At 70.7% G+C, this 47703-nt stretch carries 41 protein-coding genes, 3 pseudogenes and 1 riboswitch; of the genes and pseudogenes, 30 read left to right on the top strand and 14 right to left on the bottom strand.

All coding sequences use genetic code 11. The features are described 5' to 3' along the window. Positions 1-173 precede the first annotated feature (173 nt). The 10 genes from ACIQ7D_RS35315 (at position 174) to ACIQ7D_RS35270 (ending at position 10353) form a co-directional block, all read left to right on the top strand. Positions 174-782, top strand: a complete 609-nt coding sequence (locus tag ACIQ7D_RS35315; protein WP_329823349.1) for a CDP-alcohol phosphatidyltransferase family protein — start codon at positions 174-176, stop codon at positions 780-782. Between the two features lie 112 nt (positions 783-894). Continuing rightward, positions 895-3390, top strand: a complete 2496-nt coding sequence (locus tag ACIQ7D_RS35310; RefSeq protein WP_403944967.1) for a sugar phosphate nucleotidyltransferase — start codon at positions 895-897, stop codon at positions 3388-3390. Positions 3391-3511: 121 nt separating this feature from the next. Beyond that, a complete protein-coding gene (locus ACIQ7D_RS35305) occupies positions 3512-4444 on the top strand; it encodes a DUF881 domain-containing protein (RefSeq protein ID WP_403944966.1) in 933 nt (310 codons plus the stop codon). After that, on the top strand, positions 4441-4773 hold the full coding sequence (locus tag ACIQ7D_RS35300; protein WP_023543062.1) for a small basic family protein: 333 nt from the start codon (positions 4441-4443) through the stop codon (positions 4771-4773). The genes ACIQ7D_RS35305 and ACIQ7D_RS35300 overlap by 4 nt, the downstream gene beginning before the upstream one ends. A 5-nt stretch (positions 4774-4778) precedes the next feature. Beyond that, positions 4779-5714: a DUF881 domain-containing protein gene (locus ACIQ7D_RS35295; protein WP_403944964.1), complete on the top strand. Its 936-nt coding sequence runs from the start codon at positions 4779-4781 to the stop codon at positions 5712-5714. 82 nt (positions 5715-5796) lie between these two features. Next, positions 5797-6681 carry an FHA domain-containing protein gene (locus ACIQ7D_RS35290; protein WP_403944975.1) on the top strand — a complete coding sequence of 295 codons (885 nt, stop codon included), beginning with the start codon at positions 5797-5799 and terminating at the stop codon, positions 6679-6681. Positions 6682-6701: 20 nt separating this feature from the next. Beyond that, positions 6702-7439, top strand: a complete 738-nt coding sequence (locus ACIQ7D_RS35285; RefSeq protein WP_403944962.1) for a MerR family transcriptional regulator — start codon at positions 6702-6704, stop codon at positions 7437-7439. A gap of 53 nt (positions 7440-7492) precedes the next feature. Then, positions 7493-7966 carry a bifunctional nuclease family protein gene (locus ACIQ7D_RS35280; protein WP_006123076.1) on the top strand — a complete coding sequence of 158 codons (474 nt, stop codon included), beginning with the start codon at positions 7493-7495 and terminating at the stop codon, positions 7964-7966. A 179-nt stretch (positions 7967-8145) separates the two neighbouring features. Next, positions 8146-8715 carry a MerR family transcriptional regulator gene (locus ACIQ7D_RS35275; protein WP_403944960.1) on the top strand — a complete coding sequence of 190 codons (570 nt, stop codon included), beginning with the start codon at positions 8146-8148 and terminating at the stop codon, positions 8713-8715. An 81-nt stretch (positions 8716-8796) separates the two neighbouring features. Beyond that, complete coding sequence (locus tag ACIQ7D_RS35270; protein ID WP_403944958.1) at positions 8797-10353, top strand: DNA polymerase IV; 1557 nt, start codon at positions 8797-8799, stop codon at positions 10351-10353. Here ACIQ7D_RS35270 and ACIQ7D_RS35265 read toward each other — a convergent pair. After that, positions 10248-10646, bottom strand: a complete 399-nt coding sequence (locus ACIQ7D_RS35265; protein WP_403944956.1) for a PRC-barrel domain-containing protein — start codon at positions 10644-10646, stop codon at positions 10248-10250. The genes ACIQ7D_RS35270 and ACIQ7D_RS35265 overlap by 106 nt on opposite strands. 113 nt (positions 10647-10759) lie before the next feature. Continuing rightward, a riboswitch (glycine riboswitch) is annotated at positions 10760-10857 on the top strand. A gap of 184 nt (positions 10858-11041) precedes the next feature. Here ACIQ7D_RS35265 and gcvP point away from each other — a divergent pair. Next, on the top strand, positions 11042-13927 hold the full coding sequence (gene gcvP / locus ACIQ7D_RS35260; protein ID WP_403944954.1) for an aminomethyl-transferring glycine dehydrogenase: 2886 nt from the start codon (positions 11042-11044) through the stop codon (positions 13925-13927). Positions 13928-14098: 171 nt separating this feature from the next. Here gcvP and ACIQ7D_RS35255 read toward each other — a convergent pair whose 3' ends face one another. Both ACIQ7D_RS35255 and ACIQ7D_RS35250 read right to left on the bottom strand, forming a co-directional pair. Continuing rightward, the gene (locus tag ACIQ7D_RS35255) at positions 14099-14305 is read right to left on the bottom strand and encodes a DUF5999 family protein (protein WP_365818822.1); all 207 of its coding nucleotides are present in this window, start codon (positions 14303-14305) and stop codon (positions 14099-14101) included. A gap of 290 nt (positions 14306-14595) precedes the next feature. Then, positions 14596-15243, bottom strand: a complete 648-nt coding sequence (locus tag ACIQ7D_RS35250) for a hypothetical protein (RefSeq protein WP_403944951.1) — start codon at positions 15241-15243, stop codon at positions 14596-14598. Positions 15244-15770: 527 nt separating this feature from the next. Between ACIQ7D_RS35250 and ACIQ7D_RS35245 the strand changes: the two genes are divergently transcribed. Then, the gene (locus ACIQ7D_RS35245; RefSeq protein WP_403944948.1) at positions 15771-17339 is read left to right on the top strand and encodes a glutamate--cysteine ligase; all 1569 of its coding nucleotides are present in this window, start codon (positions 15771-15773) and stop codon (positions 17337-17339) included. Positions 17340-17508: 169 nt separating this feature from the next. On the opposite strand, the gene ACIQ7D_RS35240 is transcribed toward ACIQ7D_RS35245, so the two are convergent. Further along, on the bottom strand, positions 17509-19362 hold the full coding sequence (locus ACIQ7D_RS35240; protein WP_403944946.1) for a substrate-binding domain-containing protein: 1854 nt from the start codon (positions 19360-19362) through the stop codon (positions 17509-17511). 187 nt (positions 19363-19549) lie between these two features. Here ACIQ7D_RS35240 and ACIQ7D_RS35235 point away from each other — a divergent pair, with 187 nt between their 5' ends. Beyond that, positions 19550-20350 carry a CPBP family intramembrane glutamic endopeptidase gene (locus ACIQ7D_RS35235; RefSeq protein WP_403944972.1) on the top strand — a complete coding sequence of 267 codons (801 nt, stop codon included), beginning with the start codon at positions 19550-19552 and terminating at the stop codon, positions 20348-20350. A gap of 103 nt (positions 20351-20453) precedes the next feature. Here ACIQ7D_RS35235 and ACIQ7D_RS35230 read toward each other — a convergent pair whose 3' ends face one another. Further along, positions 20454-21275 (bottom strand): PhzF family phenazine biosynthesis protein, encoded by an 822-nt coding sequence (locus tag ACIQ7D_RS35230; RefSeq protein ID WP_403944944.1) that lies wholly within the window; start codon positions 21273-21275, stop codon positions 20454-20456. 93 nt (positions 21276-21368) lie between these two features. Next, the gene (locus ACIQ7D_RS35225) at positions 21369-21854 is read right to left on the bottom strand and encodes a MarR family winged helix-turn-helix transcriptional regulator (protein WP_403944941.1); all 486 of its coding nucleotides are present in this window, start codon (positions 21852-21854) and stop codon (positions 21369-21371) included. A gap of 63 nt (positions 21855-21917) precedes the next feature. Between ACIQ7D_RS35225 and ACIQ7D_RS35220 the strand changes: the two genes are divergently transcribed. Beyond that, entirely contained in the window at positions 21918-22298 is a 381-nt protein-coding gene (locus ACIQ7D_RS35220; protein WP_403944939.1) for a 4-oxalocrotonate tautomerase family protein, read from the top strand. Between the two features lie 29 nt (positions 22299-22327). Next, positions 22328-22642: pseudogene (locus ACIQ7D_RS35215) on the top strand (hypothetical protein); the annotation flags it as partial. Positions 22643-23133: 491 nt separating this feature from the next. Here the strand turns inward: ACIQ7D_RS35215 and ACIQ7D_RS35210 are convergent. Together ACIQ7D_RS35210 and ACIQ7D_RS35205 are read right to left on the bottom strand one after the other, a co-directional pair. Beyond that, positions 23134-23697, bottom strand: a complete 564-nt coding sequence (locus ACIQ7D_RS35210; RefSeq protein ID WP_403944937.1) for a DinB family protein — start codon at positions 23695-23697, stop codon at positions 23134-23136. Between the two features lie 354 nt (positions 23698-24051). After that, positions 24052-24228 (bottom strand): annotated as a pseudogene (locus ACIQ7D_RS35205) (IS5/IS1182 family transposase); the annotation flags it as partial. Positions 24229-24514: 286 nt separating this feature from the next. Here ACIQ7D_RS35205 and ACIQ7D_RS35200 point away from each other — a divergent pair. The 6 genes and pseudogenes from ACIQ7D_RS35200 to ACIQ7D_RS35175 form a co-directional block, all read left to right on the top strand. Further along, positions 24515-25465 (top strand): hypothetical protein, encoded by a 951-nt coding sequence (locus tag ACIQ7D_RS35200; protein WP_403944935.1) that lies wholly within the window; start codon positions 24515-24517, stop codon positions 25463-25465. A 20-nt stretch (positions 25466-25485) separates the two neighbouring features. After that, positions 25486-26958, top strand: a complete 1473-nt coding sequence (locus ACIQ7D_RS35195; RefSeq protein WP_403944933.1) for a flavin-containing monooxygenase — start codon at positions 25486-25488, stop codon at positions 26956-26958. Positions 26959-27699: 741 nt separating this feature from the next. After that, positions 27700-28308 carry a PadR family transcriptional regulator gene (locus ACIQ7D_RS35190; protein WP_384926140.1) on the top strand — a complete coding sequence of 203 codons (609 nt, stop codon included), beginning with the start codon at positions 27700-27702 and terminating at the stop codon, positions 28306-28308. Positions 28309-28519: 211 nt separating this feature from the next. Further along, entirely contained in the window at positions 28520-29089 is a 570-nt protein-coding gene (locus ACIQ7D_RS35185; RefSeq protein ID WP_403944931.1) for a Clp protease N-terminal domain-containing protein, read from the top strand. A 200-nt stretch (positions 29090-29289) separates the two neighbouring features. Beyond that, positions 29290-30324 carry an EamA family transporter gene (locus ACIQ7D_RS35180; RefSeq protein WP_403944929.1) on the top strand — a complete coding sequence of 345 codons (1035 nt, stop codon included), beginning with the start codon at positions 29290-29292 and terminating at the stop codon, positions 30322-30324. 171 nt (positions 30325-30495) lie between these two features. Beyond that, positions 30496-30948 (top strand): annotated as a pseudogene (locus ACIQ7D_RS35175) (EamA family transporter); the annotation flags it as partial. On the opposite strand, the gene ACIQ7D_RS35170 reads toward ACIQ7D_RS35175, so the two are convergent. After that, a complete protein-coding gene (locus tag ACIQ7D_RS35170) occupies positions 30930-31661 on the bottom strand; it encodes a pyridoxamine 5'-phosphate oxidase family protein (protein ID WP_403944927.1) in 732 nt (243 codons plus the stop codon). The pseudogene ACIQ7D_RS35175 and the gene ACIQ7D_RS35170 sit on opposite strands and share 19 nt — an antisense overlap. A gap of 36 nt (positions 31662-31697) precedes the next feature. On the opposite strand from ACIQ7D_RS35170, the gene ACIQ7D_RS35165 reads away from it, so the two are divergent. After that, a complete protein-coding gene (locus tag ACIQ7D_RS35165; protein WP_403944924.1) occupies positions 31698-33029 on the top strand; it encodes an aminotransferase class I/II-fold pyridoxal phosphate-dependent enzyme in 1332 nt (443 codons plus the stop codon). Here the strand turns inward: ACIQ7D_RS35165 and ACIQ7D_RS35160 are convergent. Continuing rightward, positions 33020-34093 (bottom strand): DMT family transporter, encoded by a 1074-nt coding sequence (locus ACIQ7D_RS35160; RefSeq protein WP_403944921.1) that lies wholly within the window; start codon positions 34091-34093, stop codon positions 33020-33022. The two genes, ACIQ7D_RS35165 and ACIQ7D_RS35160, sit on opposite strands and share 10 nt — an antisense overlap. Positions 34094-34131: 38 nt before the next feature. On the opposite strand from ACIQ7D_RS35160, the gene ACIQ7D_RS35155 reads away from it, so the two are divergent. Further along, on the top strand, positions 34132-35088 hold the full coding sequence (locus ACIQ7D_RS35155; protein ID WP_403944920.1) for a LysR family transcriptional regulator: 957 nt from the start codon (positions 34132-34134) through the stop codon (positions 35086-35088). Positions 35089-35222: 134 nt separating this feature from the next. Here ACIQ7D_RS35155 and ACIQ7D_RS35150 read toward each other — a convergent pair whose 3' ends face one another. The 3 genes from ACIQ7D_RS35150 to ACIQ7D_RS35140 all read right to left on the bottom strand — a co-directional run bounded on the left by ACIQ7D_RS35150 (position 35223) and on the right by ACIQ7D_RS35140 (position 38464). Then, positions 35223-35723 carry a Rieske (2Fe-2S) protein gene (locus ACIQ7D_RS35150; RefSeq protein WP_403944918.1) on the bottom strand — a complete coding sequence of 167 codons (501 nt, stop codon included), beginning with the start codon at positions 35721-35723 and terminating at the stop codon, positions 35223-35225. A gap of 108 nt (positions 35724-35831) precedes the next feature. After that, positions 35832-36857, bottom strand: coding sequence for an LLM class flavin-dependent oxidoreductase (locus tag ACIQ7D_RS35145; protein WP_403944916.1), 1026 nt, complete (start codon positions 36855-36857; stop codon positions 35832-35834). An 86-nt stretch (positions 36858-36943) separates the two neighbouring features. Next, entirely contained in the window at positions 36944-38464 is a 1521-nt protein-coding gene (locus tag ACIQ7D_RS35140) for a PHB depolymerase family esterase (protein WP_403944914.1), read from the bottom strand. Between the two features lie 230 nt (positions 38465-38694). Between ACIQ7D_RS35140 and ACIQ7D_RS35135 the strand changes: the two genes are divergently transcribed. The 7 genes from ACIQ7D_RS35135 to ACIQ7D_RS35105 all read left to right on the top strand — a co-directional run bounded on the left by ACIQ7D_RS35135 (position 38695) and on the right by ACIQ7D_RS35105 (position 46884). Then, positions 38695-39261 carry a snapalysin family zinc-dependent metalloprotease gene (locus tag ACIQ7D_RS35135; protein ID WP_403944912.1) on the top strand — a complete coding sequence of 189 codons (567 nt, stop codon included), beginning with the start codon at positions 38695-38697 and terminating at the stop codon, positions 39259-39261. A 459-nt stretch (positions 39262-39720) separates the two neighbouring features. Continuing rightward, on the top strand, positions 39721-41760 hold the full coding sequence (locus ACIQ7D_RS35130) for a flavin monoamine oxidase family protein (protein ID WP_403944910.1): 2040 nt from the start codon (positions 39721-39723) through the stop codon (positions 41758-41760). Then, positions 41757-43619 carry a thiamine pyrophosphate-binding protein gene (locus ACIQ7D_RS35125; RefSeq protein ID WP_403944908.1) on the top strand — a complete coding sequence of 621 codons (1863 nt, stop codon included), beginning with the start codon at positions 41757-41759 and terminating at the stop codon, positions 43617-43619. The genes ACIQ7D_RS35130 and ACIQ7D_RS35125 overlap by 4 nt, the downstream gene beginning before the upstream one ends. Before the next feature lie 135 nt (positions 43620-43754). Continuing rightward, entirely contained in the window at positions 43755-44264 is a 510-nt protein-coding gene (locus tag ACIQ7D_RS35120) for an inclusion body family protein (RefSeq protein ID WP_403944907.1), read from the top strand. Between the two features lie 458 nt (positions 44265-44722). Beyond that, positions 44723-45946: an N-acetylmuramoyl-L-alanine amidase gene (locus ACIQ7D_RS35115; RefSeq protein WP_403944905.1), complete on the top strand. Its 1224-nt coding sequence runs from the start codon at positions 44723-44725 to the stop codon at positions 45944-45946. A gap of 133 nt (positions 45947-46079) precedes the next feature. After that, a complete protein-coding gene (locus ACIQ7D_RS35110) occupies positions 46080-46487 on the top strand; it encodes a MerR family DNA-binding transcriptional regulator (protein ID WP_403944970.1) in 408 nt (135 codons plus the stop codon). Between the two features lie 61 nt (positions 46488-46548). Further along, entirely contained in the window at positions 46549-46884 is a 336-nt protein-coding gene (locus tag ACIQ7D_RS35105; protein WP_403944903.1) for a YnfA family protein, read from the top strand. A gap of 25 nt (positions 46885-46909) precedes the next feature. Here the strand turns inward: ACIQ7D_RS35105 and ACIQ7D_RS35100 are convergent, their stop codons facing one another. Then, positions 46910-47482: a dihydrofolate reductase family protein gene (locus tag ACIQ7D_RS35100; RefSeq protein ID WP_403944901.1), complete on the bottom strand. Its 573-nt coding sequence runs from the start codon at positions 47480-47482 to the stop codon at positions 46910-46912. Positions 47483-47703: the final 221 nt, after the last annotated feature.

Genomic DNA, 47703 nt, shown 5'->3' with positions numbered 1-47703 from the left:
TGCAGGGGGGACCCTGTGGGAGAGTAGGACGCCGCCGAACAATTATTGTGGGAATGCCCCGCACCTTTTGGTGCGGGGCATTTCTGCGTTCCAGGCCCCCTTGCAGGCGCCGGCCCGCGCTGAGGGTAAGGTCAGGAGGCATCGTTGGCTCGTTCCACACAGGAGGCCCCCGGGTGGAGGTCCAGGAGACCCGCGTCCAGACGGACCGGGTGCTCACCATCCCCAACATCCTCAGCATGGCTCGCCTCGTCGGCGTACCGCTCTTCCTGTGGCTGATCCTCCGTCCCGAGTTCGGCGGACCCAACAGCGACGGTTGGGCCCTGCTGGTGCTGATGCTGAGCGGTGTCAGCGACTACCTCGACGGGAAGCTCGCCCGCCGCTGGAATCAGATCAGCAGCCTCGGGCGGCTCCTCGACCCCGCCGCGGACCGGCTGTACATCCTTTCCACCCTGGTTGGCCTCACATGGCGCGAGATTCTGCCGCTGTGGCTCACCGCCGCCCTATTGGCCCGTGAGCTGATGCTTCTGGTGATGGTGGGGATCCTCCGCAGGCACGGTTACCCGCCTCCCCAGGTGAACTTCCTCGGGAAGGCGGCTACCTTCAACTTGATGTACGCCTTCCCGCTCCTGCTGCTCAGTGACGGGAGCGGTTGGCTCGCGTCACTCGCCGAAGTTTTCGGATGGGCGTTCGCAGGATGGGGTACAACGCTGTATTGGTGGGCAGGAGTCCTGTATGTGGTCCAGGTCCGTCGGCTCGTCAAGGCGGACAACGTGGCCGATTGAGCTCGTCGAGTGGTGCCGTGCAATGTCGCCGGCTCACGCCTGACGCCACGCGGCCTCGTTCCTGACGGGTGAAGTCGGCGAGACCGTCTCTTTCAAGGAGGACGCTTCCGACATGAAGGCCGTCGTGATGGCCGGTGGCGAAGGTACTCGGCTTCGTCCCATGACCTCAAGCATGCCCAAGCCGCTCCTGCCGGTCGTGAACCGGCCGATCATGGAGCATGTGCTGCGGTTGCTCAAGCGCCATGGGCTCAGCGAGACCGTCGTCACCGTGCAATTCCTCGCCTCCCTCGTCAAGAACTATTTCGGCGACGGTGAAGAGCTGGGCATGGAGCTCAGCTATGCGAACGAGGAGAAGCCGCTCGGCACCGCCGGGAGCGTGAAGAACGCCGAGGAGGCACTGAAGGACGACGCGTTCCTCGTCATTTCCGGTGACGCCCTCACGGACTTCGATCTGACCGACCTCATCTCCTTCCACAAGGAGAAGGGCGCACTCGTGACGGTGTGTCTGACCCGGGTCCCGAATCCGCTGGAATTCGGTATCACGATCGTGGACGAGGAAGGAAAGGTCGAACGCTTCCTGGAGAAGCCCACCTGGGGCCAGGTCTTCTCCGACACCGTGAACACGGGTATCTACGTCATGGAGCCCGAGGTCTTCGACTACGTCGAGGCCGATGTGTCGGTGGACTGGTCCGGCGACGTCTTCCCTCAGCTCATGAAGGAGGGCAAGCCGATCTACGGCTATATCGCCGAGGGCTACTGGGAGGACGTCGGCACGCACGAAAGCTACGTCAAGGCCCAGGCCGACGTGCTCGAAGGCAAGGTCGACGTCGACATCGACGGCTTCGAGATCTCCCCGGGCGTCTGGGTCGCCGAAGGCGCCGAGGTCCACCCCGACGCCGTACTGCGCGGTCCGCTGTACATCGGGGACTACGCCAAGGTCGAAGCCGATGTCGAGCTGCGCGAGCACACCGTCATCGGCTCCAACGTGGTCGTCAAGACCGGGGCGTTCCTCCACAAAGCCGTCGTCCACGACAACGTGTACATCGGCCAGCACAGCAATCTGCGCGGCTGTGTGATCGGCAAGAACACCGACATCATGCGGGCCGCACGCATCGAGGACGGCGCGGTCATCGGCGACGAGTGCCTGGTCGGCGAGGAATCGATCATCCAGGGCAATGTGCGGGTCTACCCGTTCAAGACCATCGAGGCCGGCGCCTTCGTCAACACCTCGGTCATCTGGGAGTCCCGCGGCCAGGCGAATCTCTTCGGCGCCCGCGGTGTTTCGGGCATCCTGAACGTCGAGATCACGCCAGAAGTCGCGGTCCGGCTGGCCGGCGCGTATGCGACCACGCTGAAGAAGGGCTCCACCGTCACTACGGCACGTGACCATTCGCGTGGCGCCCGTGCCCTCAAGCGAGCGGTGATCTCCTCGCTCCAGTCCAGCGCCATCGACGTACGGGACCTGGAGAACGTGCCGCTGCCCGTGGCCCGGCAGCAGACCGGCCGGGGCAGCGCCGGCGGCATCATGATCCGGACGTCGCCGGGGGTGCCCGACTCCGTCGACATCATGTTCTTCGACGAGCGGGGCGCCGATCTCTCCCAGGCGGGCCAGCGGAAGCTGGACCGGGTGTACGCCCGCCAGGAGTACCGCCGCGCGTTCCCCGGCGAGATCGGGGATCTCCACTTCCCCGCGAGCGTCTTCGACTCGTACACCGGCTCCCTGCTCCGCAACGTCGACACCACCGGGATCTCCGAGGCCGGGCTGAAGGTCGTCGTCGACGCCTCCAACGGCAGCGCCGGGCTCGTCCTGCCCAGCCTGCTCGGCCGGCTCGGTGTCGACGCCCTGACGATCAACCCGGGGCTCGACGAGGCCCGGCCCACGGAAACGGCCGAATCGCGCCGCTCGGGACTGGTCAGGCTCGGCGAGATCGTGGCATCGGCGCGGGCCGCGTTCGGTGTACGGTTCGACCCCGTCGGCGAGCGGCTGTCCCTGGTCGACGAGCGCGGCCGGATCATCGAGGACGACCGGGCCCTGCTGGTCATGCTCGACCTGGTCGCCGCGGAGCGGCGCAGCGGGCGGGTCGCGCTCCCCGTGACCACCACGAGGATCGCCGAACAGGTCGCCGCGTACCACGGCACACAGGTGGAGTGGACGACGACCTCGCCCGACGATCTGACCCGGGTGGGCCGCGAGGACACCACGATCTTCGGCGGGGACGGCCGTGGCGCGTTCATCGTGCCGGAGTTCAGCAGCCTTCTCGACGGTACGGCGGCCTTCGTACGGCTCATCGGTCTGGTGGCCCGTACCCAGCTCACCCTGAGTCAGATCGACGCCCGTATCCCGCGCGCCCACGTCCTGCGCCGTGATCTGGCGACGCCGTGGGCCGTCAAGGGCCTGGTGATGCGCAGCGTCGTGGAGGCGGCCGGTGAGCGGCAGGTGGACACCACCGACGGGGTGCGGGTGGTGGAGACCGACGGACGCTGGGTGATGGTGCTGCCCGACCCGTCCGAGGCCGTCACCCATCTGTGGGCGGAGGGGCCCGACGACGCGTCGGCCCAGGCGCTGCTCGACGAGTGGTCGTCCGTGGTGGACAGCGCAGGTCATTAGGGGCGGTCCGGGACGCTTCGGCGGCGTCCCGGCAGCGGGCCGGACGGCGTCCGTGGACGCCGTCCGGCGCGTCGGTGGGGCCATTCGGCGGTAGCGGTCGCGACGTGCGACGATGTGCGGCATGTCGCAGCAGCCCCCCGTCCGGAGCGCCACTTCTCCGCCCCCGCGTCCGGACGCGTCGATGTCGCTGCTGAACAGTGTGATGGACCACAGCCTCGACGAGGGGTACGCGGAGGCGGCGGCCCGCAGGGACGCGGAGGACGGCGGCCTGCCGCGCACGTTCAAGGCCAAACTGGGGCTGGCCGCGGGGCTGGTGCTGGCCGCTCTCGTCGTCACCGTCGGTGCCGCCCAGGCGCGTATCTCGGCCCCTGTCGTGGCGAAGGAGCGCGAGGAGCTGATCGACCGGATCAACTCGGAGACCTCGACCGCCGACGGGCTGGAGAGCACGGTCGAGAAGCTCCGCAAGGAGGTCGGTGACCGCCAGCGTGCCGCTCTGCGGACCCAGGGCGGCGGCCAGGGCGAACTGGTGGCCCTGCTGGCCGGTGCGACCCCGGTGCGGGGTCCCGGCGTCAAACTGGTCGTCGACGACGCCAAGGGCGCCTCGTCGGGTGGCGGCGGCGGGCCGCGGGAGAGCAGTGGTTTCTCCGACACGGGCCGGGTACGCGACCGGGACATGCAACGGGTCGTCAACGGCCTGTGGGAGTCGGGCGCCGAGGCGATCGCCATCAACGACCAGCGGCTGACCTCGCTGTCGGCGATCCGGGCCGCCGGGGACGCCATACTGGTCGACAACAGGCCACTCGTGCCGCCGTACACGGTGCTCGCGGTGGGGGACGGAAAGAAGCTGAGCACCGCGTTCCAGGACAGTGCCGACGGCCAGTATCTCCACTCCTTGCAGGAGAACTTCGGCATTCGCACCAGCATCTCGGACCAGCGGGACCTGCGCCTTCCTGCCGCGCCCAGCCTGATCGTACGTACAGCAGAGCCGAAGACCGCCGACGCCGGGAAGGGCAACGGGCAGGACGCGGCCGACATGGAGAAGGGCACATCGTGATCGCCGTACTGGGCCTCGTCGTGGGAGTCGTGGTCGGGCTGTTGGTCCGGCCCGAGGTGCCGGCCGTGGTCGAGCCCTATCTCCCGATCGCCGTCGTCGCCGCTCTGGACGCGGTCTTCGGCGGGCTGCGTGCCATGCTCGACGGGATCTTCGTCGACAAGGTGTTCGTGGTCTCGTTCCTGTCGAACGTGGTGGTCGCCGCGCTGATCGTCTTCCTCGGCGACAAGCTGGGCGTGGGCGCGCAGTTGTCCACCGGTGTGGTCGTCGTCTTCGGTATCCGGATCTTCTCCAACGCTGCCGCCATCCGCCGGCACGTGTTCCGGGCGTGACGCCGATGAACAGCGAAGAGAACCCGCGGAAGCCTCAGGACCCTCAGGACCCCGAGAACTCTCGGCGGCCCGGTGACACCGGGAAGCGGCATGACTCCGAGCGGCCCGAGCGGCCCCAGGGCGCCGAGGAGGCCGCCGGTGCCGCGCACGGGGCCTCCGGGGCCGGCGCGGCCCCCGAGGGTGCCGCCGGGGACGCGCCGGGGCCGTCCGGGGCCCAACAGCTCACCGGCCGCCAGCGGTTGGCGGCCGGGCTGTGGCCGCCCCGGGTGACGCGTGCGCAGCTCATCGTCGCCGTCCTGCTGTTCGGGCTCGGTCTCGGACTCGCGATCCAGGTCAGGTCCAACAACGACGACAGCGCGCTGCGGGGCGCCCGCCAGGAGGACCTGGTGCGGATCCTCGACGAGTTGGACAACCGGACGCAGCGGCTGGAGGACGAGAAGCAGCGTCTGGACGCCCAGCGCACCGAGCTGGAGACCAGCTCGGACCAGGCCGAGGAGGCCCGTAAGCAGACCAAGGAGAAGGAGCAGCAGCTCGGTATCCTGGCCGGTACGGTCGCCGCCGAGGGGCCCGGCATCACGCTGACGATCAGGGACATCAGCGGGACGGTCGAGCCGGACATGCTGCTCGACGCGCTCCAGGAGCTGCGGGCGGCCGGCGCGGAGGCCATTCAGATCAACGATGTCCGTGTCGTCGCCGATACGTACTTCTCGGGCGCCGGAGGTGAGGTACGGGTGGACGGCAAAGCGGTGTCCTCGCCGTACGTCTTCAAGGTGATCGGCAAACCGCAGGATCTGGAGCCCGCCCTGAACATTCCGGGCGGGGTGGTCCAGACGCTGGAGAAGGAGCAGGCCACGGCCACGGTGGCGCGGCCTGAGAAGATCATTGTGAATGCCTTGCGACCCGCGAAGCGGCCTGACTACGCTCGGTCGTCATCACGGTGAGGCGGGGGCGCATGCGAGCCGTCGTACGGGGGCATGAGGTTGCGGGGGGTCGGCGCACGAAGAGTGCGGTGAGTGGTGGAAACTGTCCGGTGGATACGGACGTTGTCAAAGTGTCCGGGTCGGCAGGTGTGTTCATTCAGGGTTCGTCCTGCCCCACGGGCGGGTCTGTTTCGGTCAAGGGGAATCGCCCGTGAAGTTGTTTGGGAAGTTGTTCGGCAAAAGCGCACGCGAGGACGGCGGGGGGCGCTCCCGCCATCGCGCAGCGCGCGGCGGGAGCGAGGAGCAGGGCGGCGAACGTCCGCTCTTCCGCGACCAGGTGGGCGGCGAGGCCACCGGCGCGTCGTCTGTTGACCCTGCCGGTCCCGGCCGCATAGGTTTCGGGGAATCATCGGCCCCCGGGGGGCCGTCGCGGCAGGAGGATCCCTCTATGGCGGCCTTGCCGGTTTGTACGAGGTGCGGGCACCGCAATGCCGAGGCCAGTCGGTTCTGCTCCAACTGCGGGGCGCCGTTGCGGGGCGGAGTGCCCCCGGAGCGCGCTTCGGAGACGACCTCCACGATCTCGATCTCGGGTCTTGAGGCGTACGACTCCGAGGTGACGGGCCAGACGTCGCTTCCTTCGCTCACGCCGGAGGCGCAGGCCGCCGTCGACGCCCTGCCGCTCGGCTCGGCGCTCCTGGTGGTGCGGCGCGGTCCGAACTCGGGCAGCCGCTTCCTGCTGGACGGCGAGCTGACCACGGCCGGCCGCCATCCGGAGAGTGACATCTTCCTGGACGACGTGACCGTGTCACGCCGCCACGTGGAGTTCCGCAGGGGCGGCGACGGTCACTTCACGGTCTCGGACGTCGGCAGCCTGAACGGTACGTACGTCAATCGTGAGCGGATCGACTCGGTCCTGCTGGCGAACGGCGACGAGGTCCAGATCGGTAAGTACCGGCTGGTCTTCTACGCGAGCCAGCGGGGCGTGTGACACACCGCTGAGGAAGGTCCATGCCGCGTACACCGACGGGCGGTGCCGGAGACGGCGCCGCCCCCACGGGCGACCCGCTGATGAGCATCGGCGCGGTCCTGGGCAGGCTGCGGGACGAGTTTCCCGAGGTCTCCATCTCCAAGATCCGGTTTCTGGAGGCCGAGGGGCTCGTCGAGCCCTGCCGGACCCCTTCGGGGTACCGGAAATTCAGTGTGGAGGACGTTCAGCGGCTCGCTCGTGTCCTGCGGATGCAGCGGGACCACTATCTGCCGCTGAAAGTCATCAAGGGACACCTGGACGCCCTGGAGCGCGGCGAGGACGTGCCTCTTCCCGGCTCTCGACGGGTGCTCCCGGGCGCGCGGGGGGACGCGGAGCCCGATGTCCCGACCGCGGCGCGGATCGGCCGTGAGGAGCTGCTGGCGGCCGCCGAGGCCGACGCGCACGCGCTGGCCGAGTGGGAGGCGTACGGCCTGGTCGCCCCGATGCCGGACGGCGGCTACGACGCGGAGTCGGTGACGGTCGCGAAACTTGTCTCGGATCTGGGCAGATTCGGCCTGGAACCGCGACACCTGCGCGCCATGAAGGCGGCGGCCGAGCGCGAGGCGGGGCTGGTCGAGCAGGTCGTGGCCCCGCTGCGGCTGCACCGTAACCCGCAGACCAGAGCCCATGCCGAGGAGACCGCCAGGGAGCTGTCGGCGCTCTGTGTACGGCTGCATGAAGCCCTGCTCCGCACGGCTCTGGGACCTGGTCCGCACTGATCACGGGGGAGTCCGACTACCCAAACCTGCCGGGCACGTCCTAGGGTTGCTGTGTGAACGAGCTCGACGTTGTGGGTGTCCGGGTGGAAATGCCCTCCAACCAACCGATCGTGCTCCTGCGTGAAGTGGGAGGCGACCGGTACCTCCCCATTTGGATCGGACCGGGGGAGGCGACCGCCATTGCCTTCGCCCAGCAGGGCATGGCCCCGGCCCGGCCGCTGACCCATGATCTCTTCAAGGACGTGCTGGAAGCGGTGGGCCAGGAGCTCACCGAAGTCCGGATCACGGACCTGCGTGAAGGGGTCTTCTACGCGGAGCTGGTCTTCGCGAGCGGGGTCGAGGTGAGCGCGAGGCCGAGCGATGCCATAGCGCTCGCTCTGCGCACGGGGACGCCGATCTACGGCAGTGACGGGGTTCTGGACGATGCCGGCATCGCCATCCCGGACGAGCAGGAGGACGAGGTGGAGAAGTTCCGCGAGTTCCTCGATCAGATCTCTCCGGAGGACTTCGGGACCAACAGCCAGTGACCGGCCGGTGAGCGCCGCGCCGGTCCCCGTCAGGACATTCGGTGAGCCTTTCCCCGAAATGGGACACGGGAAACCACTCTCAGGGTGATTATCACTCGGCGTGGCGAGTGTGGCGATCGTTGACGCACCCCGGGTGACTGCCTACCTTCGACAGGGCAGGTCAAGGACGGAGGGTCGGCGTGAGAAGCAGCGGCGACGGTACGGCGGCGGGCGGTCCGTATCCGCTTCACAGCAGCGCGCCCGACCTCGGAGCGGAGACGGTCGGATACCGGGGCCCCACCGCCTGCGCGGCGGCGGGCATCACCTACCGCCAGTTGGACTACTGGGCGCGTACGGGGCTGGTCGAGCCGAGCGTGCGGCCCGCGTACGGGTCGGGCACGCAGCGGCTCTACAGCTTCCGGGACGTGGTCGTCCTCAAGATCGTGAAGCGGTTCCTGGACACCGGGGTCGGGCTCCAGAACATCCGGGCGGCGGTCCAGCACCTGCGGGACCGCGGCTTCCGTGACCTGGACCGGATGACGCTGATGAGCGACGGCGCCACGGTCCACGAGTGCTCCTCGCCCGACGAGGTGGTCAGCCTGCTCCAGGGCGGCCAGGGGGTATTCGGGATCGCGGTGGGCGTGGTGTGGCGGGATGTCGAGGCCGCGCTCTCCCAGCTCCACGGGGAGCGGATCGACACCGGCGAGACGCTGGTCGGGAACAACCCCGCCGACGAACTGGCGCGGCGGCGCCGCGACCGGGCCGTCTGACCGGGCCCTTTCCGCCCGGCCGGCCCCGCGGGCGGCTGCGTTCCGGGCCGATTGTCAGTGGCGTGAGGCAGCATCAGTGGTGTGAGAACCGCTCCGACCGTCCTGCACCTGGACATGGATGCCTTCTTCGCCGCGGCAGAGCAGGCGGCGAAGCCGAGTCTGCGCGGAAAACCGGTGGTCGTGGGCGGTCTGGGCCCGCGCGGAGTGGTCTCGACGGCGTCGTACGAGGCGCGGCGGTTCGGGGTGCACTCCGCGATGCCGATGGCCCAGGCGAGACGCCTCGCGCCGAACGCGGCGTATCTCATCCCGCGCTTCACGCTCTACCGCGCGGTCAGCGAGCAGGTGATGGAACTGCTGCGCGGGCTCTCCCCGCTGGTGGAGCCGCTCAGCCTGGACGAGGCGTTCGTGGACCTGGAGGCGGGCGGCTCGGCCCATGACACGGCCTCGGCGCTGGCCGCGGGGGAGCGGCTGCGCCGGGACATCAGGGAGCTGACCGGGCTCAGCGGCTCGGTGGGGCTCGCCGGCTCCAAGATGCTCGCGAAGATCGGCTCCGAGCAGGCCAAACCGGACGGGCTGGTCGTGATAGAGCCCGGTACGGAGCGCGAACTGCTGGGGCCCATGACCGTACGGACCCTGCCCGGGGTGGGGCCCACGACGGGCGAGCATCTGCGCCGGGCCGGTATGACGACGGTCTCCGACCTGGCCGAGGCGGGCGAGGACGAGCTGGTCCGGCTGCTGGGCAGGGCGCACGGCGCCTCGCTGTACCGGATGGCGCGGGGGCGCGACGAGCGGCCGGTGGTGTCCGAGCGCGAGGCCAAGTCCGTGTCGGTCGAGGACACCTTCGACACCGACCTGCACGACCGGGTACGGGTGCGTACGGAGGTGGACCGGCTGGCGGAGCGGTGCGTGCGGCGGCTGCGGGCGTCCGGGCACTCCGGGCGGACCGTGGTCCTCAAGGTGCGCAGGTACGACTTCTCCACGCTGACCCGCTCGGAGACGCTCAGAGGGCCCACGGACGACCTGGGAGTGGTGCGGGAGGCCGCGGGGCGCCTTCTGGAGTCCGTGGACACCACGGGCGGCGTACGGCTGCTCGGGGTGGGGGTGACGGGGCTCGCCGACTTCACGCAGGAGGATCTCTTCGCCCAGGCCGCCGCCCGCGAGCGGGAGGCGGCGGAGGACGCCTCCCGCTCGCGGGCGGCGGGGCCGGAGGACGTTGCGGCACAGGACGGTGCGGGGGAGGGAGCGGAGGCAGCGGCGCCGGCCGTCGGAGCGGGGGCGCCGCCCGCGTCCGGGCAGTTCGGGGCCCCCGGGGCTTCCGAGCCCTCCGAGGAGCGCCGGTTCCCGGCCGGGCACGATGTGCGCCATGCCGAGTTCGGCCCCGGCTGGGTGCAGGGCAGCGGGCTGCGGAGAGTCACCGTACGGTTCGAGGAGCCCGGGTCCGCACCGGGGTGGGTGCGGACGTTCTGGGCCGACGATCCCGATCTGGAACTCTCCGAGCCGCTGCCCCTGGTGCGCGGGACGGGCGAGCCGCGTCAGTCGTCCTGGCCCGCCAGCCGCCCGAAGTTCCGCTCGGAGTCCCGGTCCGAGCGGGCCGCGGGCCCCTCCGGCGGGTCCGGGGACGGGAGGGCGAGGCCGTAGTGGTGGTAGAGCTGAAGCTCCTGCTCGGGGGAGAGGTGGCGGCCGACACCGAAATCGGGGGCGTCCTTGATCAGGGCACGCTCGAACGGCACCCGCAGCCCCTCCGCCACCAGGGTGCTGGGGGCGAGGGGGACGAACGCGTCACGGCTGAAGAGCCCGGTGCGGACGGCGGCCCATTCGGGGGTACCGGTGGCATCGTCGAGATAGACCTCGTCGACCGTGCCGAGCTTGCGCCCCTCACGGTCGTACGCCTTGCGTCCTATCAGGCTGCGCGGATCGATATCGGTCTCCACGGTCCCTCCAGCGGGTCGCAACTGCTCGTCACCCCTACAAAAGTGCAGAAACAGGGTGACGGCCACTCGAAAGTTGTCCGGAAGATCCCGCTGGTAGGCTGGCAAGCGGCTGCTGACCCCGTGCGGGAGAGTTCTCCGGTGAGCCCACCGGAGGCGCCGAAGGAGCAAATCCTCCCCGGAATCTCTCAGGCCCCCGTACCGCGCGGACGAGGTCACTCTGGAAAGCAGGGCGGACGCCGGACCGTACGGCATCCGCTCTCACCGACGGTGAAAGCCGGACCGCCGTACGGCGGACCGGTGAAGCTCTCAGGTCGAGATGACAGAGGGGGAGGCCGTTTTGGGCACCCGCGCCTTGGTGCCCCCGCAGGTCGTGGCAGACCAGGAGGCCTCCGTACATGAACGCCCACCGCACCCCGCTCGCCCACCTTGAGCGAGGCATCCCCTTCGAGCAGCGCCATATCGGCCCCGACGCGGGGGCGCAGGCGAAGATGCTCGCGCAGGTCGGCTACGGCTCGCTCGACGAGCTGACCGCCGCCGCGGTGCCCGACGCGATCAAGAGCGCGGAGGCGCTGAACCTCCCGGACGCCCGCACCGAGGCCGAGGTCCTGGCGGAGCTGCGCTCGCTCGCCGACCGCAACCAGGTGCTGGCGCCGATGATCGGGCTGGGCTACTACGGCACGTTCACCCCGCCGGTGATCCTGCGCAACGTGATGGAGAACCCGGCCTGGTACACCGCGTACACGCCTTACCAGCCCGAGATCTCCCAGGGGCGGCTGGAGGCCCTGCTCAACTTCCAGACCGTCGTGGCCGAGCTGACGGGGCTGCCGACTTCCGGAGCCTCCCTCCTGGACGAGTCCACGGCCGCCGCGGAGGCCATGGCGCTCTCCCGGCGCGTCGGCAAGGTCAAGGGCGGTGTCTTCCTGGTCGACGCCGACACCCTGCCGCAGACGATCGCCGTGATCCGCACCCGCGCCGAGCCGACCGGTGTCGAGGTCGTCGTCGCCGACCTCGGCGAGGGCATCCCCGCCGAGGCAGCCGAGCGCGGCGTCTTCGGGGTGCTGCTCCCGTACCCGGGCGCCTCCGGCGCCGTACGGGACCTCGGGCCCGTGATCGAGCGGGCGCACGAGCTGGGCGCGGTCGTCACCGTCGCCGCCGATCTGCTCGCGCTGACGCTCCTCACCCCGCCCGGCGAGCTGGGCGCCGACATCGCCGTCGGCACGACCCAGCGCTTCGGCGTCCCCATGGGCTTCGGCGGACCGCACGCCGGCTACATGGCCGTACGGGAGAAGTTCGCGCGCAGCCTGCCCGGGCGCCTCGTCGGGGTCTCCGTCGACGCCGACGGCCACAAGGCGTACCGGCTCGCGCTCCAGACCCGCGAGCAGCACATCCGCCGCGAGAAGGCCACCAGCAACATCTGCACCGCGCAGGTGCTCCTCGCCGTCATGGCCGGGATGTACGCGGTCTACCACGGCCCGGACGGGCTGCGCTCCATCGCGCGGCGCACCCACCGGTACGCGGCGGTGCTCGCCGCGGGGCTGCGCGCCGGCGGTGTCGGGACCGTGCACAGTGACTACTTCGACACCCTCACCGTCCGCGTCCCGGGACGGGCCGCGGAGATCGTCGCCGCCGCGCGCGAGGGCGGGGTCAACCTCCGCCAGGTCGACGCCGACCATGTCTCCATGGCCTGCGACGAGACCACCGGCCGCGCACAGCTCGCCGCCGTGTGGACGGCGTTCGGTGTCCAGGGCGACATCGACGCGCTGGACGCGGCCACCGACGACGCGCTGCCCGGCGCGCTGCTGCGCACCGGCGACTTCCTGACACACCCCGTCTTCCACGAGCACCGCTCCGAGACGGCGATGCTGCGCTATCTGCGCCGGCTCGCCGACCGCGACTACGCGCTGGACCGCGGCATGATCCCGCTCGGCTCCTGCACGATGAAGCTGAACGCGACCACCGAGATGGAGCCGGTCACCTGGCCCGAGTTCGGCGCGCTGCACCCCTTCGCGCCGGCCGAGCAGGCGCAGGGCTATCTGACGCTGATCCGCGAGCTGGAGGAGCGGCTCGCCGAGGTCACCGGGTACGACGCGGTCTCCCTCCAGCCCAACGCCGGATCGCAGGGCGAACTGGCCGGGCTGCTCGCCGTACGGGCGTACCACCGGGCCAACGGCGAGACGGGGCGCACCGTCTGCCTCATCCCGTCGTCCGCGCACGGCACGAACGCGGCGAGCGCGGTCATGGCCGGGATGCGGGTCGTCGTCGTCAAGACCCGCGAGGACGGTGACGTCGACGTCGAGGACCTGCACGCCAAGATCGAGCAGTACGGTGCGGAGCTGGCCGTCCTGATGGTCACCTACCCGTCCACGCACGGGGTGTTCGAGGAGCACATCGGCGACATCTGCGCGGCGGTGCACGACGCGGGCGGCCAGGTGTACGTCGACGGCGCCAACCTGAACGCGCTGGTCGGGCTGGCGAAGCCCGGCCGGTTCGGCTCCGACGTCTCGCACCTCAACCTGCACAAGACCTTCTGCATCCCGCACGGCGGTGGCGGTCCCGGTGTCGGTCCCGTCGGCGTACGGGCACACCTCGCCCCGTACCTGCCCAACCACCCGCTCCAGCCGGCCGCCGGGCCCGGGACGGGCGTCGGGCCGATCTCCGCGGCGCCGTGGGGCTCGGCGGGCATACTGCCGATCTCCTGGGCGTACGTCCGGCTGATGGGCGGCGAGGGACTGAAGCGCGCGACGCAGGTCGCCGTGCTCGCCGCCAACTACATCGCCAAGCGCCTGGAGCCGCACTACCCCGTGCTCTACACCGGTCCGAACGGGCTGGTGGCGCACGAGTGCATCGTGGATCTGCGGCCGCTGTCCAAAGCCACGGGTGTCAGCGTCGACGACATCGCGAAGCGTCTGATCGACTACGGCTTCCACGCGCCGACGATGTCGTTCCCCGTGGCGGGCACGCTGATGATCGAGCCCACCGAGAGCGAGGATCTGAACGAGATCGACCGCTTCTGCGAGGCGATGATCGCGATCCGTGGGGAGATCGAGCGAGTCGCGTCGGGTGAGTGGCCCGCGGACGACAACCCGCTGTGCCACGCCCCGCACACGGCCGCCGCGCTGGGCGGGGCGTGGGAGCACGCCTACAGCCGCGCGGAGGCGGTCTTCCCGGCCGGTGTGTCGGCGGCGGACAAGTACTGGCCGCCGGTCCGCCGTATCGACGGCGCGTTCGGCGACCGTAATCTGGTCTGCTCGTGCCCGCCGGTGGACGCGTACGACAACTGACGTACGGCAACTGACGTACGAGGCGTACACGGCGGGTCGCGGCGTACGGAAGGTTCGTGGACATGCGTGGGGGCCGGTGCGGAGTGCGTCTCCGGCCGGCCCCTGTTCTTCCGTTCTTCCGGTGTCGGCCGCGCGCCTCGTGGGCGGTGGACACCGGGTGGTGGCCCGGGTTCAGGCCGCCGTGGCCACCTGCTCCGTGCGCAGCGGCCGGTGCGGAGCGATGATCTGCCCGTCGGGCAGCAGCTCACCGGTGTCCTCGAAGAGCAGAACGCCGTTGCACAGCAGGCTCCAGCCCTGCTCCGGGTGGTGCGCGATCAGCCGTGCGGCGTCGCGGTCGGCGGAGTCGGCTGTCGGGCAGGCGGGCTGGTGCTGGCACATGGGTGGATTCTTTCGCTGGGTCGTCGTGAGTGTCCTGCGGCGCGATGTGGTCATGGCGCCCCCCGTATCTGTCTGGTCCAGTCCTAGTGTTGCCCCACGGACGGTGGATCCGCAGGTATTTCACGGCAGCGCTTCCTTCTGCTTAAGGACGTGACACCGGGCCGGACGGTTCAGCCCCACCGCGCTCTCTTTTCGGGTGGTTCGCAGTGGCCTGAGTTGACTATGCCGCATGGTCGGCGCTGTGCCCCGCGGCCGACGGGGGCCGCGGGGCACGGATGACCGGAGCGCGTTCAGGCCGGGGTGCGGAGCAGCGGCGAGGCCGGAGCGAGCGGAGGAGCTGAGGGGAGCGGAGGGGCCGGTGTGAGCCGCAGCCCGATCACCGGCAGCAACTCGGCGAACCGGTGCGGGCGGTGCGCGGCGATGCCCGGCGGCGCGGGCGCCAGCGGCACGAGGATGTCGGCCGGGGCGGGCGCGCCCGTGCCGGGGTCGGCCTCGGTGTCGCCGTGCAGCCAGAGGGTGAGCATGTACAGCTCGGGTACGGAGAGCAGCCGGGCCTGGTAGGGCGTCGTCAGGCTCTCGGCCTGGCGCAGCGCACGCTCCGTGGAGGGCAGGTACGGGCCCTCGAAGAAGCGCGAGAAGGTCCAGCCGTCCGCGGTGAGCACGGTGTCGGCGGCGGCCACGGTGCGCTCGCCGCTGCGGACCAGGAAGCGCCAGCCGGTCAGTCTGGTCCGCGGCGCTCCGGCGCCCGGTGTGGTGGTGCGGTCCTCCTGGTTGACGTGGTCGAGTACGTGTACGGGGAGCGGGAGTTCGGGGCTCAGCGGTCCCTGGACGGACTGCAGAGCGGGGGTGCGTCCATCGCGCACGGCGGTGGGGGAACCGAGTGCCGCGAGAACGCTGCGCAGGGCGGGCGCCGGGGCCGGGGGTACATGCAGCGGCATGGTGGGTTGCCTCTCATTCAGGAGACAGGGTGACGCGTGAAATGGAGCGTGGGCGGGTGCGGACATCGCTGTCGGCGGGCGGGGTCAGAGGTGGGCCACCGGGTCGTGTACGACCGGGCGCCGACTCTCTGCCTCGTGGGCAGAGTTTATACGACGCGTGTTCACGCCATGTTTCCGCTAGCTGTACCGGGTATTGCGGGCAAGGCACTATTAAGTCCATCTCCCACGCGTTTTCTGTTGATAAATAGCGAAGGGATGGTGTCTGGCCTGGGATGATTCGCCGGATGGGGTCGGCTGAAAATGGTCGGCGATTTCGGAGGGTGTTCGGAAAGTGGAAACGAAAATCCACTCCCCACCCTGTCGCCGACCATGCCGAAGGAATGTGCCGGACGCATCGGGGGCCGGACTCGCCACCCTACCGGGCGTCGGCCCTGAGCGGGACGTTACGGATCACTCTGTGTGGGCATTATCGATCGTGACGCGAGCGGCCCCAGCCGCCGGAAGCCCAGTCGAGGAGGGACACTTCGATGGGGGAGAAGGTCGAAGCGGGCGGTTCCGACCTGTCCGATCGGCAGAAATACCGCAGGAAGCTCCAACAGTGCCTCAGGGTGCTGGAGCGACTACTGGCGGAGGAGAGGTTCGACCGGCCCAAGAATCTGATGGGCCTGGAGATCGAGCTGAATCTGGCGGGCTCCGACGGGATGCCCCGCATGATGAATACGGAGGTACTGAAGCGCATCGCGAGCGGCGATTTCCAGACCGAACTCGGAATGTTCAACATGGAAGTGAACGTCGCTCCGCACCGGCTGGGCGGGCGCGTACTCGACCAGCTCGCCGAGGAACTGCGCACGGGCCTCGGATATGCCCATCGCAAAGCGAGTGAGGTCGACGCGGGGATCGTGATGATCGGAATTCTTCCGACCCTCACCCAGCACGATGTGGTCTCCGCGAACCTTTCCGACGTGGAGCGCTACACACTCCTCAACGACCAGATGGTGGCGGCCCGCGGCGAGGATTTCACCCTCGACATCGAGGGCGTGGAACGGCTCACGTGCACCTCGGCCTCCATCACCCCGGAAGCCGCCTGCACCTCCGTACAACTGCACCTCCAGGTCACCCCCGACCGGTTCTCCGATGTGTGGAACGCGGCCCAGGCGGTGGCGTCCGTACAGGTGGCACTCGGTGCCAACGCGCCCTTCCTGTTCGGCCGGGAGCTGTGGCGCGAGTCCAGACCGCCGCTCTTCGAACAGGCCACCGACACCCGGCCGCCGGAGCTGAAGGCCCAGGGCGTACGTCCCAGGACCTGGTTCGGGGAGCGCTGGATCAGCTCCGCCTACGACCTCTTCGAGGAGAACCTGCGTTACTTCCCCCCGCTGCTGCCGATCTGCGACGACGAGGACCCCATGCGGGTCCTGGACGCGGGAGGGATGCCCGACCTCCAGGAGCTGGCGCTGCACAACGGCACGGTCTACCGCTGGAACCGGCCGGTGTACGAGGTCGCCGACGGCGCCCCGCATCTGCGGGTGGAGAACCGGGTGCTGCCTGCCGGGCCCACCGTCACCGATGTCATCGCGAACGTGGCGTTCTACTACGGGCTCGTGCGGGCGCTCGCCGAGGACGCGCGGCCGGTGTGGCGCAGGCTGCCCTTCGAGGACGCCGCCCGGAACTTCGAGGAGGCGTGCCGGCACGGCATCGACGCGGAGCTGCGCTGGCCGCGCCCGGGTCGTACCGGCGGGATGACGACCGTACCGGCGGTGAAGCTCGTACGGGACGAACTGCTGCCGCTCGCCGCGGCCGGGCTCGACGCCTGGCAGGTCGCGCCGGTGGACCGGGACTTCTACCTCGGGGTGATCGAGGAGCGGTGCAAGCGGCGGGTGAACGGCGCCTCCTGGCAGGTGGAGACCTTCCACCGGGCGCTGGAGGCGGGGCTGGAGCGGGACGCGGCGCTCGCGGCGACAACCCGCCGCTACTGCGAGCTGATGCACCGGGGCGAGCCGGTGCACACCTGGCCGACGGGGTTCCCGGCGCCGCCGGAGGCGGGACGGTCCGGCCCCGGCGGCTCCGACGCGGGGCCGTTCGCCACCGGGACGGGGTGACCTGCCGGGGCGCGATGCCCCGGCCGGCGCTCCGGTGGGCGCGTCGGCCGGCGCTCCTGCCGGCGTTTCGACGGGGCCGGAGTCCCACGGGGGAGTCGGGCCCGCGCCCGCCCCGTGCGACGGAGGCCGGTCCGGGCCGGTCAGAGGCGCGCCGCGGTGTGCCGGCCGGTCAGGGGCGCGCCGCGGTGGTCCCGGCGGTGGCGTCCGCCGCGGACTTGCTCGCCGACAGCATGATCGCCCGCAGGATCACGGACTGGATGTCCGCCGGGTCGCTCACCTCGTACGCCGCGCCGCCGGTGGCCCGCGCGATCGCGTCGATCTCCTTCCGGTCCGCGTCGGGCCCCACCGCGACCCCGATCAGCGGCACCGGCCGCGCGGGGTCCGCGAGCTTCTTCAGCCGCTTGACCAGCTCGCCGCGCGCGATGCTGTCCTCGTCCTTGTTGGTGCCGTCCGTGAGGATGATGAGCGCGTTCAACTTGCCGGGCACATAGCTCGCCTGCGCCTCCTTGTAGGCGGCCAGCGCCGTGTCGTACAACCCGGTGTCACCGCCCGGGACGGGCTTCAGCGCGGTGAAGGCGTCGGACAGCCGCTCGCGGTGGGTGCCGCCGCCCCGCGCGGGCTCACCGAGCCGGGCCGTCCCCTCCAGCTTGCGGTAGTCCTTGGCGCCGTCCAGGCGGGTGCTGAACTCCCACAGGCCGATCTCGTCCTCGGCGGTGAACTGGGCGAGGGCCCGCAGCAGCGACGCCTTGGTGACATCCATCCGGCTCTGGCCGCCGCGCCCGGGCACGGGCTCCTCCATCGAGCCCGAGGCGTCCACGACCGTCGTCAGCCGGGTGCTGCGCACCGACATCGTCCACAGGACGAGGGCACGCTCCACGGCTTCGGCGGACGGCGGCCGCGCGTCCTCCCCGGTGTACGGCTGGGGCGAGCGGCCTCCGGCGGTACGGAGCACTTCGGCGTGGACGGGGGTGTTCGCGACCCGGAAACCGTGCTCCGCCAGCGTGCGGTACGAGGCGTCCTCGCTGAGCAGCACCATGAACCGCATGGCGGCGCGGCTCTCGTCCGTGCTCAGCTCGGTCTGGTTGACCAGGCTGTACGGATAGTCGAGCGCGGGCGCGCCGTCGGTCGGGTAGAAGAGTTCGAGCCGTGCGGCGTCGCCGGTCCCGGAGTTGTGGCGGAACGCGGCCTGCTCGGAGAGGAGCACCGCCTCGTTGCGCCGGGTGTCGGCGAGCCCGGCGCCCGCCTCGTCCCGGGCGAGGCTCTCCAGCACCCGGGTGTCCGACTCCGAGGCCCGCTGGGTGAGCAGCCTGGCGACGGCGGCGGCCCGGGTGCCACCGGCGGCCTCCTGCCCCCCGGACTTCTTCGCCCCGTCGCCCCGCCGCTCGGACTCCTGCCGTTCCGACTCCGCGATGCTGCTGAGCGCGAGCAGCCCGGTGGCGCTGCGCGACGGGTCGGCGGAGCCCAGCCGCAGGGTGTCGGCGTTGCCGGCCGCGGCGGCGAGCGAGGCCCAGGTGTAGGTCTTCGCCGGCCAGCCCAGCGCCCGCGCCGACTCCGGCAGCGCGGCCAGCGCCACCGGGGAGAGGGCCACATTTCCCGCCGGGGTCAGTGAGACGCCGTCCCCGACGCTCTTGGCGCGGTCCACCCAGAGGTCCGAGTCCGGAACCCAGATCTGGTAGTCGGGCGTACCGGAACCGGTGGCGAGCGCGTTCGCGACCTCGGCGTTCTCGCGCGCGGTGACCCGGATGTCGATACAGCGGCCGTCGGAGGTGACATGGTCGCGCCGGGCGCGGTCGGCGACGGCGCGCAGAGCGGGGGCGATGTCCGGCGAGGCGACGAGATCCAGCCGTACCGGCGTGTTCTCGCAGGAGGTCTCCGAGGAGAGCAGACCGCTGCCCGCCGCGATCCCCGTCCCCGCGGCCACCGACACCACGACCGCGGCGGCGATCGTGACGGTGCGGCGGCGGGGCGGCCAGGCCCTGCGCACGCGCGCCGATCGTGCGTCGGGCAAGCTGTGACGTCCCATGGCGGTGGCGCCCCTCCTTCGTGAAGGGTGAACAAGGGCTGGGAGAGTGGACGGGCCCGGAGGTCCAGGGCCCGGACGCCGAAGGGCGCCGGTCTCCCGGCCTGTCGCGAGCGATCTTCGTATCTGCATTCGAGACCCTAGCGGCACCGTGAGAGGCATGAGGCGCGAATACTCAACTGGAGGCTGTGTGCAGGCGGAGGCGGGGCGGGTGGACGGCTCTTACCCCCAGGAGGCCATCTCACCGAGGACGTTGCGGACGGAGACGGTGCTCGTGCTGGCGCTCTCGCTCGGTGCGAGCGGGGTCTCGGCGCTCATCAGTTTCATCGGCTCGCTGACCAGGCCAGGGTCGCTGAGCGACCAGGCGGCCCGGCTCAACGCGTCGGCGGCGCCGGGCCGTCCGTGGCTCGACCTCGCCTGGCAGCTCTTCGGGATCACCACCGCGCTGGTGCCGGTCGCTCTGGTCGCGCACCTTCTGCTGAGGGAGGGCAGCGGGCTGCGGGACATCGGCTTCGACGGCCGCAGGCCCTGGCCCGACCTGGGGCGCGGCACGCTGGTGGCGGCCGGGATCGGCTCCGCGGGGCTGGCGTTCTACCTCGCGATGCAGGAGGCCGGGTTCAATCTGACGGTGCAGCCGGAGTCGCTGCCCTCGGTGTGGTGGAAGTTCCCGGTGCTGATCCTCTCGGCGGTGCAGAACTCCGTACTGGAGGAGGTCATCGTCGTCGGGTATCTGCTGCGCAGGCTCGGACAGCTCGGCTGGACGCCGATGGGCGCGCTGGTGGCGAGTTCGGTACTGCGCGGTTCGTACCACCTGTACCAGGGGATCGGCGGCTTCATCGGCAACATGGTGATGGGCGTGGTGTTCGTCCTGCTCTACCGGCGGTGGGGACGGGTCGGCCCGCTGGTCGCCGCCCACGCGCTGCTCGACATCGGGGCGTTCGTCGGGTACGCGTTGCTGGCCGGGAATGTCTCCTGGCTGCCGACGGTGTGACGCGGAGGAGTGGCGGGTGAGGGGCGTACGGGGTGCTCCGTACGCCCCTCGGTAGGGTCGGGGCGCACTGGTGCGGCCGGTACCGCTGGTGCGGGATCCCGGGTCACGGCGTGCTGTGCAGCTCGCCGTCGATGACCGTCACGGCCCGCCCGGTGAGCAGCGTCCGGTCGCCTCGCAGGGAGGTACGGACGAGCCCGGTGCGGGCGGAGACCTGGAGCCCGGTCAGCTCCGTACGGCCCAGCCGCGCCGACCAGAACGGGGCGAGCGTGGTGTGTGCGCTGCCGGTCACCGGGTCCTCGTCGATCCCGACGTTGGGGAAGAAGCCCCGCGAGACGAAGTCGTAGCCACGGCCCGGGTCCTCGGCGGCGGCGGTCACGACGACGCCCCGCCCGGAGACCGCCTTGAGCGCCGCGAAGTCCGGCGCGAGGTTCCGTACGATCGCCTCGTCGGCCAGCTCCACCAGCAGATCTCCGATGTGCTCCGAGGTGTCGTGCACGGAGAGCGGCTCTGCGCCCAGCGCGGCCGGGACGCCGTCCGGAACGGTGACGGGGGTCAGCGGCGAGGTCGGGAAGTCCAGGGTGAGGGACCCGTCCTCGTGCGCGGCGGCCCCGAGGATCCCGGGCCGGGCGGCGAAGCGCAGCGCACCGCTCGCGCACCCCGTGCTGTGCAGCACATGGGCGGTGGCCAGGGTGGCATGGCCGCACATGTCCACCTCGGTGACGGGGGTGAACCAGCGCAGCGCCCAGTCGGCCGCGCCGCCGGGCGGCAGAGGATGGGCGAAGGCGGTCTCCGAGAGGTTCACCTCGGCCGCGACCTGCTGGAGCCAGGCGGCGTCGGGGAAACCGTCCGATTCGAGGAGCAGCACCCCGGCGGGGTTGCCGGTGAAGGGGCGATCGGTGAAGGCGTCGACGATTCGAATACGCATGGGGCGAGCGTACGAGCCGTGCCGGGCGGGGGCGGGGGCCGCAGGCCGGCGCGGGCTGGTGTCCAGGGCGGCCTCTTCTGGCCGCGGACCAGATCATCGAAGACGGGACGGATGCTGGTCGCCCGCCTGCTCCAAGGCGGTCTCGTAGGAGTGCAGGGCGGTGATGACTGTGGCGCGTTCCGCGGGATCGAGACCGCGCATGACGTATTCCCAGGCAGAGGCGCTGCCAGAGAGCCATTCGCCGATCGGTGCGGCGTAGGCGGGGGCGATGGCGACGATGCGGCGGCGGCGGTCGGCGGGATCGGCAGTGCGCTGCAGGACGCCCGGCCGTGACAGCTCGCTGACCATGAGGCTGACAGTCGTCGGGGCCACCTCCAGCCGAGCGGCTAGCTCGTTGATGCTGGTGGGGCCGTCGTACTCCAGGTGGGCCAGCAATGCGAGGTGTCGCGGTGCCAGGTCCAGACCCTGGAGCGTCGGAGGTATGGGCAGGCGCTTGGCGCGGCCCACGAGCCGTGGCATGAGCAACAGCAGGGTGCGGACGGCCTCATTGACGGCTGGACCGTCCGATTCCGTGGACATCGGCGACCTCTCCAGGTACCTTTAAAAGCAAAGGCTTTGTATTCAAAGGGAACGAGGTCCACTATGCCGCATCTGACCGTCCACCTTCCAGAGAGCAGGCTGACCGGGAACGAAACCATGCTCGTCGCCGCACTGACCGACGCTGTCGTCGACGTCTATGGCGAATGGGCCCGCGACCTCGTAAGCGTCCGCCTGACCGGAGTCCCCGCAGGCCGTTTCGCGCAGGGCGGCAAGGCCGTGGACACAAATGCCTCGGTGATCTTGGGCGTCCGCGCCGGCGTCTTCGACCGCCCCGACGCCGCCCAGATCACCGCGCGCCTCGGTACTGCGCTCACGGACGCGATCACGCGCGTCGTCGGAGATGACCTCCGCGCCGGCACCACGGTCGAACTCGTGGCGTCGCCGCCGGAACGTACCTTCGTCGGCGGCGCCCTCACCGCGTGACGCCCCCGTCCGGGTCACCTCACGACCCGGCCTGCCGGGCCGCGGGCTGGGACTTCGAGTGGGCTGGCCGGCCCGAGCCGGTGTTCATGGCGAACGTCCGCTGGCTGTCCCGGTATCGGCGGGCCCGCTGCGCTCGGCCGGTACCGGTGGCGGACCGGCTGCTGGAGGTCTTCCGCGAACCGATGGGGCTCTGGGACGGCGCCGGGCTGGTCGGAGACCGTCTGCACGTCCTGCCGGTGCTGTTCCATCTGCTGTGGTCCGGCGCCTTGAAGGCGGACCTGCCTTCCGGACCAGAGACCGACTCATCACCGGCCTGTCTGATCTGCGAAGTCCCCTGCCGCTGAACGCTGCCGAGAGCGGGCGCCGCACCTGTTCTCAACGCTGCCGACAAGCGGCATATCGCTGGCGGACGACACCACCGCGTCCAACTCGCCCATCGGCCCAACCCCGGAACCCGACACCGACACCCCTGGGGGACATGCGAAGTCTGCGGGCACCCGCTGCCTCCCGGGCGCGGACAGTCACAACGCCGCACGCGTTCAGCCCGATGCCGTCAGCGGGCCTACCGGTCATCCGGAGAGCAACGTGCGGCGGCAACCCCAAGCCCCGTCCCGTTGCCGGGAGCTGTGGCTCCACCCGACCCGCAACGAATCCCGTGAATCACCGCGCTGCCCAGTTTGTTCAGGCCCTATGCCAGAAGGGAGCCGCAGGGCACAGCGCCGGACATGCTCCCAGCGCTGCCGCCAGAAGGCGTATCGGCGACGGAAGATGACGCTGTCCTGTCCCGAAGAAGAACGTAGTAAGTTTCCGAAGCTCGATCGCCGGTTACCGAAAGTCATATTCGGTGCGGTACGGCTCCGTCCTGCCAGCGGTAGAGGTCGCGCAGCAGGGAAATCTCGGCGCCGTGATGGATCAGCTCCCTGTTGACGTGCAGGACCCTGTTCTCCATGGGAAACCGCTCGGGACCCACCGCGGGCGGATTGTCCAGGTCGGCGTCCGAGAGCTTGCGGACACCCGCGTTCCATCTCCCATACATCTCATCGAGCTGTTTCAGCGCCTCGTCAGCGGTCCCCGCGTAGGCGAACGTCTGGGAGTCGACGTCCTGGCCGCCGAAGTACCATCCGACCCGATAGCCCAGACACGAGACGATGATATGCGCCAGCCGCCAGGCAATCGTGGTCACCGGCGCCGGCACCGGGGCAGGGGACGCGGCGTCCATCGTCCACTTCCCCGAACCTGCCGACATCGGTGCGGCCGACGTGCCACGTGGGCGGATGCTCCAGCAGCCGCCCACCGGCTCCCAGAAGTACTCCTCGTCGGTAAGGCCGTCCAGCCGCGGCCGCAGGTTCTTGCGCCAGTACCAGTCCAACTGCTCCGCGAGCCGCTCGCTTCTTGTCATTTCCGCACACTACAGACCCGTCGAGCAGAGTGATCTTCGCCGTCCGCGGTCATCCTCCACTGTCACAAACCCACAGACAGTCAGCCCTAACTGGCACAGAACTCAGTTGATCGCCCTTCGCTGGCAATCGATCAATGTTCACTGGCACAGGTCATGAGTGTCCTGTCGCACCGTAGGTTGAGCGATCTCATTGAAGTTTGAGCGTCCACAGAGGGCTGATTTTCAGCGACGAGACGGAGCGAGCAGTTCGTCGAGCGCTGCTTCTGGGCCGCCGGTGGCGAGGTTCGCGATGGCTGCCATAGGTGCGACTACTCGGCTCCAGGCATAGAGCCGGTCCCCATCGAGCTGGCACGCGGTCGCCACTTGCGTGCCGTGCCATGTGCTTCGGCGGGCGAAGGCCGGGACGATGCCGCGAGTGCGGACCTGGTCGCGGTAGATGTCGTGGTCGTAGCCGCGATCAGCGAGCAGTGAGTCCGGCTTGTGCCGCAGATGGCCGACCCGTCTGTGGACGGGCGGGATGGCGTCCAGCAGGAACACGGATCAACAGCGAAGTTCCCGGGCCGCATCGCCGCCAGGCGGGGCACGAGCACCGCAGAGTCCGACGGGCCGTAGGACATGTCCCGGAAGCAATATTGCGACACCTTGAGATCGCTCGCTGCGTTCCCGACGCGGGTTGATTACGGTGGTCGGGACTCATCAGCGGGTGGCTGAGGCGGACGTCAGCTTCAGAGAGGGGGAGGGCATCGCCATGCAGATCCTTGATGTGACTTTACGTGACGGCGGGTTTGTCAATGGGTTCGCTTTGGGGGACCAGGACGTGGCGAGAGTGATCGCGCTGCTCGACGCGGCGGGTGTGGACGGCATCGAGATCGGCTACCTCACCGGTCTCCCGGGGGACCACGGGCTCTACAAGGACACCGGGATCTGCTTCGCGTGGACCGCGGAGCGCGTTGCGGAAGCGGCCAGCACCTACACCACTCCGCTGGTGGGGATGCTGCATCCCGCGGCTGCCGGGCCTCTCGACGCCAGGGCCCTGGCCGAGGCCGGGCTGTCGCTGGTACGGGTTCCGGTCACCCCGGGCGGCGACAGGGCATGGCGGGCGGTCACCGACGAACTCCGCTCGGCCGGTCTGCCGTTCACGGTCAACCTCACTCTCGCGTCCTGGGCCGACCCCGAGAGCGTTACCGCCTGCGCCGGGGCTGCCGAGCAGGCAGGGGCCGGGGCCTTCTTTCTGGCCGATACCAACAGCGCCCTGCTGCCCGCGCAGGTCGAGGAGCAGTTCGCCCGGCTGCGCGACACGGTGGGGCTGGCGCTCGGCTTCCATGCCCACGACGGCAAGGGGCTCGCTCTCGCCAACGTTCTTGCGGCCCAGCGCGGCGGGGCGCGGTGGGCCGATTCCTCGCTGGCTGGTCTCGGCCGGGGTGCGGGCAACGCCGCCACTGAGGTCCTGCACGAACTGACCGGACGGGACGCCGAAGCCCGGCACCGCCTGCTGCGTGCGCTTCCCGCCGTGACATCGGCATTCGGGGCGGACGAGAACGTGCGGCTGTGGCACCAGTTGTGCGGGTTTCTCGACCTCTGGCCTCCGGGAATCGACCTCTTCGAGAGCGCCGAGGCGGCGGGTGAGACACCGGACAAGTACGCCCTGCTCGCCGAACGCCTCCTTGGACAGCACATAAGCCTGCCGCAGACGGCCCACGACCTGCGCCGCCTCACCGGACTGGGCACCAGGGCACCTCAGGGGCCGCCCGGCGTATCGGAGGCGTAGTTGTGGGCGGTCGAGGAGGCATGGGGGCGCCGGACGTTGCGTCGGCGGAGGGCGGGAGGCTGCGTGTCTGCGTCGTGGGGGCAGGGCTCAGCGGCCTGGTGGCCGCGAAGACCTTCCATCAGGACGGACACGATGTCACCGTCTACGAGCGCGACGGCGACATCGGTGGCGTGTGGGCACCCCGTCGGGGATATCCGGGGCTCGGTACGCAGACCCCGGGCGGGCAGTACGCTTTCTCGGACTTCCCCTGCGACATGTCCCCCTGGCCCTCGGCCGGGGAGGTGCTGGCGTATCTGCGCGCCTACGCCGGGCACTTCGGTATCACGCCCCTGATCCGTTTCCGGTCGAGAGTGACCGCTGCGGTGCGGCGGGGAGAGACGGGCTGGGCGGTGACGGTCGAAGGCCCGGACGGGCGCCGTACCGGCGAGTTCGACTTCCTCCTGGTGTGCAACGGGACGTTCGACGTCCCGAAACTGCCGAAGCTGCCGGGCAGCGAGCGGTTCGAGGCCGCCGGCGGCGTCGTACGGCATTCCCGCGAGACCGGTGGGCCGGGCCTGTTCCAGGACAAGCGGGTGGTCGTGGTCGGATACGGCAAGTCGGCGGTGGACATCGCCACGTACGCCGCCGGGCACGCGCAGCAGGTGCATCTGGTGGTGAGGCGCCCGATCTGGCAGGTGCCCAAGCGCCTCGGTGGCCTGCTGCCGGTACGCCTGCTGTGCACGTCCCGTTTGTGGGAAAGCTTGATGCCCAGGCGTTCGCCGGGGGCGGGCAGCCCGTGGCGCAGGTTGCTGCCGGTGTGCTGGCGTGGCCTTGAGCGGCTGCTGGAGAAGCAGTTCCGGCTCGTCGAGTGCGGGCTGAAGCCCGAGCACCGTCTTGCCGATCAGCTGTCCTCGGGGCTGCAGGTGGTGCCCGACGGGTTTTTCCCGCACGTCCGTGCCGGACGGATACGGATCGCCCGGGGCAGCGCCGAGTTCCTCGACGAGCAGGGAGTCGTCCTCGCGGACCGCCGCTCGCTCTCCGCGGACCTGGTCGTTCTTGCCACTGGCTACCGGCAGAGCCTTTCCTTTCTGGCCCCGTACGTACGCGAGCGGGTGATCGACCCTGAGGGCCGATACCGGCTCTACCGGGGCCTGCTGAGCCCAGAGGTGCCGGGGCTGGCCTTTGTGGGATACAACGCCAGCCTGTTCACCGCCACCACCTCCGAGGTGGGGGCCCGCTGGCTGGCCGCTTACGCCGGCGGCAGGCTCCGGCTCCCGGGCCGTGACGTGATGAATCGGCGCATCGACACCGAACTGTCGGTGGGCAGGGCCACCCGGCCGCTCACCCGCCGCTTCACCGGAATCGTTGTCGCGCCTTACACGTACGCCTATCTGGACCAATTGCTGGAGGATCTCGGTGCGCCGCAGCGCGTCGGCGTACGGGGGTTCTTCAGGCCCTTCGACCCCGCCACGTACGCGAGTACGAGCACACCACCAGTCCGGTCGCTGACGTGACGGCGGCCTGCCGCCCCCGGGAGGCGCTCGGGAATGAGGAGCGATCAAGCGCAGGTGTCCGGGGCCCCGGGGACGGGCCTCTGCGAAACCTTCGCCCCCGGGGCCGCAACAGCTCTCTCCGCCGTACGCCTGATCAGCCGCTCCGGGTACACCGGGACGAGGCAACCTTGAGGGGGCCCTTGTGGAGGGGGCCGAAGGATCGATGCGCGGGCGCTGGGAGCGGCCTTTGCCGGCACATCGGGGAATTCTGGCTGGAGTTCGACCTGCCACAGAAGATGGAGTTCTTCGTTCCGTCGCCGGACGTCTTCCTGTCTGTGAACGCCGCTCTCGCGCGCTCCGGCGCAGATTTACCCGATGGCTGCACCAGGCGTTCAAACGACTACGCATTCGCTATGAACGACGCGCCGGCCTCCACCAGAGCCCGCTCGAACCGCATGTTCCAGCTGGCACCCAGCGGTCTCCGGCTCAGGGCTTCACTCCTGTAAAACTCCAGGTCAAAGACGGACAGCACCGAATCCGCGTAGACACCTGCGAGCTTCCCCACCACACCCCGCCGCCTCAGTAACATCCGCTACTCAAACTTCCATGAGACGAACCTACCGGTCACCAAGGTTCAGTGAGAACACTCAATCTTCAGTGCGACAGGACAATGAGGACATGACCGGAGGGGGTTTGCCATGCGACAGGTTCCGATATATCGTTGACGCATCGCGACAGATCAACGATGAAGGGAGCGTAGCGATGCGTTCACATGGACATGAGCACGGACCGGGGCCCGGCCACTGCGGGCCCGGTCAGTTCGGCCGGGGTGACTTCGAGGGGCGGCGTGGGGCCTTCGGGCCGTTCGGGCCGCCGTTCGGCGGTCCCTTCGGTGGGGGTGGCCGGGGGCGTGGCGGCGGAGGCCGGGGGAGGGCGCGGCGCGGTGACGTGCGTGCCTCGATCCTGGCGCTGCTCAAGGACCGGCCGATGCACGGTTACGAGATGATCCAGGAGATCGGCGAGCGCAGCGGCGGGGCCTGGCGGCCCAGCCCGGGATCGGTGTACCCGACCCTCCAGTTGCTGGAGGACGAGGGGCTGATCACCAGCCGGAGCGAGGGCGGCAAGAAGCTGTTCACCCTCACCGAGGCGGGCGCCGCCGAGGCCGAATCGGGGCCCGAGGCCCCGTGGGAAGAGGCCGGTCGCGGCATCGACTGGGAGTCGATGAACGAGATACGGCAGGCCGGATTCGGACTGATGGAAGCCTTCGGCCAGGTCTGGAAGACCGGCACTCCCGATCAGCGGGAGAAGGCCCTGGCGGTCATCAACGAATCGCGCAAGAAGCTCTATCTGATCCTCGCCGACGAGGGCTGACCCGCCTCGTGAGGAGAGGGGGAGGCTCCGCGGCCCCGAGCTGCGGGGCCTTTCGCGCGCCCGGGAGCAGGTGGCGGGGAATGCGGGGGAGAACGGGGGGAATCTCATCCCCAAGGAGGAGAACTCGTCCCGATGCGCCCACCTTCCGTCGGACGTGAAGATGCTCCCCTTCGGGGATGCCCCGGGCGCGGGAGGCTGATGGGGTGGGAGAGTGCAGAAGCCTTCACCGCTGGTGCCGGTACAGCCCGCCCCGGAGCGCGCCGGCGTCACGCCGGTCCGCGCCGCTGCCGAGTCCCGGCTCACCGCGGAGCTGGTGTCGGTGCTCTCCGGCGCGCGTCGCAGAGCCCTGCGGGTCGGAGACGCCCAGGTCGACACCGCCCATCTGCTGCACTCCCTGCTGGAGACCGACCCGCGGGTACGGGAGGTGTTCGGCGGCGATCAGCAGGTCGTCCGGGTGCTCGGCTATCTCGTCCAGCGGAGCATCGGCTACGGACTGCGCTGGCAGGCCACGGTGGAGGACTCCGGGTCCGTCCCCGCGGTGCCCGTGCCGCGCGGCGCCGCCGATCGTGCCGTGACCGGCTGGTCCCCGCAGGCGCTCGCCGCCATGGCGGGCGCCCTCGACCGGGCGGCCCGTCGCGGTGAGCCGCGCGTCGGTGGGATCGACTTGCTGGCCGCGCTCCTCGCCGACCGTGACTGCCGCGCCGTCGAGGTGCTGGAGCGGGCCGGGGCCGAGGCCGTAACGCTGGAGCGGCGGCTGGCCCGTCTCACGGGGCTGCTCTGATCCGGACTGCTCGGGGCCGGCCTGTTGTGATCAAGGCTGTTGTGATCAGGGCTGTTGGGATCCGGACCGCTGCTGTCCGGTCCGCTTCTGTCGGTCCGTTGTGCATCGGCTTGCCGCGATCCGGGGCGTCGGCGGGGTCGGTCCGTCTCGACAGGCGTCACGCGGATGACGCTCCTGACGCGACCTGTCATGATGGCGCCATGCACGCGTCTCAGGGGAGAAACGTCGGCCTGGCACTGGCTCTGGGATCGGCGTTCGCATTCGGCGGTTCGGGGGTCGCGGCCAAGCCGTTGATCGAAGCGGGGCTCGACCCGCTCCATGTGGTCTGGCTCCGGGTCGCGGGCGCCGCCCTCGTCATGCTTCCGGTTGCCTGGCGTCACCGCGCGCTGGTGCGCCGCAGGCCCGCGCTGCTCGCCGGGTTCGGGCTGCTGGCCGTGGCGGGCGTGCAGGCCTTCTACTTCGCCGCGCTCTCCCGTATCCCCGTCGGTGTCGCGCTGCTCATCGAATACCTCGCCCCCGCGCTCGTTCTGCTCTGGGTCCGCTTCGTCCAGCGCCGGCCGGTCACCCGCGCCGCCGCGGTGGGGGTCGTTCTCGCCGTGGGTGGTCTGGCCTGTGTGGTGGAGATCTGGGCCGGGTTGAGTTTCGACCCGCTCGGGGTGCTTCTCGCGCTCGGCGCCGCCTGCTGCCAGGTCGGTTACTTCGTCCTGTCCGACCAGGGGGGCGACGCGGAGGACGCCCCCGATCCGATCGGCGTGATCGCGTACGGACTGCTCGTCGGTGCCCTCGTGCTGACCGTGGTGGCCCGCCCGTGGAGCATGGACTTCTCGCTCCTCGCCGGCTCGGCGGACCTCGGCGGTGCGCCGGTCGCGGCCTGGCTGCTGCTGGGCTGGATCGTGCTGATCGCGACCGTACTGGCGTACGTCACCGGAGTGATCTCGGTGCGCAAGCTCTCCCCGCAGGTGGCGGGCGTGGTCGCCTGCCTGGAGGCGGTCATCGCGACCGGGCTGGCCTGGGTGCTGCTGCGGGAGCACCTGTCCGCCCCGCAGATCCTCGGCGGTGCCGTCGTCCTCGTCGGTGCCTTCATCGCGCAGTCCTCGGCGCCCAAGGCGCCGTCGGGGCCGATCGCCGTCGCCGCGGGTGGTACCAGCCGTACGAGCGGTACGGAGGAGGGAACGACCGCGGAACCGGAGTCGGACGATCCGGTGCGGTTGTCGCCCGTACGACCGGCCCCGTAGGGCGTCGCTCACGCATTCGACCGCGCTTCCGCCTCCCGTCGCCCGGCGCGGGCGGCTCCCTCTACGACGAGGACCGGACTCGGCCGGCCCGGGTGTCCTCGCGGCACCGATCTCCCCGAGCGATCCGTCGTTGCCCGCATATCGGAGTCCCTCTCCTTCTGGTGCCGCGTGGGCGGCCTCGCCCGGCTGCTCGGGGTGCTCGCGCCGCGTCGGCGCCGGTCGCCCGCGCCCGCCCCGCGCCGCGGTGAGGGCGCCACCGTGCGCCCGGCCGGGATCGCGTACGCGGTGCTCGCCGCCGCCGGATACGCCGGGATCACCCTGCTCACCCGGTGGCTGGGACGGTTCGGCGGCGCGGGGGATCCGATGGCCACGACCGCCTGGGCGTTCGCCATAGGCGCGGTCCTGCTGCTGCCGCTCGCGGCGGGCGAGGGCCTGCTCCCGCACGGCGCCGAACCGGCCCGGGTGTTCTGGCTGCTGGTGTACGTGGCCGCCGTACCGACCGCGCTCGCGGCGCTGCTCGGCGAACGGCTGACCGCGGCCACGGTGCTGGGCACACTGGCGCTGCTCTCGGCCGTGCTGGGGCTCGCGGTCGCGGAGGCGCGGCCTCAGCGGGCGGAGAGGTAGCCGGGCAGCGCGACGGACGGGTCGAGATCGTCGGCCGGTACGGGGGCGCCGTAGCCGCGTACGACAGGGACGACCCCGGTCCAGTAGGGGAGGGCGAGGTCCTCGGGGTCGTCGTTGGGGCCGCCGGTGCGGACCTTGGCCGATACCTCGTCCAGATCGAGCCGGATCACGGCGGTCGCCGCCAGCTCGCGGGCGTTGGCGGGGCGGGAGTCGGCGGAGCGGCCCGGGACGGCCTGGTCCACGATCGCGTCGAGCGCCGTGCGCCGCTCCTCGGGGTCGGTGACCTGGTGGGCGGTGCCGTGGACGACGACCGACCGGTAGTTGACCGAGTGGTGGAAGGCGGAGCGCGCCAGCACCAGTCCGTCGACATGGGTCACGGTCAGACAGACCGCGAGACCTGCGTCGGGCTCGGTGCCGGCCGTCATCCGCAGCGGACGCGATCCGGTCGAGCCGTGCACGTACAGCCGCTCGCCCACCCGCGCGTAGAGCGTGGGCAGCACGACCGGGGCGCCGTCGCGCACGAACCCGAGGTGGCAGAGGTACGCCTCGTCGAGGATCCCGTGCACCAGCTCGCGGTCGTACGAGGCCCGCTCCCGGGAACGGGTGGGGACGGTGCGGGCCGTGGACCGGTAGGCGGCGGTCCCGGTGGTCTCCGCGACCCCGGCGGGCTCGGTGATCTCGGTGGGTTCTGTGATCCCGGTTGTCTCCGGCATTTGTGTTCTCCATTGCTCTAGTGCATAGTGTTCTTTGTGCTAGGAGAGTATCGGATTGTCGGCCGGGGTGCCGCGGAGATTTCCGCCAGCGTGGAGCGGGGGGTCGGCTCCGGTGAGCTCGCGCCGGGCCAACACCTCCCCCCGATGCGGGAGTTGGCGGCGGAGCTGGGCGTCAACCCCAATACCGTCGCCGCCGCCTACCGCGCCCTGCGCGACCGGGGGGTGATCGAGACCGCGGGGCGCAGGGGCAGCCGCGTACGGCCACGTCCGGCGAGTACGGCCCGCGGCTCCATCCGCGTCGACGCGCCGCCCGGCGTACGGGACATCTCCGAGGGCAACCCCGACCCCGCCCTGCTGCCCCCGCTGCACGACGCGCTCGCCGCCGCCGCGCACCACAACGCGCTGCGTCCCGGGCTGTACGGACAGGACCCCGTCGACCCGGAGTTCGCGCGCCTCGCCCGCGCCGGTCTGGACGCCGACGGGGTGCCTCCAGGACCGGTCGCCGTCACCTCCGGATCGCTCGACGCCATCGAACGCGTCCTGGCCGCGCATCTGCGTCCCGGTGACGCCGTCGCCGTGGAGGACCCCGGCTGGGGCAGCCTGCTGGATCTCGTCCCCGCGCTCGGGCTGCGGCTCGTACCCGTCGGCGTGGACGACGAAGGACCGCTCCCCGGCGACCTCGACCGGGCGCTGTGCGCCGGTGTCCGCGCCGTCGTCGTCACCTGCCGGGCGCAGAACCCCACCGGCGCCTCGGTGAGCGCCGGCCGGGCGGCCGGGCTGCGCGCCCTCCTCGCGGCCCGGCCCGAGGTGCTGCTCATCGAGGACGACCACGGCCACAGCATCGTGGACCTGCCCCTCCACCCGCTGGCCGGAGTCACCGACCGCTGGGTGCTCGTACGGTCCACCGCCAAGGCGTACGGACCCGATCTGCGGCTCGCGGTGCTCTGCGGGGACGCGCTGACCGTCGACCGGGTCCGGGGGCGCCAGCAGCTCGGCCCCGGCTGGGTGAGCCGGCTCCTCCAGCGGGCCGTCGTCCACCTGTGGACCTCGGGGGCGGTCGACGCACCGGCCGTCGCGCGGGCCTACGGGGAGCGGCGGGACGGGCTGGTGGCGGCGCTGGCCGAGCGGGGCGTCGTCGCGCACGGCCGCAGCGGCATGAACGTCTGGGTGCCGGTGGCCGACGAGACCGGCGCGGTGGCGCGGCTGCTGCAGGCCGGATGGGCGGTCGCACCCGGCGCGCGCTTCAGGACCACGGCGCCCAGGGGGGTACGGCTGACCGTGTCGACCGTCACGGCCGACGACCTCGGGCCGCTCGCCGACGCCGTGGCGTCGGCGGCGGGACCGGCGCCCGCCCGCAGCTACGGCTGACGGGCCGCCGTACGCCGGGACGCGCGGGACGGGCGGGACGGGCGGGACGGGCGGGAGGCGCGGGCCCGGCTCTGGGTGAGCGCCGCCCCGACGAGGACGATCAGGGCGCCGACCGGGGTGTTCCAGCTCAACTCCTCCCCGAGGAGCGTGACCCCGGCGGCGGTGGCGATCACCGGGATGAAGTACGTGACCATCTGCCCGGTGGTCGGCCCGACCTCGGCGACGATGCCGTACTGGAGCAGGATCGCCAGCCCCGTACCCAGCGCGCCCAGCACGACCACGGCCAGCAGCGGACCCACCGGGAACGAGGTCGGCACCGTGGTGAACAGCGGGGTCACCACGGCGAGTTGCAGTGTGGCGAGGAAGAGCTGCGCGCCCGTCAGGGAGAGGTGCGAGCTGCTGCTGCCCGCCAGGGTGCGGCGTATGTAGATCCAGCCGATCGGGTAGCTCAGCGAGGCGAGCAGCGCCATCGCCGTACCGGCCGGATCGAGCCCCGAGAAGCCCTGCCAGGCCCCCAGCACCGTCAGCACCCCGAGAAAGCCGAGGCCGAGACCGGCGACCCGGCGGCGGGTGGGCCGGTCCTCGGAGAGCGCGACCAGCGAGAGCACCATGCCCCAGAGCGGGGAGGTGGCGTTGCAGATACCAGCGAGCGTGGACGGGATCGTCAGCTCGGAGTACGCGAACAGCGAGAACGGCAGCGCGTTGAGCAGGAACGCGGCGACGGTGAGATGGCCCCAGGTGCGCACGGACCGGGGCAGCCGCTCACGCCTGACCGCCATCGCGACGGCCAGGACCGCCGTACCGAAGAAGAGCCGGCCGAAGGTGACCTGGAAGGGGGCGAAGCCGTGCGTGCCGACCTTGATCAGCAGGAAGCTGAAGCCCCAGATGAGCGCGAGCGCCGCGAACCGTATGCGCCAGTCCAACGCGCGATGCGGACGGGCCGGGGCGGCGTCGGTGGTGGTTTCGCTGGTGGTCCCGGAGGCGGTGGTGGTGGCCCGGGACGGACGGGGCGGGGTGGCGGTGGTCATGGCGTCCACGATGGCGCTCGGAACCTCGTAGAACAAGCGAGATTCTGTCCACCTCTTTGATTAGTATTGCTTACGTGTTGAATCTGGAGCGCCTGCGGACCCTGGATGCCCTGGCCCGGCACGGCTCGGTGAGCGGTGCCGCCGACGGCCTGCACGTCACGACCTCGGCGGTCTCCCAGCAGATGGCCAAACTGGAACGTGAGGTGGGCCAGCAGCTCCTGGCCAGGAACGGGCGCGGCGTGCGGCTCACCGACGCGGGCCGGCTCCTCGCCGACCATGCCGCGCGGATCCTCTCGCAGGTCGAGGTCGCGCAGTCGGACATCGAGGCGCAGCGCGGCCGGGTGGTCGGCGAGGTGCGGATCTCGGCGTTCCCGACGGCGGCGCGCGGGCTGTTCCCGCACGCGCTCCGGGTGCTCCGGGATGACCACCCCGAGCTGCGGGTCCGCTCGTGCGAGCTGGAACCCGAGGCCGGGATCCGGGGGGTCATCAGGGGCGATCTCGACCTCGCCGTCGTCCTGGACTGGAGCAACAAGCGGATGCCGGTGCCCGGCGGCCTCGCCACCGCCCATCTGCTGGACGACGCGGCCGATCTGGCGATGCCGGTCGGCCATCCGCTCGCGGGCCGGGCGGAGGTGGACCTGGAGGACTTCGCCGACGACGACTGGGTGTCCTGGCCGGAGGGCGAGTTCTGCCACGACTGGCTGATGTTCACCCTGCGCTCGAAGGGGTTCGAGCCGAGGATCGCGCATCTCGCGGGGGAGTACCACACCCAGCTCGCGCTGATCGCGGAAGGGCTCGGGGTCTGTGTGGCGCCCCGGCTGGGGCGCGGCGCGCTGCCGGAGGGCGTCGCCGTGGTGCCCGTACGGAACGCGATGCACCGTCATGTCTCCGCCGTGTGGCGGACGGATGCCGACCGCCGCCCGTCGATCAGGGCGGCGGCGCGGGCGCTGGGCCGGGTGGCGGCCGAGGTGACCGGACGGGACGCGCACGGCCCGCGTACGGCCCGGGCAGGGAGAGGGGTTGACGGCTGACGGGCTTCACCCGCTGCCGACGAAAAGTGAAGTCCGTCAGCCGTCGGTCTGTGGTGGCGCCGGGGCGCCGGGGTGTTACGGACCGGCCCGCGGCCCCCGGCGTGTGACCTGGGGTGTGACCTGGGGCGCGGCGGTCAGGCGAGGGTGATCGAGGTTCCGGAGACCTTGATGGAGGCCGTGGGCAGCGGCTTGGTCGCGGGGCCGGCCTTCACACTGCCGTCCGCGGCGCTGAACTGGCTGCCGTGGCACGGGCAGTGGATGACACCGTCCTTGATGTCCTTCACCGCGCAGCCCGTGTGCGTGCACGTGGACGAGAATGCCTTGTACTCGCCCGCCGTGGGCTGCGTGACGACCACACCCTGGTCGGCGAAGACCATGCCGCCGCCCTCGGGGATGTCGGTGGTCTTCGCGAGAACATCGGCCGCTCCGCCGTCGGCGCCGGCGGTGGGCTGCCCGGCCGCGCCGTTCGAGGAGCCCGCGCCGTCCGAGGAGTCCGAGGAGTCCGCCGTGCCGTCCGAGCCGCCGCACGCGACGAGCGCCGCACTCAGCCCCGCGGCACCCGCCGCGGCGACCACCGTTCTGCGCCCAATGGTCCGGCGTGCCACGATCCGTGCGGTCCCCTGCGGTTCCGTCATGCCCAACTCCCGTTTCGTTACTGGCTCTTGCTTTTGTTGCTCTTGCGTGGCCGGTTCGTCGGAAAGTACGTGAAGGGGCGCCAAGATACTCACCGTCTCGGAGAATTCTCAGAAATCCGTCCGCGCGGTGCCCGGTGCGAGTCCTACGAGGTCCGCCAGTCGGCGGTACGACTCCAGCAGGGCGCCCCGGTCGTACGTACTGGTCGTGACCAGGTACTCGTCCGCCTCGCTGCGGGCCAGCAGCTTCTCCAGCGCGGCCGCGACCTCCTCCTCGGAGCCGGCCGTCTGCCCCCGCCTCGCCTCGTCGAACAGCGCGCGCTCCCGCTCCGTCATGGGCGTCGCGAGGACCGAGTCGACCGGGGCGAGCGGCGGGAACGCGCCATGCGTGCGCGCGTACGCGGTGGACCACGCCTCCGGGATCAGCAGCCGGTGCGCCTCCTCGGAGGTCGCGGCCACCGCGACCGTGCCGGAGAGCACCACGTACGGGCGTTCGCCCCACGCGGAGGGGCGGAAGACGCGGCGGTACTCCTCGACGGCCCGCAGCATCGCGTCCTCGCCCCGTACGGCCGCGATGACCAGCGGCAGCCCCGCCTCGGCGGCGACGCGCGCGCCCTTCCCGGTCGCCAGGACGAACGCGGGCGGACGCAGCCCCTCGGCGGGGTGCGCGTGCACCTCGGGGTGCGTGGTCCCGTCACCGGTGAAGTAGGCCAGCAGTTCCGCGAGCCGTACCGGGAAGTCGTCCGCGTCCCGCTTGTCCCTGCCCAGCGCCCTGCGGATGCCGTCGGTGAAGCCGACGGAGCGGCCGAGCCCCATGTCGATCCGCCCCGGGAACAGGGACTCCAGCACCCCGAACTGCTCGGCCACGACCAGCGGTTGGTGGTTCGGCAGCATCACCCCGCCGGTGCCGACCCGGATGGTGGAGGTCGCGGACGCCACGGCCGCCGCCAGCACGGTCGGCGCGGAACCGGCCACGCCCGGCACACTGTGGTGCTCCGAGACCCAGAAGCGGTGGTAGCCGAGCGCCTCGACCCGCCGCGCGAACCGTACGGTCTCCCGCAGCACCTCGGGGGCCGTCAGCCCCTCCCGGGTACGGGAACGGTCCAGTACGGAGAACTTCGTCGTCGCGATCGCCACGCTCGGTTCAACACACCTGCCGGGCCGAAATTCCCCCGCGGGCCCCAGCACGCGCCCGGACCCGCGGGGTGGTCGCGCCGGCCCGGTCAGGCGACCGTGCAGGCCGTTCCGTTGAGGGTGAAGGCGCCGGGCGCGGACGCGCCGCCGCCGTGGTTCGCCTGGTAGCCGATGGTGACACCGGCGGCCGGGTCGATCGTCCCGTTGTACGAGACGTTGGTGGCGGTCACGGCGCCGGTGGCCGGCGCGTAGGTGGCGCCCCAGCCGGAGGTGATCGTCTGGCCGGAGGGCAGGGTGAAGCCCAGCTTCCAGCCGTTGACCGGGGCGTTCCCGGTGTTGGTGACCGTCACGGAGGCGGTCAGTCCGGTGTTCCAGGCGCTGATCGTGACGGCCACCCGGCAGGTGCCGGGCTGCGGCTCGGGACCGGGCCCGGAGCCGCCGCCGTCCAGTCCGAAGAAGGTGATGGCGCGCGCGGCCATGCCCCCGGCGGGCAGGTTGTGCCCGACGCCCTGGAGGCTGATGGCCTCGACCTGTGCCTGGTTGCCGGTGGAGCCGTAGCGGGTACGGGTCCAGCCGGACTGGGGTGCGTCGGTCGCCGACGGCGTCTGGGCGAGTCCGTGGACATTCGTCCACTGCTTGATCTCTTCCCCGAAGTTGGGGTAGCGCAGGATGTCGTCCTCGGTGCCGTGCCAGAGCTGCATACGCGGCCGTGGCCCGGTGTAGCCCGGATAGGCGGCGCGCACCAGGTCGCCCCACCCCGCGGGGGTGCGGCTGACCGTACCGTTGGCGCACGCGCTGTTCCACTCGGAGCCGTCGGTGGTGGCGAAGCAGCCGAACGGCACGCCCATGAACGCGGCCCCGGCGGCGAAGACGTCCGGGTAGTCGCCCAGCAGGACGTTGGTCATCATCGCGCCGGAGGACGCGCCGGTGACGTACACGCGGCCGGTGTCGGCGCTGTACGTACGCGTGGCCCAGTCGACCATGGACCGGATGCCTACCGGGTCGCTGCCGCCGCCGCGGCGCAGCGCCTGGGGCGAGGAGACGTCGAAGCACTTGCTGGCCCGGGTGACGGACGGGTAGACCACGACGAAGCCGTACCGGTCGGCGAGCGAGGCGAATTCCGTACCGGAGTGGAACGCCGGTCCGGAGCCGCCGCAGTAGTGCACGGCCACCAGGACCGCCGGGTGTGCGGTGACCGTGGCCGGGACGTACAGATACATCTGGAGGTTACTGGGGTTGCTGCCGAAGTCGGTGACCTCGGTGAGGGCCGCGGCGGGCGCGGCGGACGCCTGACGGGGCGCGGGGGGTGCGGCGGAGGCCACGGGCGCGGTGAGGAACACCGTCGCGAGCAACGGTGCCAGCGCTCCGAGAAGCGTGACGAGCGCCGTACGCAGGGGTTTCGTACGCAGGAGGCTCGTACGGAGGGGTCTCCTCGTGCGGTTGCTGCCAGTTCTGGACACGTCCTTGTCCCTTCCTGATCGCGGCTCGGGTGGGGGGTATCGCTCAGGGAAGTGCACGTGCGGGAGTTCCGGGGTGGTGCAGCGGGCGCTGCCGGTCCGGGTGGGGGCCCGGCCCGCCAAGGGCCGTCCGGACGGCGCCGCCCGGGGCATCGTGGCATGGACACCGCCACCGTGGAAGCGCTCCCACGGTGGTGGCCGAATAGCTTCGGCGCGATGCGCGGACGGGCCCGCCCCGCCCGTCCCCGCCGGCCGTCCGCACGGCCACTCGGCCTGATGGAGCGGTCGGCCGGATTGACGGATTGGTGTCAGTCCTCGCTGGGCAGAGGGGAGAGGAAAAGTATGTCATGTGCACGACTTTCTCTTCTCCAAGGAGGCCGACCATGAACGTCCGTAAGCTGACCGGTGCGCTCGCCGCCGCGCTGGCCGTGACCTTTTCCCTGATGGGGAGTCAGGCCACGGCCGCTCCTGCCGCGGAAGCGGACGGAGCCCTGGCCGCGCGGGTGGTCACGTACGACGCCAGCGGCTCCGCGGAGTTCAGGTCCGCGGTCGACCGGGGCGCGGCGATCTGGAACGAGAGCGTCGACGCCGTCGAACTGCGGCCGGTCACCTCCGGGCAACGCGCCAACATACGCGTCCTGGCGGACGACGGCTGGCCCCGCGCCATCACCACCTCACTGGGCAACGGAACCGTCTACATCGGACGGCAGGCGGTGGACGAGGGTCACAACACGATCCGTATCTCCTCCCACGAACTGGGCCACATCCTGGGCCTGCCGGACCGTAAGCCCGGCCCGTGCTCCAGCCTGATGTCCGGCTCCAGCGCGGGAACCACCTGCACGAACCCCTACCCGAACACGGCCGAGAAGACCGAGGTCGAGGGGTACTTCGGCGGCGCGTTCGCGCGGACGGCCGGAGCGGCGCCGCTCAACACGGTGCTCGCGGACTGATCCAGACGCCCGTACGCCCAGTAGGTCCCGTACACCCCGTAGGCCCCGTAGGCCTCGTACGCCCCGTGCGCTCCGTGGAAGGTGAGTGCGGGGCGTACGGTGCGCCCCGTGCGCCTCTCGCACGAGAGCCCGGCGTTTCCCCCTTCGTCGCCGCTCCGTCCGTGACGCGCGTCGACGGCACATACGGCGACTCCCCGGCGGGAAACGGAGAATCACGGCCGAATGTGCCGGTGTCTCCGGTGAGGCCGCTCTCGCCGGGCCACAGGAATTCCGTATTCCGTGAGTGAATGCCTGCCTCGGATTCGCTCTCCTCTCTCTTCCGTCTCTGGTGAAACTCCGGTCCGCGCAAGGGAAATCCGAACAAGTGGAAATTCCGTCAACCAATGCGATCGGTGTTTTTAGGACTTTACCTGTCGTGGGAACGGGGAAATCGTTTCTCCGTATCTACGATCGTCAGCTATGACCGACATACCACGGGACAACTCGGCCACCCGTGCGCGCTGGCAGACATGTCTCAGGCTCGCCCGCGAACTCCTTCTCGTCGGGCCGGACGGCAAGGACCTCAAACTCGGCTATCTCCACACCCTGATCGACACGGGCCACCTCGGCTCCACCCCGCACCCGCGCAAGAAGATCCTTGTCATCGGCGCCGGTGTCACCGGTCTTGTCGCCGGGCGTCTGCTCAAGGACGCCGGCCACGACGTCACCATCCTGGAGGCCAACGCCGGCCGTGTCGGGGGACGTATCAAGACCGTCCGCGCCACCAAGCACCACCAGCCCTTCGACGACCCCGCCCAGTACGCCGAGGCCGGCGCCATGCGGCTGCCCGACTTCCACCCGCTCGTCCTCGCCCTCGTCGACAAACTCGGGCTCGGGCGCCGCCAGTTCTACAACGTGGACGTGGACCCCTCCACCGGCAGCGGACCCGACACCCCCGTCCCCCCGGTCACGTACACCTCCTTCACCGGCCGGATCTGGAGCTACGGCGACGACAGCCCCGGCTTCCGCGAACCCGACAAGCTGGGCAACACCTGGATCCGCGCCAACCGCGTCCAGGTGCGGCGTGCCGCATACGCCGCCGGTCCCGAGCGGATCAACGAAGGCTTCCATCTCACCGACGACGAAGTCCGCGCCCCTGCCGTGAAGATGGTCGACGACGCGCTGGAGAGCGTGCGCGACTACTACTCCGACCTGGTCGACGGGGAGCGTGTCAACAAGCCGTTGGACGCGTGGGTCGAGGGCTGGGCGCGGGTGGTCCGCGACTTCGACGGCTACTCGATGGGCGGCTTCCTGCGCGAGTACGCGGGGCTCAGCGACGAGGCGATCGAGGCCGTCGGAACGCTGGAGAACATGTCCTCCCGGCTGCATCTCTCCTTCTTCCACAGCTTCCTGAGCCGCACCGACATCAACCCGGGCGTCCGCTACTGGGAGATACCCGGCGGTAGTTGGCGCCTGCCGCACGCCCTCCACCAGGGGCTGCGCGACGAGGTGCGGCTCGGCCACCGCATGATCCGCCTCGAATACCACGACCCCAGCCGCGACGCCGACCCCGAGGGCACCGGCGCCGTCGGACCCGACGGGTGGGGCGTGGCCGTACAGACCGTCGCCGAGAACGACCCGCAGGCCCCACCGCGCCTGTGGACCGCGGACCTGGCGATCGTCACCATCCCGTTCTCCGCCCTGCGCTTCGTGGAGATCGTCCCCTCGATGTCGTACAAGAAGCGCCGCGCCATCATCGAGACCCACTACGACCAGGCCACCAAGGTGCTGCTGGAGTTCAGCCACCGCTGGTGGGAGTTCACCGAGGACGACTGGCGCGACGAGCTGGAGAGCATCGCACCGGGCGCGTACGAGAACTACCGGCTGAACGCCGGGGCGGACGAGGCCGATCCGTACCTCACCTCCGCCGGGGCGGACGCCGGTCTGCTCGGGGCCGCGGTCAAGGACAGCGGTGTCACCGAGGAGATGCGGCAGCTCAACAGCACCCTGCCGCTGCGTGGCCCCGCCGTCCGCCCCGCCACCCACTGCTTCGGAGGGGGCTCGGCCGCCGATAACCCCAACCGGTTCATGTACTACCCCTCGCACCGGGTCGAGGGCAGCACCGGCGGCGTGGTGCTCGCCGCGTACTGCTGGTCCGACGACGCCACACGCTGGGACTCCATGCGGGACGCCGAGCGCTACGTCTACGCGCTGCGCAACCTCCAGGCGCTGCACGGCCGGCGTATCGAGGTGTTCTTCACCGGACGGGGCGCCACCAAGAGCTGGGCCCGCGACCCGTACGCCTTCGGTGAGGCCGCCACCTACACCGCGCACCAGATGACCAGCTTCCACCTGGACGTCCCCCGGCCCGAGGGCCCCGTCCACTTCGCCGGGGAGCACACCTCCCTCAAACACGCCTGGATCGAGGGCGCCCTGGAGAGCGCCGTCCGCGCCGCCGTCGCCGTCCACCAGGCCCCGCCCGTCACCACGCCGGGCCCGGACACGGAGGGCGGCTCGTGACCGCGACCACCCCCCGGTGTACGGTCGCCCGCTATCTCGCCCTGCGGCTGGCCGAGTTGGGCATCACCCACCTGTTCGGCGTGCCCGGCAACCACCTCGGCCCGTTCCTGACCACGCTGCGCGGCGAGGGCGACATCGAGTGGGTCGGTACGCCGACCGAGGGCGGCGCGGGGCAGGCCGCCGACGCCTACGCCCGTATCCATGGCGTCGGCGCGGCGGCGGTCACGTACAGCGTCGGCGCGTTCAACCTGCTCAATGCCTGCGGCGGCGCCTACGTCGAGCGGATACCGCTCGTCGCGATCAACGCCTCCCCGCCCTACGAGCAGTGGCAGAACTACCGGGCCATCGGCATGCTCACCTCGCACATGAGCCCGCGCGCGGAGAGCAACCTGGACGTCTACCAGCAGGTCACCGTGGACGCGCAGGTCATCTCCAACCCCGGCCTCGCCGCCGGTCAGATCGACGCCGCGCTCACCGCGTGCCTCTCCGAGAGCAGGCCGGTCTACCTGGAGGTCATGGAGGACCTGTGGGACGAGCCCTGCCCCGAGCCGGGGGAGCCGATCGTCCGGCGCGAGCGGCCGTTCAGCGCGCGCAACCAGCCCATGCTGGACCGGGCCGTGAACGCGATCCTCACCCTGGTCGAGGAGCACCCCGGTCCGGACGGAACGCCCCGCCCGGTCGTGTGGGCGGGGGAGGAGATCGACCGGTTCCGCCTCGGCGGGCCGCTCACCGAGCTGGTGGAGTCCACCGGAGTGCCGTTCTGCACCACCGTCGGCGCCAAGGCCGTCGTCGCGGAGGACCTGCCGCAGTTCCACGGGGTCTACAACGGCAGGGCCAGCCACCCCGATGTGCACCGGATCTTCAAGGAGTGGGCCACCTGCCGCATCGGGCTCGGCGCCTGGTCCACGTCGAAGAACCTCGGCGGCGAGCAGGACATCGGCGACGACTGGGTGATGGCGGCGAACGGCGGTGTCAGCGTGGGCACTTCCTACTTCCCCGACGTCCAGCTCGAACAGCTCCTGCCCGCGCTCCAGGACGCACTGGTGAACCGCTACGGCTCCGGGGGCCTGGACGCCGACTACTACGCCGAGGCCCACGCCCACCAGGGGGCGCCCGGCGACCGCCCCGCCGACCTGGAGCACCACCGCGCCTCGCTCCGCGCGGGCGGCTCACCCTCCCGGGGCGCCGAACGGCTCACGTACGACGGTCTGTTCGACCGGGTCAACCACTTCCTGGGTATGGAGACCGAGCAGAACTGGACGGTCGTCTCCGACGCCGCGTTCTCCCTCATCGGCTCGATGAACCTGTCCCTGCCCGCGGGCGGGTTTCTGTCGCAGATCAGTTGGCTCTCCATCGGCTGGTCGGTCGGCGCGGCCACCGGAGCCGCGCTCGCCCCGGAGCGCGGGCACGCCCGCCCGATGGTCTTCGTCGGCGACGGTGCCTTCCAGGAGACCTGCCAGGAGATCTCCACCCACACCAGGCTCGGGCTGCGGTCGGTGGTGTTCGTCCTGGACAACGGGCACTTCTACGGCATCGAGCAGATGCTCGTGCACCCGTCGTACTACGCGGACCCCGGCCCCGGCGGGACGGACGGCACGGACGCGGACTTCTACAACGTCCTCCACCCGTGGCACTACGACCGCCTCGCGGACGTCTTCGCCGGCAAGGAGACCCCGGCGAACGGCCTCAGCGTCGCGTACGCCGCTGAGCTGGACGACCTGCTGGGCCGCCTCACCGACCCGACCGACCCGGTCAACGCCGGACCGTTGCTGGTCCGCGTCCGTCTGCACCGGCACGACTACCCGCGGGCGATGGCGTACAAGGTCCCGAACCTGCCGGACCCCTCCACGACGGTCTGACGGACCGGGCCGGGCTCCGGAGGGTGAAAGGGGGGAGCCAGGGCGGCATATGAGGAAAGCCTGGTCAGAAATCCCGAGTACGTGCGTATTCGAATGCAGGCGAATGTAAGCGAATGTATGTGAAGGGGGCAGGACATGACTGATCTCAACGTACTGATCGCGTTCGACGCGGCCACGATCGTCGAACGGAATCACAACGCGTCGAGGAACCCCGAGGCGCCGACGCAGGTCGACCACGCCCTGATCTACATGACGACGCGCCACGACCACATCGTCGGCACGTCGGGGGCCGAGCTGAACCTCCGGGCCGAGCCGGGGGACACCGTCAGGTGGCGGGAGACGACGCTGTCGCTCTCCAGCGACTACAAGGCACTGCTCTACAAGTACGTCAGCAGCGACAGCGGCCACACGCTCATCACGACACCGGCGATCGAGGTGATCGACGGCGTCTTTCCGATGCCGAAGGAGGGATCCGAGGGCAAGCCCGATTTCGTGACACAGAACTACGAGGACCATTACTGGCGGTCGACGGTCAAAAAGGCCGGCAAGGTCGTGTACCACTTCTACTTCCAGATCCTGGACCGGCATCGGCAAGTGCAGGGGTATTTCCAGTGGGACCCCTTCATCACCATCGAAAGTCCCTGACGGCGCTCGGGTGAGGGCGGCGGCCATGCGGGCCGCCGCCCTGGGGGCGTGGCCTGCGGGACGGCGGCCCGGGCGTCCGTGCTCCGTTCCCGAGCGTGGCGCTCAGGGTGTTGGCCGCCGCCCCGGTCGCGATGCCCTGCGGCACTCGGGCGGCGGCCGAGAGGGTCCGACAGGCCGGAGGACAGGGCGCCGGCGCGTGTATCGGAGAGCGCCGGCTCCACCTCCGGGCGATGCTGGAACGGGACCAGGCCCGGCACATCAGCCCCCGACCGTCGAACGCGCCATGGACGCCCTGATCGCCTACACACCCGCACACACATCCACACGATGAACAGAGTCTTCGATCGTAGGATGAGCCGAGGTCCTTGGGCGGGCAAGTCCGGCGCGGCGCTGGTCAGTTACCGCGTGGCGTCTCCTCGGACCGCAGCCCCAGGCATGGTTACGACATAGGGAAGTTCATGCGTTTTCGTAAGACGATCCCCGCGGTTGCCCTCGGTGTGGTGTCCCTGACGGTGCCCCTCGCCGTCGCGGGTACCAGCAGCGCGGCGACGGCGATTGAGGCCACGGCGGCGGATTCCTCTCAGGTCGAAGAGGCCACGCTCACCGACAGCGACGGCAAGCCCGCCGGCACGCTGTCGGCGAAGGCCGCGTCGCGGACCGGGAAGGTGTTCTCCACCGGTGAGATCACCAGGAAGAACTTCTCGTCCATCGGCCTCAGTTGGAAGAAGGAGTCCGCCGTCGACAGCGGGCTGACCGCCGAGACACGGGTCCACCGCGACGGTGCCTGGGAGACGTGGCGGGAGGTTCCCCTGGAGCTCGACGAGGGCGTGGCGGAGGAAGCGAAGAGGGCCGGCGCGCCCGCTTTCTACACCGACGACGCGGACGGGGTGGAGGTCCGCTTCACCTCTCCGAAGGGCGGACTGCCGCAGGACCTGCGGCTGTCGTTCATCGACCCGGCCCAGAGCCCGGCCATCTCCTCCGCGGACCGTCAGTCGCGGTCCGCGCAGGTCGCGCGGGCCGCACAGCCGGACGTGAAGCTGCGGAAGGACTGGGGCGCGGACGAGGGTCTCGCCGATCCCGGGTACAAGACCCAGGCCTCGATCAAGGCGGCCGTCGTCCATCACACCGTGACGGGGAACAACTCCTACACCCAGGAGCAGGTGCCGCAGATCATCAACGGCATCTACGTCCAGCACATTCTGGTCCTCGGCTACGGCGACTTCCCCTACCACTTCATCGTCGACCGCTTCGGTGGCATCTGGGAAGGCCGCAAGGGCTCCATCGAGATGCGGCCCGGCACCGCCATTCCCGGCATCCTCGGCGGCCACGCGTCCGGCTTCAACACCAACACCTTCGGTGTCGCGATGCTCGGCAACTTCGAGCCGAACAACAGCGAAGGCGGCGAGGACACCGGCCCCGACCCGAAGCCGACCGCGGCCATGGTCAACAGCCTGGCCGACCTGCTCGCCTGGAAGGGCGGCCAGTACCAGTTGGAGCCGGAAGGCACCACGCGGCTCGTCTCGGCCGGCGGAGGCGGCACCAACCCGCACCCGACGGGCACGGTGCTCGACGTACCGGTCATCTCCAGCCACAGGGACGTGAACGTGACGGCCTGCCCTGGCGGCAAGCTCTACGAACTCCTTCCCGACCTGCGCAAGCAGGTGGCCGACCGGATCGGCTGATCGGCCGATCGGCTGAGAAGCGTCAGGGGCGCCCGTGTCCCTCTGGACATGGGCGCCCCGACCGTGAGCACGCCGCCGGTCCCGTTTGACCTTCGAGTCGGATGGAAGGTTTACCGTCGATGACGTGACCTTCATGCGGATCTCCCAGCTCGCCGAGCGCGGCGGTGTGCCGACCACCACCCTGCGCTTCTACGAGGGCGAGGGACTGCTGCCCGCGGACCGGCCCCCTCCGGCTACCGGGTGCGACCGAGGATCGCCGCCCAGCTGGCCGAGGCGGAGGCCCGTACCGCCGAACTGGCCGCGTTCACCGTCGCGCGAGGCGGTCGACGGCGCGGTGCGGGCCCCGGTGCCCGAGGGGCTGCGGCTGACGCTGCCCGTCGACCGGACGGCTCGGGTGGCCGGACCGGCCGCTGCCGAGCAGCGGTGCTGCCCGTTCCTCGGCTTCCGCCTCCACCTCGACGGCCCGTACCCGCACGTGGAGGTCCTCGCGCCCGTCGACAGCGGCGCGCTGCTCACGGACCTCTTCGGCCCGGCCGCCTGACGCGTCGCGTCCTCGTACCGCTTCCGACGCCCCGATCCTCCGACCCAGAGAGACCTTTCCCGTGCTCGTCGCCCGTTCCCTCGCCCTGTTCGTCGCCGCCGCCCTGTTCGAGATCGGAGGTGCCTGGCTGGTCTGGCAGGGGATCCGTGAACACAAGGGGTGGATCTGGATCGGCGCCGGTGTGATCGCGCTGGGGTTGTACGGCGTGGTCGCCACCTTCCAGAGCGATGACGACTTCGGCCGTATCCTCGCCGCCTACGGCGGTATCTTCGTCGCCGGGTCGATCGCCTGGGGCATGGTCGCCGACGGCTACCGTCCCGACCGCTTCGACGTCATCGGCGCCTTGGTCTGCCTGGCCGGGATGGCGGTCATCATGTACGCGCCCCGCGGCCACTGACCCGGCACACCACCGGCGGGCTCTGTCAGTGGACGACGTCGAAGACGTTCTTCTGCAGGCCGTTGGAGTACGCCTCGTGCTCCACCAGCGTCAGCTTCTGGGTGTCCTTGTCCGTGGCGCTGAACAGGCGCTTGCCCGCGCCGAGGAGCAGCGGGAAGACAAGCAGGTGGTAGCGGTCGATCAGGCCCGCGTCGGACAGGGCGTGGTGGAGGGCGGCGCTGCCGTGGAGGATGATCGGGCCGCCCTCGGTCTCCTTGAGGGCGGCGACCTCGTCGAGCGAGCGCAGGATCGCCGTCTCGCCCCAGTTCGGGACCAGGTCCTCGTCGGTGAGGGTGGTGGAGACGACGTACTTCGGCATCGCCTTGTACTCGGCGAAATCCTCCATGTCGGGCCACACCGGGCTGAACGCCTGGTAGCTGACCCGGCCCAGCAGGAGCGCGGTGGACTCGCTCTGCTCCCGTCCCTTGATGGCGAAGGCCTCGGGGACGAACTCGATGTCCTTGAAGGTCCATCCGGAGTTGCGGTAGCCCGGTTCGCCGCCGGGCGCCTCCATGACGCCGTCGAGCGAGATGAAGGCGGTGCTGATCAGGGTACGCATCAGATTTCCTCGGTTGTTGTGTAAGGGGCCGCATGCTGTCGCTGCGGCCGTGGAGCAAGCGGCGGGGTTCCGGGAGGCGGCGGGGTTCCGGGAGGCGGCGGGGTTCCGGGAAGGGAGGCTCTAGCCGCAATACTGGTGACTTTGGTGGTGCTGGCTCGTTGAGTTGGTGTGCCAAGGCCCGGACAGTTGAAGGTAGTTGAGGGTGATCGGTTTTCGGATCG

The sequence above is a fragment of the Streptomyces sp. NPDC096310 genome (assembly GCF_044763125.1).
Lineage (GTDB): Bacteria > Actinomycetota > Actinomycetes > Streptomycetales > Streptomycetaceae > Streptomyces.
Note: the sequence above shows the minus strand (reverse complement) of the source record. Positions and strands in the feature narration are given on the sequence as shown.

What these genes read in the sequence shown, in the direction of transcription:
- ACIQ7D_RS35310 (WP_403944967.1), top strand. Translation starts at nt 895, where the DNA reads ATGAAGGCCGTCGTGATGGCCGGTGGCGAAGGTACTCGGCTTCGTCCC.
- ACIQ7D_RS35305 (WP_403944966.1), top strand. Translation starts at nt 3,512, where the DNA reads ATGTCGCAGCAGCCCCCCGTCCGGAGCGCCACTTCTCCGCCCCCGCGT.
- ACIQ7D_RS35295 (WP_403944964.1), top strand. Translation starts at nt 4,779, where the DNA reads ATGAACAGCGAAGAGAACCCGCGGAAGCCTCAGGACCCTCAGGACCCC.
- ACIQ7D_RS35285 (WP_403944962.1), top strand. Translation starts at nt 6,702, where the DNA reads ATGCCGCGTACACCGACGGGCGGTGCCGGAGACGGCGCCGCCCCCACG.
- gcvP (WP_403944954.1), top strand. Translation starts at nt 11,042, where the DNA reads ATGAACGCCCACCGCACCCCGCTCGCCCACCTTGAGCGAGGCATCCCC.
- ACIQ7D_RS35255 (WP_365818822.1), bottom strand. Translation starts at nt 14,305, where the DNA reads ATGTGCCAGCACCAGCCCGCCTGCCCGACAGCCGACTCCGCCGACCGC.
- ACIQ7D_RS35250 (WP_403944951.1), bottom strand. Translation starts at nt 15,243, where the DNA reads ATGCCGCTGCATGTACCCCCGGCCCCGGCGCCCGCCCTGCGCAGCGTT.
- ACIQ7D_RS35245 (WP_403944948.1), top strand. Translation starts at nt 15,771, where the DNA reads ATGGGGGAGAAGGTCGAAGCGGGCGGTTCCGACCTGTCCGATCGGCAG.
- ACIQ7D_RS35240 (WP_403944946.1), bottom strand. Translation starts at nt 19,362, where the DNA reads ATGGGACGTCACAGCTTGCCCGACGCACGATCGGCGCGCGTGCGCAGG.
- ACIQ7D_RS35230 (WP_403944944.1), bottom strand. Translation starts at nt 21,275, where the DNA reads ATGCGTATTCGAATCGTCGACGCCTTCACCGATCGCCCCTTCACCGGC.
- ACIQ7D_RS35225 (WP_403944941.1), bottom strand. Translation starts at nt 21,854, where the DNA reads ATGTCCACGGAATCGGACGGTCCAGCCGTCAATGAGGCCGTCCGCACC.
- ACIQ7D_RS35220 (WP_403944939.1), top strand. Translation starts at nt 21,918, where the DNA reads ATGCCGCATCTGACCGTCCACCTTCCAGAGAGCAGGCTGACCGGGAAC.
- ACIQ7D_RS35210 (WP_403944937.1), bottom strand. Translation starts at nt 23,697, where the DNA reads ATGACAAGAAGCGAGCGGCTCGCGGAGCAGTTGGACTGGTACTGGCGC.
- ACIQ7D_RS35195 (WP_403944933.1), top strand. Translation starts at nt 25,486, where the DNA reads ATGGGGGCGCCGGACGTTGCGTCGGCGGAGGGCGGGAGGCTGCGTGTC.
- ACIQ7D_RS35190 (WP_384926140.1), top strand. Translation starts at nt 27,700, where the DNA reads ATGCGTTCACATGGACATGAGCACGGACCGGGGCCCGGCCACTGCGGG.
- ACIQ7D_RS35180 (WP_403944929.1), top strand. Translation starts at nt 29,290, where the DNA reads ATGCACGCGTCTCAGGGGAGAAACGTCGGCCTGGCACTGGCTCTGGGA.
- ACIQ7D_RS35170 (WP_403944927.1), bottom strand. Translation starts at nt 31,661, where the DNA reads ATGCCGGAGACAACCGGGATCACAGAACCCACCGAGATCACCGAGCCC.
- ACIQ7D_RS35150 (WP_403944918.1), bottom strand. Translation starts at nt 35,723, where the DNA reads ATGACGGAACCGCAGGGGACCGCACGGATCGTGGCACGCCGGACCATT.
- ACIQ7D_RS35140 (WP_403944914.1), bottom strand. Translation starts at nt 38,464, where the DNA reads ATGCCCCGGGCGGCGCCGTCCGGACGGCCCTTGGCGGGCCGGGCCCCC.
- ACIQ7D_RS35135 (WP_403944912.1), top strand. Translation starts at nt 38,695, where the DNA reads ATGAACGTCCGTAAGCTGACCGGTGCGCTCGCCGCCGCGCTGGCCGTG.
- ACIQ7D_RS35130 (WP_403944910.1), top strand. Translation starts at nt 39,721, where the DNA reads ATGACCGACATACCACGGGACAACTCGGCCACCCGTGCGCGCTGGCAG.
- ACIQ7D_RS35120 (WP_403944907.1), top strand. Translation starts at nt 43,755, where the DNA reads ATGACTGATCTCAACGTACTGATCGCGTTCGACGCGGCCACGATCGTC.
- ACIQ7D_RS35115 (WP_403944905.1), top strand. Translation starts at nt 44,723, where the DNA reads ATGCGTTTTCGTAAGACGATCCCCGCGGTTGCCCTCGGTGTGGTGTCC.
- ACIQ7D_RS35110 (WP_403944970.1), top strand. Translation starts at nt 46,080, where the DNA reads ATGCGGATCTCCCAGCTCGCCGAGCGCGGCGGTGTGCCGACCACCACC.
- ACIQ7D_RS35100 (WP_403944901.1), bottom strand. Translation starts at nt 47,482, where the DNA reads ATGCGTACCCTGATCAGCACCGCCTTCATCTCGCTCGACGGCGTCATG.